This window comes from Pseudomonas sp. (assembly GCF_030690725.1).
Lineage (GTDB): Bacteria > Pseudomonadota > Gammaproteobacteria > Pseudomonadales > Pseudomonadaceae > Aquipseudomonas.
Window position 1 is genome coordinate 1 of record NZ_JAUYGD010000071.1, and the last position, 57452, is coordinate 57452.

The following is a 57452-nucleotide window of genomic DNA, read 5'->3' on the forward strand; positions in this document are numbered from 1 at the left end:
GCCATGCCCCAGCGCATTCGAATACAACTCGGCCAGCACACTGAACAAGGCGCCGCCCTGGGGGCGCAGCCCCTGCACCTCCAGCAACAACTGCAAGAGGAACGGCAAGGGATTGAAATGACGCAGGGTTTCCCCGCGAAACTCGAAGCTGGCCGACCAGTCCAGCGAATGGCTCTGGCCATTATCGGCAAAGGCCAGCGGTGGCCGACTCAGCTCGGCGTCATCGACCAGGCTGACTTCAAGCAAGCTAACGTCATCCTGCTGCTCGCCGCTGAAATGGGTCAGCGCCTGCTGGATTTCAGAGAACAGCGCCGTAGGCTGCTGATTGGCAGCGAACACCTCAAGCAACCGCCCCTCACCAAACAACTCGCCCTGTTTGTTACAGGCCTCCAGCACGCCATCGGAAAGCAGGAAAACCCGATCCCCCAGCGCCAGCGGGTAAACCTCGTATTTGTCATTGAATGCGGTCGGCTCCAGCACCCCCAACGGCAAATGCCGCGACACCAACGGCAAACGCTGGCCACTGCCGCGCAGCAGATAGCCATCCGGCAGGCCGCCGTTCCACACCTCGACCACCTGGCGCTGGAAGCTGATATTCAGCACCGTGGCGCAGCAGAACACCCCGACCGGGAGAATGCGTTTGAGCTTGGCGTTGATCTCGCGCAGCACTTCGGCCAGCGAATAGCCCTTGGCCGTCATGCCGTAGAACACCTCGGCCAGCGGCATCGCGCCAATTGCCGCGGGCAAACCGTGGCCGGTGAAATCGCCCAGCAGCACATGCATGCCGCCTGACGGCTTGAACGCAGCCAGCAGCAAATCGCCGTTAAACACCGCGTAGGGCGATTGCAGATAACGAATGTTCGGTGCATCCAGGCAGCCGGAGTGAGTCACCTTGTCGAACACCGCTTTGGCTACGCGCTGCTCGTTGAGCAGGTGTTCGTTGTGCATGGCAATCAGGTCGCGCTGCTGCAGCACGGTGTCCTGCAGGCGGCGCAGGCGGTCCATGGCCTTGATCTTGGCTTCGAGAATCACCCGGTTATAAGGCTTGGCCAGAAAATCGTCACCGCCGGCTTCCAGGCAGCGCACCAGGGCTTCGCCTTCGGTCAGTGAGGTAAGAAAGATGATCGGCACCAGCTCTTCGCCGGCCACCTGTTTGATCCGCCGGGCGGCTTCAAAACCGTCCATGACGGGCATCAAGGCGTCCATCAGCACCAACTGCGGACGCTCCTGCTCGAACAGGGCCACCGCCTCCAGACCATTGCTGGCGGTCAGCACGCGGTGCCCCTGGCGGCTGACGATGGTCGACAGCAGCATACGATCAGCCGCGTTGTCCTCGGCGATCAGAATGGACAGACGCTCTGGCATGGCACGCGCCTCGATCAGGCGATTTTGAACAGCTGCTCGAAATTCGAGATAGCCAGAATCTTGCGCACATCCGGATTGCAGTTGAGCAGACGGATCTGCGCGCTGTCGCCGCCGGCGTGATCACGCAACAGCAACAGCATGCCCAGCGCCGAGCTGTCCAGGTAGGTGGTGTCCTTGAGGTCTACGACGTAACGCTGCGGGGTACTGTTGACGCGTTCGTAGGCATTGCGAAATTCCTGATGCGCACCGAAATCGAAGCGTCCCTGAATCAGAATGGTCAGCTCTTGCCCATCGGATGAGGGCAGCGAGGTGATGGCCATGAATTACTCCTATAAACGAAAAGACCAGGCCGCACGTTCAGGTGGACCAGACTGCAGGTTATGCATGATCAAGATGTAGCATCGCAATGCCCATGCGGCAACTGTTTAGGCTGGTTGATGTGTCGCCTGCAGTTTCAAGTAAACGGCAATTCGCGCTCAAGACTGCGAATCACGGGCGGATATGCGCTGCGAGAGCTCATCGAGCAATTTCTGCTCACGCTTGTCTTCAGCCAGGCGCGCTTCGTCCTGATAGCGTTTGACCAGTTTGCGCAAACCTTCCAGGCGCGCGTAGCGCTGCTGCCAGACCTCGCGCACCTTTTCCATATTGCCGCGGTGCCAGTCGACGCTGTTGCGCTGCTGGCCGATGGCGGTTTCCAGCTGGGTGAGAAAGCGCTGATAGTTCATCAGCCACTGCCCGGAGACGCCGCGCTGGCCTTCAGTAATCCACTGCTGCTGGTAATCGCCGCGGTAGCGCTCCAGGTCCCCTAGCTGCACTTCGGCCTGGCGCAGCAGCCCCTGGCAATGGCCCAGCTGCAAAGCGGCCTCACGCTCGGCACGTTCGGCCATGTCGACCACCGGGGCCAGCCGCGCGGCGCGGCTTTGCGCCATGGCTTACGCGCCTGCTGCGGCAGGGTTGAAGGTTGCCGCCAACTGCGCGCTGCTGTTTTCCAGGCTTTCGTTGTCCTGCAGATTTTGCCGCAGGTACTTGACCATGGCCGGCTGGCGCGCGATGGCCAGGTCGGTATCGGCATCGCCGCCCGGCACATAGGCACCGACACTGATCAGGTCGCGGCTCTGCTGATAACGCGACCATAGCTGCTTGAAGCGCTGCGCCAGGCGCATGTGTTCAGCACTGACCACCTGCGGCATCACCCGGCTGATCGACGCCTCGATATCGATGGCAGGGTAGTGCCCCTCCTCGGCCAAGCGCCGCGACAGCACGATATGGCCGTCGAGCACACCACGGGCAGCATCGGCGATCGGGTCCTGCTGGTCGTCGCCTTCACTGAGCACGGTGTAGAAGGCGGTAATCGAACCGCCACCCTTCTCCGCATTACCGGCGCGCTCCACCAGCTTGGGCAGGCGAGCAAACACCGACGGCGGATAACCCTTGGTTGCCGGCGGCTCGCCAATGGCCAGGGCGATCTCGCGCTGGGCCTGGGCGAAACGGGTCAGCGAATCCATCAGCAGCAGGACGTTCTTGCCCTTATCGCGGAAGTACTCAGCAATTCGCGTGCAATACATCGCCGCGCGCAGGCGCATCAGCGGCGCGTCATCGGCCGGCGAGGCCACCACCACCGAGCGTTTGAGACCCTCGTGGCCGAGGATCTCGTCGATAAATTCTTTAACTTCGCGGCCCCGCTCACCGATCAGCCCGACCACGATAATGTCGGCCTCGGTAAAGCGCGTCATCATGCCGAGCAGCACCGACTTACCCACACCGGTACCGGCAAATAGACCGAGGCGCTGGCCGCGGCCGACGGTGAGCAGGCCGTTGATCGAGCGGATACCGACATCCAGCGGTTCGCTGATCGGGTGGCGGTTTAGCGGATTGATCGCCGGGCCGTCCATCGGCACCCAGTCTTCGGCTTTCATGCCGCCTTTGCCATCAAGGGCGCGGCCGGTGCCATCGAGCACCCGACCAAGCATCGACATGCCCATGGGCAAACGCCCGGTATCCGGCAGCGGTACCACGCGGGCACCCGGGGCGATGCCGGCCAGGCTGCCGACCGGCATAAGGAAGATTTTGCCGTTGGAAAAACCCATCACCTCGGCTTCAACCTGCACCGGGTGATAGCTGTCATCGTTGATCACCAGGCAGCGGCTGCCCAGGGCGGCGCGCAGGCCTTCGGCTTCCAGAGTAAGGCCGACCATGCGCAGCAATCGGCCTTCGACCTGCGGCTGGGTCGGCAGCGCCACGGCTTCGCTGTAACCGGCCAGGCGCTTGGCGAAACTCACCCGATCAAGGCGCATCCGGGCTCGCCTGGCTATGTATCTGAGGAGCCTCTGCCGGCAGGGCATCCAGATCGGTATGCAGATCGGCCTCCAACGGATGCGCCGCCTGTTCGCGCTGCTGCTCAAACAGCTGCTTGATCGCCTGATTTAGCCGAGTTTCCACCGTGGCGTCGATACGGCTGAGTTCACTTTCCACCCGACAACCGCCAGGCAGCAAGGAAGCGTCCTCGAGAATCCGCCAGCTCTCTTCGTGGCGCTCACGCAAGGCTTTGATCATCTCGAAATCTTGCGGATTGACGTGAATGCGGATGTTGCCAGTGCCCATCGGCAGCAGTTTGAGCGCCTCGCTGAGCACCTGGCGAATCTGACTGGAGTCGCTGACCAGCTCACGCTGAATCACCTGACGCACCATCTGCCCGAGCAGGCTGACCATGGCCTCTTCAAGCTGCTGGTCCTGCTCGGCAATCGGCTCGAACAGCTGGGTCATCAACTGCTCCAGCCCAGCCAGTTTGGCGGCCAGGGCGATATCGGCTTCCTGCTTGGCTTTTAGCTGGCCGGCGTGAAAGCCGTCCTTCTCACCGGTGGCAAAGCCTTCGTTGTAGGCGTCCTGGCGGATCGCCTCCAACTCATCCAGCGTCAAGGGTTTGACGTCTTCCAGAGCCACCTCTTCGCTCTCGGCCTGTGCCTGCTCGCCCGCTTCAACCGGCTGCTCGGACGCTTGCTCCTCTTCGCTGGGCTCAGGCGTTTCCACTTCCGGGTCGAAGCTGGGCAGCGCCCACAGGTCAACGCCCTTGAGGTCCTTGGCGCGAATCAGCTCGCTGGGCGGCTCTTTACTGGACATTCGTCAAACCATTACTGGCCATGGGTTAAACCATTTCCTCGCCGCCTTTGCCGCCCAGGACAATTTCCCCGGCTTCGGCCATACGCCTGGCGATGGTGAGGATTTCCTTCTGCGCGGTTTCCACGTCGCTGACGCGCACCGGGCCTTTGGCTTCCAGATCGTCGCGCAGCAGTTCGGCGGCACGCTTGGACATGTTCTTGAAGACCTTCTCCTTGATCGCCTCATCGGCACCTTTGAGCGCCAGCACCAGTACGTCGGAGGACACCTCGCGCAGCAGCGCCTGGATGCCACGGTCGTCGACATCGGCAAGGTTGTCGAAGACGAACATCAGGTCTTCGATCTGGCTGGAGAGGTCTTCGTCGACTTCGCGGATCGAGTCCATCAGCTGGCCTTCGACCGAGCTGTCGAGGAAGTTCATGATATCGGCGGCACGTTTGACCCCGCCGAGCGCGGCGCGGGTGGTGTTGGAGCTGCCGGAGAACTGCTTCTCGAGAATCTGGTTGAGTTCTTTCAGCGCCGCCGGTTGCACGGTATTCAGCGACGATACGCGCAGGACGATATCCAGGCGCACCTTGTGGTCGAAGTGGCCAAGCACTTCACCGGCCTGATCGGGATCGAGATAAGCCACCACGATGGCCTGGATCTGCGGGTGCTCGTAGCGGATCACGTCGGCTACGGCGCGCGGCTCCATCCATTTCAGGCTGTCGAGGCCACTGGTGCTGCCACCGAGGAGGATGCGGTCGATCAGGTTGCCGGCTTTGTCTTCGCCCAGCGCCTGCGTGAGCATCTTGCGGATATAGCCGTCGGCACCAACACCCAGGCTGGTCTGATCGCCGACGATGTCGACAAATTCGCCCATCACCTGCTCAACCTGCTCACGCTGGATATTGCGCATGCCGGCCATGGCCACGCCGACCCGCTGCACTTCCTTCGGCCCGAGGTGACGCAGCACCTGAGCCGCGTCGGTTTCACCCAGCGACAGCAGCAGAATCGCAGCCTTGTCGACCTTGCTCAATTTAGTGGCGGTTCGATTTTCACTCATCGGCGTTAATCCACTCTTTCACAACCTGGGCTACGCGGCCTGGGTCTTCTGCGACCAGGCTCTTGATGGCGTTCAATTGTGCATCATACCCCTCACTCGGGCTCGGCAGGAGGATGCTTTGCGGGCCGCCCAGGCTTACGCGGTCCTCGGCCAGATCACCACCCAGCGCGCCCATTTCGCCCAGTTCGACATCGCCATCGCGGCCATCACCCTGGCCTTTACCGCCACTGGTGATGTTGTTGAGCACCGGCCGCAGCACACCAAACACCAAGATGAGGATAAACAGCACGCCGAGCACTTGCTTAACCACATCCCAGAACCACGGCTGGGTGTAGAACGGAATTTCAATCATCTCCTCACCCAGCTGGGCGGAGAACGGCGTATTGATCACGCTGACACTGTCACCACGGGTGGCATCGAAGCCCACCGAGTCCTGCACCAGGCGGGTAAAGCGCGCCAGGTCATCACTGCTCCACGGCACCCGAGTGGTTTCGCCGCTGGCCGCATCAATCTTCACCTGATCATCCACCACCACCGCCACCGACAGCCGGCGCAAGCGGCCCTGCTGCTGCTTGGTGTAGCTGATCGAACGATCCAGCTCGAAGTTGCGCGTGGATTGCTCGCGCTTGTCCGCCGGATACGGCGCCAGCATGGCCAGCCCAGTGGCCGGGTCGATGATCTGCGCGCCATTAGCGTCCAGCAGCGGCTGCCCTGCGGCAACCGGGCCAGGCACCGCCGCCGCGCCGCCAGCTTGCTCAGGGGCTGCCGCCGCACCCGGCGGCTGGTTGGCCAGAGCGCCCGGCACACCTTGCGGCGGTAGGCTGCTGGTACGTTGTTCGTTGACCGACTGCTCACTGCGCAGCGCCGGTTGATCGGGGTTGAACATTTCCGAGGTGGATTCCACCGCGCTGAAATCCACATCCGCCGACACTTCAGCCTTGTAGCGCCCCGAGCCCAGCACCGGCTGCAGAATATTGTGCACGCGCTGGGTGAACAGGCTTTCCATGCGGCGGCTGTAATCGAACTGCTTGCCGGCCATGGTCAGTTCGGACATTTCCTGAATATCCGAAAGCAAGTTGCCCTTCTGGTCGACCACGGTGACCTGGGCCTTGTCCATTTCCGGCACGCTGCTGGCGACCAGATTGACGATGGCCATCACCTGGCTTGGCTCCAGACCGCGCCCGGAATACAGCTCCACCAGCACCGAGGCGCTGGGCTTGCGTTCATCGCGCACAAACACCGAACTCTTCGGAATGGCCAGGTGTACGCGAGCCGCCTTGACGTTGTTCAAGCTGGAAACGGTACGTGCCAACTCGCCTTCCAGGCCGCGGCGATAGCGGGTAGCCTCCATAAACTGGCTGGTGCCCAGGCCTTGTTCCTTGTCGAGAATTTCAAAGCCGACGCTATTGTCCTTCGGCGCAACGCCAGCAGCCGCAAGACGCATGCGAGCGCGAGCCAGGTCATCAGACTTGACCAGCAGCGCGCCGGAGTTGGGTTCCACGGTGTATTTGATGGCGGCGGCGTCCAACGTCTCCATTACTTGGGACGCATCCATACCGTCGAGACTGCCATACAGCGGACGGTAATCGGGCTGCTGCGACCACAGCACCACGGCAAAACCGATAGCCACGCTGGCAGCCAGACCGACCAGCAGGCCGATCTGGCGCAACATCGACATATCGGCGAGGTTTTCCAGAAAGGTCAGGCCGAACAGCGGTTTCTTCGGTTCATCACCACCGGTGGTGGCAGGTACGTTTGCAGCGACGGCTTCAGCCATGATTCAGCCCTACCCTTAAACCGGCATCTGCATAATGTCTTGATAAGCCTGAACCAGCTTGTTGCGCACCTGGGTCATGGCTTGAAAGGAAACGCTGGCTTTCTGCGACGCGATCATCACGTCCGTCAAATCCACGCCGCTGGTGCCCATCTCAAAGGCGGTTGCCAGCTTATTGGAGGCCTGCTGGGTTTCGTTGACCTTACCCACGGCCTGCCCGAGCATCTCGGAAAAGCTCGGCGCGCCAGGTTCAGGCGTGCTGGTGACAGGCTTCTGACGCGCCATGGCGTCGGCCTGCATGGAACGCATCTCCAGCATCAAGCGATTGAATTCAACACCCTGGCTCATCACTACCTCCACTGGCCGCGGTTTTTTGACGCTTCGCGGCGTTTGCTGAGGTATTGCAACAAGGGTGCCAGATTATCGAACCGGCTCTCGCTACCTATTTACGCGCTTGCGAACGTATATACAGCGCCTCGACCTTCTCCCGTGCCCAAGGAGTTTTGCGCAGGAAGGTCAAGCTCGACTTGATGCTCGGGTCGCTTTTGAAACAGCGGATATCGATCCGCTCGGCCAGGCCGTCCCAGCCGTACTGGGCAACCAGGGCGGTGAGAATGGCTTCAAGGGTTACGCCATGCAGCGGATCTTTCGGTGATTGAGTCATGCAGAACCTGTACGAACAGCTCGATTAAGGCAAACCCCGCCACCTTAGCCAAACCAGCGGCCAATCGAAAGCGCAGCGCGGCGTCTGAGACTTTATTTCGAGCATAAAAAAAGCCGGCCCACACCAAAGGTGCGGGCCGGCGAAGCACTATCGGGTCGCACGCACATCGCCGCGAAGCGAATCCGCGGGGCAACTGAGCGACCAGTCAGTTACCAGGTATCTCAAGCCATCAAACCGACTGGTATTCCTTCTCGGCTTCGTCGAAGCGCTTGATCATGCTGGCCGATGGGCCGTTGCCGATCTTGCTGAACACCAGAATGGCGATGGTGGCGAAGATAAAGCCTGGGATGATTTCGTACAGGCCCAGGTGGCCGAGGAAGTTCTTCCACAGGATTACTGTCATGGCACCGACCAGCATGCCGGCCAACGCGCCGTTGCGGGTCATCTGCTTCCAGACCAGCGAGAGGATCACCACCGGACCGAACGCAGCACCGAAGCCAGCCCAAGCGTAGGACACCAGGCCCAGCACGCGGTTTTCCGGGTTGGCAGCCAGCATGATGGCAACGATGGCAATCAGCAGCACCATGCCACGGCCGACCCATACCAGCTCGGGCTGCGAAGCATCTTTACGCAGGAAGGCTTTGTAGAAGTCTTCGGTCAGGGCACTGGAGCACACCAGCAGCTGGCAGCTCAGGGTGCTCATGACCGCAGCCAGGATGGCGGACAACAGAATGCCGGCGATCCACGGATTGAACAGCAGCTTGGCCAGTTCGATAAATACGCGCTCTGGGTTCTCGGTCACCGGGCCTGCGAGGTCCGGGTTGGCGGAGAAGTACGCAATACCGAAGAAGCCCACAGCCACGGCGCCTGCCAGAGTCAGGATCATCCAGGTCATGGAGATGCGACGGGCTGCTGGAATCGACTTCACCGAGTCAGCGGCCATAAAGCGCGCGAGGATATGCGGCTGGCCGAAGTAGCCCAGGCCCCAGGCCATCAGCGAGATCACGCCAACAAAGGTCGCACCTTTGAGCATGTCGAAGCTGGTAGCGTCTTTCAGTTCGATCGCCGCAAAGGTGGCATCGGCACCGCCGGTGGCAATCAGCACCACGATCGGGGTGAGGATCAGGGCGAAGATCATCAGCGTGGCCTGCACAGTGTCAGTCCAGCTAACCGCCAGGAAACCACCGATAAAGGTGTAGGCGATGGTCGCCGCAGCACCGGCCCACAGCGCAGTCTCGTAGGACATGCCGAAGGTGCTTTCAAACAGGCGGGCACCGGCCACAACGCCCGAGGCGCAGTAGATGGTGAAGAACACCAGAATCACCAGGGCGGAGAAGATGCGCAGCACGCGGCTGCTGTCTTCGAAGCGGTGGGTGAAGTAATCCGGCAGGGTCAGGGCATTGCCGTTGTGCTCGGTCTGCACACGCAGACGGCCAGCAACGAACAACCAGTTCAGGTAAGCCCCCACAATCAGGCCGATGGCGATCCAGCCTTCGGACAGACCGGACAGGTATACCGCGCCCGGCAAGCCCATCAGCAGCCAGCCGCTCATGTCCGATGCGCCAGCCGACAAAGCGGTGACGAAACTACCCAGGCTGCGACCGCCCAGGATGTAATCGGAAAGGTTCTTGGTGCGCATGTACGCGAACAGGCCAATCAGCACCATGAGCGCGATGTACACCACGAAGGTGACGAGCATCGGAGTATTTGCAGTCATTGGGGAGCTCCCCTCTTGATTGTTGTTATTCAAGCAACAGGGGATAGCCCTATTGCCAACGTGGCATTGCACGCCTGCCTATGCAGGTGAAGCCGCTTACCGCAACCGAGGCACAAAGGCCCCAATACAACAACGGGCGCATGCCGCAAGACAGTCGCCCGTGAAAATCCTTTTAAATGCCCGCCAGCGCCTTACACCCGGCCAGGCCCGGCACGCACTCAACGTTCTGGTAAACGCTGCACGCCGGTAAAATTCAGCATCAATCACCACGGCCTGTATTAGGTCTAGCCCAACTGCAGCGGCTTGCCGGGGCAAGCCTGTGGGCAGAAACCTGCGCACCGCGTAAATCGAGCACGGAATTTAGTGGCAGATGCATGACCGCTTCTTACAAAAAGCTCTGGAGTTTTTGCAAAAAACTCCAGGCACAGGAACTTCCTGCAAACAGCTGTTTAAAGCGCAAGGCCAAAGATTTCGCCGATCACGGCCATCCATCGCCACTTATACCAGGCGTGTAACGGCCATCTAGACTGCATCCATAAGGCTGGAGGTGTGCGTTGCAGAGCGAAGCATCCGATTACTCAATCTACCGGCGCGTAGTCTCGCAGTTGATGCAGGGCGAAGAGCAATTGCCCAGCCTGCCAACCATTACCCTGGATATCCGCCGTGCCCTGGGTGACCCAAATATTTCCCTGAATGCCCTGGTGCGCCTGATCAGCCGTGACCCGGCCCTCAGCGCCCTGCTGATGAAACATGCCTCCAGCGCGCTGTATCGCCACACCTTGGCGCCCAAGACGCTGTACGAAGTAATCGGCCTGCTCGGTATGACGGAAGTCGACCGAATCACCATGGTGCACAGCATCAAAAGCCTGTTCACCCTGCACAGCCCGGGGCATAAGCGGCTATTTGTTGATGCCTGGGAGCGCCTGGTGATCAAGGCCAGCACCAGCGCCATGCTGGCCCGCCTGCTGGGCCATGTGACCGCAGAACACGCGCTGCTGGCCAGCTTGCTCAGCGAAGTGGGCACCCTGGCCGTGCTCTCGGCGTTCAGAAATGAAAGCGTCACGCCCTCCAGCGAGCTGTATTACAAGCTGTGCCGCGAATACAGCAAATCGCTCGGCATCATCGTGCTGAAGAAATGGTCGGTGCATAACGAATATATCGAGATCATCCGCGACACCGGCAACTGGCAACGCAGCCCCGGGCATAGCCTGCAATTGCTCGACCTGGTCAACCTGGCGCTCTACCACGCCATCAAGGAACGCACCCCCGACGCCGAGCTACCAACACTGCAAGAGCTAGCCGCCTACCAAAAACTGATGCCGCCGCAGGACTTTATCGGGGAGAACGGCGAACTCAGCCTGGTGATCAGCCACCGCGCCGATATTCTGGCGATTGCGCAGACCTTGCGTTGAGCAAACTGAAAGCAGAGCATCTGCACCGCAACATGACATACAAACGCAACTCAGGGATGAGAGACAGATGATCATCGGACATGCACCAGCGGCCTATATCGCTGCGGCACTCACGCACAGCAGGCTTTTCGCAACACGCCTTCCAGCAAAGGCTTTTATCTGTGCAGGGTTACTGGGTGGGGTCGCCCCCGATCTGGACATGCTGTATTTCCACCTGATCGACCAGCGTCAGCATCACCACCACACCTACTTCAGCCATTGGCCAATAGTATGGCTAGGACTGCTGATACTCAGCCTGGCTGTTTACCGACTAAGTGAGCGCAGCAAAGCAGCCATACTGGCCAGCACCTTTTGTGCTGCTGGTGTGTTGCATCTGCTACTCGACAGCATCGTGGGCGATATCTGGTGGTTCGCGCCCTTTGTAGACCAACCCTATGCGCTCTTTAGCGTACCCGCGCGGTTCAGCCCTTGGTGGCTGAACTTCCTACTGCATTGGTCATTTGCACTGGAGTTAGGGCTGTGGGCATGGGCGGTTCTGCTCTACCGCCGACGTGGCAAAGCCTCGATCCACAACCAAGCCAGCGCACCGGTATAAATCCGTAGTCCTTTGCACCACCTGGCACCGAGACAACCCACTAACGATCAATCACCTGCGCACGCATGGGCGCAAGCCGCGCCAGCAGGCGGTTCTGCGCCGGCATGGGCACGCCCTGAGCGCTCATTGCATCCTGCAGGTTTTCCACCAGAGCGTTGAAGTCGCTGGGGGTGAGGTTCTGGCCCTTGTGGCTTTCTTCCATGCTGTCGCCGGTGTAGGTGCAGGGGCCGCCGGCTTCGACGCAGATCTGCTCCACCAGCTTGTCGCGCAAGCGCACGATGTCGATATTCTCGAAATGCCGAACGATGCGCGGGTCTGCGGCAATATTCAGCAGCATGCCTTCGACGATGCGGGTAATCCCGGCCTGCTCGCCCAGGTCACGGTACAGGCTGTCGTCTTTCGGCGGCTGCTGGGCACAGGCCGCCAGACTCAGAGCAACCACCAGCAGCAGACTGCGCATGCTTAGAAACTCCCCTGCACGGACAGGTAGACCCCATCCTGATTATCCAGCGTGGCGATTTCCCCCAGGCGCGCATAGGCCAGCACCACGGCCAGGTTCTTGTTGGGGAAGTAACCGAGAAACAGATCGGCCCAGTCACTTTCGCCGGCAAAGCTTAAGTTGTCCGGCTTCTCGCGGTACTCCACACCCAACGCCCAGCGCGGGTTGAACAGCACCGCAACTGAGCCTTCCTTGAGCACGGAATGGCGATCACGGCGGTCGCCACCAAACCCCAGCAGCCCCAGCTCGTTGGCCCGGCTGTAACGGAGGCCGCCATTGAGCAGCAGGTTGTAGCCAAAAGCGCCGCCGAGGATCAACCGGCTGGCAGTGATATAGCCCTCGGTATCCTCACTGCGTTGCGCGCCTACCAGGCTGGGAATCAGAAAATCCTTCTGGCGTTTGTGCTGAATGCCCAATGACACCTGCGGCAGCGGGTCGTAGATCAGGTCACCAAACAGGCGCAGCTTGAGGCCGAAGATATCCTGACTCAGGCTGTTTTCCGGCAGATTGAGGTTGCGCGCCAGGGTGCCCAGATCAAAACGCTGGCGGGCGTAGGACAGTTCGATACGGTTATCGAACGCGACGCCAATGCCAGCAACATCCAGGCGGTAATCGCCGGTTTCCACCCGCGTGGCGAATACATCCGCGCCCCATTCGCCGCGCTCGCCATAGCCGGAAAGCACCGCCCAGGGTGTAATCCCGCCACCGGCCGCACCTTCAATGCTGCTGGCGCCACCGGTGGCCAGCAAGCGGCCATCGGCCCAGGCCAGGTTGGCTAGCAGGCCGAGCAACAGGGCAATGCAACGTGGCAGTTGAGTCATGGTCAATGCACCAGGGTCGAGGATGTATGGGTGTATTGCGCCATCCAGGTTTCAAAGGCTTGCGCCGCCAATGGCCGACTGATCAGGTAGCCTTGGGCGGTATCGCACTGCCAGCGCCCCAGCAGTTGCAGGCTGCGCTCGAACTCGACGCCCTCGGCCACAACCTTGAGGCCCAGGCTGTGGCTCATCTCGATGGTCGAGCGCACGATCACCGAGTCCTCACTGGCATCGTCCAGGTCGCGGATAAACGACTGATCGATCTTCAGCTCCTGCACCGGCATGCGCTTGAGCTGCGTCAGGGAAGAATAGCCCGTGCCAAAGTCGTCTACCGACAGGCTGATGCCACAAGCCCGCAGACCATGCAGCACCTGCAAGGCGAGCTCGGGATTGAGCATCACCCCGCTTTCGGTGATTTCAAAAATCAGCTGCTCGGCCGGCACCTGGTACTCGGCCAACAGTGCGCTGACCCGCGCCGGTAACTGCGGATCGATCAGGTCGTCAGTGGAGATATTTAGCGACACCTGCACGCGCAGGCCGCGCCCGGCCCACTCGCGTAACTGACGCATGACTTCCTCGATCACCCAGGCGGTCAGCAGCTGGATGCTGCCGGTGCGCTCGGCCAACGGAATAAACTCCCCCGGCGAAACCATGCCCAGCACCGGATGCTGCCAACGCAGCAAGGCCTCGGCCTGACGCACCTGGCCGGCGGCAATATCCAGTTTCGGCTGATAGTGCAACAGCAGCTCGGCCTTGCTCGGCGCATGGCGTAGATCGCGAATCAAGCGGATCTGCCGCTGCTGGGCATCATCGCGACCACGCTGGTAAACCTGCAGATGGCTGGCCATGCCGGCGGCATCCTGCATGGCGATACTCGCCCGACGCAGCAACTCTTCCGGGGCGTTGCCATCGACCGGGTAGCTGGCAATGCCGATACGGCAATCCAGGGCAAAATCATGGGTGGCGACGCGCAGCGGCTTGAGCAGCAGTTGCTGCACCTTGTCAGCGATGCCCACGGCGCTGTCGCTGTCGGTGTTTTCCAGCAGCAGGAGAAACTCATCACCGATAATCCGCGCCACGCTATCGCCAGGGCGCAGAATCGCCTGCAGGCGCCTACTCAGCTGCTGCAACGCCAGGTCGCCGCCCTCCGCCCCCAGGCTTTCATTAACCGCCCGGAAGTTGGCCACGCCCAGGTAGAGCAACGCCGTTGGCCGCCCAGCAGTGATCGCACTGCCCAGACGTTCCAGCGCCAGGGTACGGTTGGGCAGGCCAGTCAGCGCATCATGCAGCGCGTTGTGCGCCAGCTGCCGCTCACGCTCGGCAATGCCTTGCTGCATGGCCTTGAAGGCGGTGGCCAAACGCCCCAGTTCATCGCCGCGCTGCAAGTCCAGGCTGGCCTGGTAATCGCCCTGGCGCACGCGCTCGGCGACGGCCGCCAATTGCTGAACAGGCTGCGATACCGAGCGCGCCAGCAACAAGGCGCCAACCAGGGAAGCGGTCAGCGCCACCAGGGCAATCAGCAGAATATTCTGATCGAGCGGGGCAAACGCCTGCTGCGCCTGACTCAAGGATTTGTGCAGCAGCGCGCGTACTTCAAAGCCGTCACCACTGGCCAGTACCAGGGTCTGATTGAGGTAGGACTCGTCGCCGATCAGGCTTATCGCATCATTGGCCAGCTCGGCCATGCTGCCCTGCAGCTGCTCACGCTGCGCTGGCTGCAGGGTGCTGATCCAGATATCGGCCACACCGTCCTGGGTCGCGCGCAGGGTCAGGTCCAGGTGGGTCAACTCACGCAATTCGGCGGCAAATACATCGTCAACCTGAAAGCCCATCATCACCCGGGCAATCGGCAACGGCGCAGTCACCGTGGCCTGCACCAACAGATAGATCTTGTCGGCAATCGGCATCAGAAAAATCTGCACGCCCTCACGCTGACGCTGCATCACCTGGGTACTCAGCCGCTTGGCCGTGTCACCGCTGATCTGCCGATCACTGCTGACCTCCAGGTTGCCATCGAGGCCCAGCATCATCACCGCGCTGGCGTTGATCCGCGCGCCATGGTTAAGCAGGGCCGAGCGAATGGTCTCGCTGTCACCGCTGGCCACAGCATCCTTAAAGCCAAAATCGGCAGCCAACACCTGCACCGCATCGTGCAACTGGCGGCCGCGTACTTCGAGCAATTGCTGAAACACCAGGCTACCCACATCCAACTGCTCGCGGGCCTGGCTGCGTACGGCGGCATTGGTGGCGGTTTGCACGGCCGCATAGAGCGCGCCGACCACCACCAACAGCAGCAGTACCAGTACGCCGGCAATCCGTGCCTGAAAACTATTGCGCAGCATCGCGAGCCTTCTTGAAGGCATCGCCAAAGGCGCTGGCCGGCGCACTCGGCGCTGCTTGGCTGGCGGGGGCCTGCATGGTCAGGGTAAAGCGCTGCTGGCTACTGGCTTCGGTCAGCTGCACCTGGCCAGCAGCCTGCGGCAACATATCTGGCGCTTGCGGGTGCCACAGGCTGGCCGTGTAGGTGCCGGCTGGCAGCTGCTCCAGGTTCAGCTTGCCCTGCGCATCACTGACGGCAAACCAGGGGTCGTCGGTGACATAGACATAACCCACCATCCAGTCATGGATATTGCAGCCCAGCACCACTACGCCGGGCTTGTCGAAAATCACCGGCTCGCTCGGCGTGCCCTGATACAGACGCAGTTCAAAGCGCTTGGCGAGGGAGAACGAATAGACGTGATGGCGAATATTGTCGCTATTGGGGAACGACACCGAGGTGCCGCTGCGCACCGCCAGCACATTGGGCGCGAACTGCTGCGAGCGCTGATCCATCACTGCGGTAGCAGGTGCAACCACCGGTGCAACCTCGCTACGCAAACTGAGTACGGCATTGGCCAAGGGCTGGCCCTGGCTGTCCACCAGCTCGGCTTGCAGGCTGGCGGCTTGCAAAGGCGTACTGAGCAGCAATATGCCGAGCAGCGCAAAGGCGAACGATGGGTGCAGGTGCTTGCTCATCAAGACTACTCGTACTTTAGGGGCACACTTGAAGTGGACAGCATCCTTGCCCAGGCACAGTAAATGTCTCTGTGCGCCACAGCTTAGTCGGCAGCGTGAAGAAGTTCACGTTTGATCGGCAGCGCCCGCCTGCTGAGCACCGCCACCCAAGGTAGTCAGCGTGCGTTTATGCGGCGCTACGCAGGCGTTTCGGGGTCAGGCCCAGGTAGCGGCGCATGGCGGTGGTCAGTGCGCTTTGGCTGGAGAAGCCGCACTCTTCGGCAATGCGGATCAGTGGCATGCCGCTCTCGCGCAACAGCCGCACGGCGCGGTCCAGACGGGTTTTCAGCAGGTACTGGTGCGGCGTAAGACCGACACTGTCCTTGAACTGCGCATGAAAATGACTGGGGCTCAGGCAAGCCACCTGCGCCAGTTCAGCCACGCTGATACGTCGCGCCAGGTGCTCGATGATGTAACTGTCGAGCCGCTCCAGATTCAGCGCCCCCACAGCCCGCGTGTGGGGCTCACCGAACAGGCGTAGGTGCAAGGCGCGCAGCAACACGCCGCCCAACGCGCGCGGCAACAGTGGATCAGAGCCATAACGCTCCAGCTCGGCGCCGGCATAGCTCAGCAGGTTCTGGAAATCGGCATCCAGCTGCGGGTAACGCGGGGTTTCGAACAGACGGGTCAACAGTTGCAGGTCTTCGCTGGAGGTGCCCTGCTCATCCAGATCGATGATCAACATACGGTTATCGCCCATGCCCGCGAACTGGTGATCGGCATCCCCCGGCACCAGGCAGGCGCGCATGCGGCACACCTCACCACCCCGGCCGTTCACCTCAAATTCGGCACGCCCGGCCAGCGACAGCACCAGTTGATGGTGGTCGTGGGTGTGCTCGTGGGCCTGGTCATCAAGACGCATCAAACGCGCGTTGAACATGAAAAGTGCAACCCTGAAAAACAGAGGTGCAACTTTAACCCTTTGCCCGGCAAAACTGCAGCCCGCACGACAAATGGGCAGCGCCCGCACCAAAAACTGTCGGAACGATTAAAAGCGCCCAAATACGGGGCAAATAGCCGGCAAGCAGTGGATTGAAAACGCCTGAAATCGGCCTTTGCGCGCTCTGGCAAGGGATTTGCTGAGTTTGCCTGCCCCCTTGCGCACCGTTCGGGTTCAGGAAACCAGCTTATGGCCCTCAGCATTGCTCTCGCCCTGGCATTGGCGCTGTTACTCGCCGGCCACTTCCTCAGCCAGCTCGCCGGCAAACGCCACCAGCAGCATCTCAATGAGCTGCAAGCTGTGTTGCTGCAACGCGCCATCGACCTGCTGCAGAACCTGCAAAAACACCGTGGCCTGGGCGCCCAACAGGACCTACCCAGCACCAGCCAGCGCAACGCCCTGGCACGCCAACTCGACCAACTCTGGCTGAACTGGCCCGGCCCCAGCCTGGGGCTTGCACCACTGCAGCAGGACTGGCCACGCCTACGGCGCAACCCGGCGGACTTTGCCGCCCACTGCCAGGTTATCGACGGCTTACTGGCGGTGATCGCAACACTCGAAACCCGCCTGCATCAGGCTGGCAACGCACACCTAGAGGGCATCGCCCAGGCCTGCCATGGCCTGGAAAACCTTGCCCGCCTGCGCGGCCTGAGCGTGCGTGCGGCCAATTACAGTCAATGCCCGCCAAACCTGAAACAGCAGATTCAGCAGCTCTGCCTGCAACTGGAGCAATCGCCCGTCGGCGCGTCCTTACAACAGGTGCTGCAGCGCCTGGAGCATGAACTGATCGACAGCCACGACGTACGCCTGGCACCTCACGAATGCTTTGCCCTGCTCACACCGCTGATCGACGAGTATGCCCAGCACTTGCGCGCGCCACTGCAGGCGACGTTCGCTGCACGGGCTCCCGCGCAGCAGCCCTAGCAGCTATGCTGGCAGCCTCGACATTCGCCAGGAGCTCACCATGCTTGCCCCCCGCCTGACAGTGGCACTCAGCCTTGCACTGCTCGCCGCCTGCGCGCAAAAACCCAGCAGCGTCACCCTGGAGCAGAGCCAGCAGAGCAAATGCCCGCTGTCGCTGCACGTCGGCCAGCAATTCAATCTGCGCCTGCCGAGCAACCCCACCACCGGTTTCCGCTGGCTGCTGCGTGACTCCGCGCCGCAGGTTCTGAAAAGCCTCGGCCCCGAGGTCTACAGCAACCCAGAAGACGCCGGCCTGGTCGGCAGCGCCGGGATTTCCACCTGGCGCTTCGAAGTTGCCCAAGCTGGCGAGGGCCAATTGGCCCTGACCTACGAACGCCCCTGGGAAGTCGGCGTAGTACCGGCACAGCGCTTCAACTGCACGATCAAAGCTCGCTAACTGGCGCGAAATGCTGACCTGACTGGCATCCACGGCGTGGTCAGTTAATCCGCGACACGCCATAGTGCTGGCCTTTCGAGCATCAAGGACAAGGCCATGCGTTATCTGCTGCTGGGTTTGCTGGGCGCTGCAATATTTCTCTATGCGCGGCTCAGCGGCCTGAGTGAACTGGGCCTGCTCAGCAAGGGCATCCCGGTCGTCGCTCTACTGCTATGGCTGAGAACGGCGCCCAGCGGTCTGTATCGACGCTGGATCAGCCTCGGCCTGCTTGCCTCATTGGCGGGCGATATCCTGCTCGACTGGCCCGGTGACCTGTTTGTTTTCGGCCTCGGCGCCTTCCTCTTCGCCCACCTGGCTTATCTGCGCGCCTACCTGAGCGACTGCACGCAACCGGCCTGGCTCGCCTTGCTGCTTGCCCTGGCCACGGGCGGGACGATGTTCGCCATACTCGCCAGAGCTAATCTGGGTCCGTTGCTGATCCCCGTGGCCTGCTACGCATTGGCGATTAGCGCGATGCTCTGGCGCGCCCTCGCCCGCCTCGGCCAACCAGGCCTGAACAGCAGTACCACTCGCCTGGCTGCCGCTGGTGCAGCCCTGTTTGTGCTTTCCGACAGCCTGATCGGCATCAACCGCTTTGTCGCCCCCTTCGATGCTGCGCCGCTGGCGATCATGCTTACCTACTGGCTCGGGCAATGGGCCATCGCGGCTTCTGCCTTCAAACAGGCCCGTTAAGCCATCGCCCATGCAGATTTGCGACCAATAGCGGCAATCAAAGTTTGGCTATACCGCGCACTTGGCTAAAATGCCCGGCTTTATCGACCAGTGCGTAGCCATCGTGAGCAAACAGCCCGACCGTCTTTTCGCCCAACCCCTGGCCCAGGTGCCGGACTTCGTGTTCAACGAAGATGTGGTACGGGTCTTCCCCGATATGATCAAGCGCTCGGTGCCGGGCTACCCGACCATTGTCGAGAATATCGGCGTACTCGCTGGCCAGTTTGCCCAGCCGCATAGCGTGCTGTATGACCTCGGCAGCTCCCTGGGCGCCGTGACCCAGGCGCTGCGTCGTCATGTGCAAATCGAAGATTGCCGGGTGATCGCTGTGGACAACTCCAGCGCCATGGTAGAGCGCTGCCGCGAATACCTGCACGCACAGGATTCGATGTTTCAGGAACTGCTGCCGGTCGAAGTGATTGAGGCCAACATTCTCAGCCTCAACTTCCAGCCAACCTCGCTGGTGGCGCTGAACTTCACCCTGCAATTTATCCAGCCTGAGCAACGCCTCGAATTGCTCACGCGGATTCGCCAGGCCCTACTACCCGGCGGCGCGCTGATTCTTTCGGAAAAACTGCAATTCGCAGACGCTGCGCAGCACGCCCTGCTCGGTGAATTACACATCGCCTTCAAGCGTGCCAACGGCTACAGCGAGCTGGAAATAGCGCAGAAACGCAGCGCCATTGAGAAAGTCATGCTGCCCGACAGCCTGGAGCAGCACCGTGAACGCCTGCTGGCCGCCGGCTTCAGCCAGGTGGTGCCGTGGTTCCAGTGCCTTAATTTCGCCTCCCTGATTGCCCTGCCATGATCAGTCGCCTCGACCTTGATGCCCTGCAGGCCGCGCTTGCTGGCACCCCGCTACAGGACTGGTCAGCCGACCTGCCTGGGCAGATCGACGCCAAACTGGCGATCGGCCATGGCGACCTGCCGCGCTGGTACGGCGCGGTACAGGCGCTGCCGGAACTGAACGTCGAACAGCTGGAGCTTATGCACAGTTTCAGCTTCAACGGCCCCTGCGACGAGCCAACACGCGCCGCACTGAAAACCGCACTGCAGGGTTTGATTCCCTGGCGCAAGGGACCGTTTCATCTATTTGACGTACACGTCGACACCGAGTGGCGCTCGGACTGGAAATGGCAGCGGGTCGCTCCCTATCTCGACCTCAAGGGCAAGCGGGTGCTGGATGTCGGCTGCGGCAACGGCTACTACATGTGGCGCATGCTCGGCGCCGGAGCCGACAGCGTGGTGGGCATCGACCCCAACTGGCTGTTTCTCTGCCAGTTTCTGGCGATGAAGAACTACCTGCCCGACCTGCCCGCTTGGCACCTGCCGCTGGCCTTCGAGGAATTACCCGGCAAGCTGCAAGGCTTCGACACGGTGTTTTCCATGGGCGTGCTGTATCACCGCCGCTCGCCTATCGATCACCTGATCGACCTCAAGGACTGCCTGGTCAAGGACGGCGAACTGGTGCTGGAAACCCTGGTGGTCGAAGGCGATGCCCAGCAAGTACTGGTCCCCGAGGACCGCTACGCGCAAATGCGCAACGTCTGGTTCCTGCCCTCGGTGCCGGCACTGGAGCTGTGGCTGCGCCGCGCCGGCTTTGTCGATGTGCGCTGCGTGGATGTCAGCACCACTTCAGTCGACGAACAACGCTCGACTGAGTGGATGCGTTTTCAGTCACTGCCCGAATTCCTTGACCCGGCCGACCATAGCCGCACAGTGGAAGGCCTGCCGGCGCCGAGCCGGGCGGTGCTGATCGCACGCAAGCCGTAAGCACAGCTTGCGTAGGGTGGACATGCGTCAGCTTGTCCACCGCTTATCAGAAGGCAGAAAAGCCTGCTGCATGTCTGCCCTGCGCACTAGCCGCGGTTGGCCGCCGCGACGATCAACTCTTTCATTTCCACCACCGCCTGCTTAAAGCCAACGAACAGCGCGTGCGCCACCAGGGCGTGGCCGATATTCAGCTCGTTGATCCCGGCAATCGCAGCCACCGGCTCGACATTATGGTAATGCAGCCCATGGCCTGCATTGACGATCAGGCCATGCTGCAGGCCGCAGGCCACACCATCGCGAATCCGCGCCAGTTCACGCGCCGCCTCTTCCGGGGTATGCGCATCGGCATAACGACCGGTGTGCAGCTCAATAGCCGGCGCGCCGACACGCTTGGACGCCTCGATCTGCTGCGGGTCCGGGTCAATAAACAGCGACACTTCGCAGCCGATTTTGCTGAGGCGCTCGACCGCCGCGCGAATCCGCTCTTCCTGCCCGGCCACATCCAGGCCGCCTTCGGTGGTCAGCTCCTGACGGGTTTCCGGCACCAGGCAGACGTGTTCGGGACGGATGCTTTCGGCGAAGGCGAGCATTTCCTCGGTAACGCCCATTTCGAAGTTCATCCGCGTCTGCATGACTTCCTTGAGCAAGCGCACATCACGTTCTTGAATATGCCGGCGGTCTTCGCGCAGGTGCACGGTAATGCCGTCGGCCCCCGCCTCTTCGGCATCCAGCGCGGCCTTGACCGGGTCCGGATAACGGGTGCCACGGGCCTGGCGCAAGGTGGCCACATGGTCGATGTTCACACCCAGCAGAATACGATTGGCATCAGTCACGGCTTGGCTCCTTGATCGTCATAAATAATTCGCGGCTGACCAGCGGCCTGCCGCCTAAATGGGGGGCCAGGGCCTGGCGCATCAGGCGTTTGGCGGCGGCCAGGGCGCCGGGCGCAGTCCAGTCCGCTTCGGCCATGGCCAACAGCTCGGCCCCTTGAAAAGCTCCGGGTTGCAGTTGGCCAATCGGCACCAGCCCGGTTTCGGTCTGCAGTCGATACAGGCCCGCCTCGGCTATGGGCTGACCTTCGCTGTCCAGATCCAGGGCGAAACCATAGCCCAGCTGATCCAGCAGACGCCATTCAAAAGAACGCAGCAAGGGCTCCAGGGCACGGCCCTGGGCCAGCGCCAGCACCGTAATGGCGTAGTGCTCGAACACGGCGGGATGCGGGTCATCGGCGGGCAGCAGGCGGATCAACAGCTCATTGAGGTACAGGCCACTGAACAGCGCCTCACCCACCAACAGATTGGGAATGCCCGCTGGGTCAAGGCGGCCGACGTTTTTCAGCTCGCCACGCCCGCGAAACTCGGCTTCCAGCGGAATAAACGGCCGCGCCAGGCTGCCGGCCTTGCCTCGCGCGCCGCGCAGCACAGCGCGCAAACGGCCTTGCGGGGTGAGAAAGTCCACCAGCGCGCTGCTTTCACGGTAAGCGCGGCTGTGCAGGACATAGGCAGGCTGACCAAGGGCAAGCATGGGGCTTACTCACAAAAGCGGGCGCAGGGCGCGCCCGAAGGCGACTCAGATATTGTCGTAACCCAGGGAGCGCAACGCGCGCTCATCGTCAGACCAGCCACTTTTGACCTTGACCCATAGGTTGAGCATGATCTTGGAGTCGAACATCACTTCCATGTCCTTGCGCGCTTCCTGGCCAATGCGTTTGATCCGCTCACCCTTGTCGCCAATGATGATTTTCTTCTGGCCGTCGCGCTCTACCAGGATCAGCGCGTGGATATGCAGGATGCGCCCGTCGCGCTTGAACTCCTCAATTTCCACGGTGATCTGGTACGGCAACTCGGCGCCGAGCTGACGCATGATTTTCTCGCGCACCAGCTCAGCAGCGAAGAAACGACTGGAGCGGTCAGTGACCTGATCTTCCGGGAAAAAGTGCACGCCTTCCGGCAAACGCTCGCCCACCAGTTTTTCCAGGGTGTCGAGGTTATGCCCGTGCTGGGCCGAAACCGGCACAATCTCGGCATTCGGCAATTGGGTGGCCAGCCACTCCAAATGCGGCATTAGCTCAGCTTTGTCTTCGATGCGGTCGGTCTTGTTGATCGCCAGAATCACCGGGCCTTCGACGTACTGAATACGCTCCAGCACCATCTGGTCTTCGTCAGTCCAGCGGGTGCGATCAACCACAAAGATCACCACGTCGACATCCTTCAGCGCCGACGAAGCATTCTTGTTCATATAGCGGTTCAGCGCTTTTTCGTTGTTCTTGTGCAAACCGGGGGTGTCGACATAGATCGCCTGCACCTCACCCTCGGTCTTGATCCCGAGCATGTTGTGTCGCGTGGTCTGCGGTTTGCGCGAGGTGATCGCCAGCTTCTGCCCGAGGATGTGGTTAAGCAACGTCGACTTGCCCACGTTGGGCCGGCCGACGATGGCGACATAGCCACAGCGTGTAACAGGTGAATCAGTCATTGCCATTCTCCACACCCAGGGCGATCAGCGCGGCCGCAGCGGCCACCTGCTCGGCGATACGCCGGCTGGCACCCTGCCCCAGGGTTTTATCATTGAGTAAGGTGATCTGACATTCGACTACGAATGTCCGGCAGTGCGGCTCGCCCTGAATATCCACCACTTCGTAACGTGGCAACTCACAGCCGCGCGACTGCAGAAACTCCTGCAGGCGGGTTTTCGGGTCCTTATTGGTGTCGACCAGGGTCAGGCTGTCCAACTCGGTGGTCAGCCAGGCCAACACCCGCTCACGGGCCGCATCCATCCCGGTGTCGAGGTAGATGGCACCGATCAGCGCTTCCAGCGCGTCAGCCAGAATCGACTCGCGGCGAAAGCCACCACTTTTCAGCTCGCCGGAGCCCAAGCGCAGGTACTCACCCAGATCAAAGCCGCGAGCCAGAATGGCCAGGGTTTCACCCTTGACCAAGCGAGCGCGCAAACGCGACAGCTGCCCTTCGCGGGCCAGCGGGAAGCGCTGAAACAGCGCTTCACCGGCAACAAAGTTGAGGATCGCATCACCGAGAAACTCCAGACGCTCATTATTGCGCCCGGCAAAACTGCGGTGGGTCAGGGCCAGGATCATCAGCTCCTGGTCCTTGAAGGTATAACCGAGCTGCCGCTCGAGACGGGCTAACGACGCACTCACGGCATACGCACGCGGAATTCTTTATCGAAACGCACGACCAGATCGATATTCTCGATCAGAGGCTCACGCTTTTCATATTTCATGTGCACGCGAAATTCGTTGTTTTCGACTTTTATCTTAATCGCGTCCTGCATATCTAGGTCACGAATGCTGTTGACCTGCATCCCCTTGCTGATATGACTATAGAAATCGCTAATGCTACGAACATCGCCAGCTTTATCGGTTTCAACCGAAGTAATCATTTTCTCCAACGACATATAGTCGAAGTAATGCGGCAACACCTTGAACGCGGCACTGGCAAAAAAAGCCACAAACGCCAACACCATCAACCAACTAAGAATCGACATTCCCTTTTGCGAATGTGCAGATTTCATATTTGTCCCCAAATTTGAGTTATGTGAAAGCCATTACGGCTGGAGGCAAGACTATATATAGCCTGCGACGCTGCTTTTAACAGCGTCGCAAATTCGGTAGCAGGTCAGTGAATCAGACCTACGCGAGAGAAATTAGGCAGGTTGCTCGACTTCGGGTCCGGCCAGCTCATCCAAATGGCAAATGCTTTGCCGACGATATTCTGGTCCGGCACCATGCCCAGCAACGGCTTAGGGATGGCAGGGTCGTTCCAGTAACGGCTGTCATTGGAGTTGTCGCGGTTGTCGCCCATCATAAAGTAATGCCCTTGCGGCACCACCCACTCACGACCAGGCTCAACCCGATAACGCTGCATTTCTTTACGGATCTGGTGCTCTGCTTCACCGAGTTTCTCGTTATACAACGTCGCACTGCCCAGACTGCCGGGCTCATCGCCAATCAACTGCTGCGCTACAAGCTCACCATTGATAGTCAGACGTTTGTCGCTGCTGTAGGCAATCCGGTCGCCGGCCAAGCCCACCACGCGCTTGATGTAGTTGATGTTCGGATCGCTTGGGTAGCGGAACACCATCACATCACCACGTTGCGGATCGCCTACTTCAATGACCTTGGTATCCAGCACCGGCAGGCGGATGCCATAGGCAAACTTGTTGACCAGAATAAAATCCCCTACTTCCAGGGTCGGCTTCATCGAGCCGGATGGAATCTGGAAGGGCTCGACCAGAAACGAGCGCAGCACCAGCACAATCGCCAGCACCGGGAAGAAAGACTTGCCGTACTCCACCAGCAAAGGCTCTTTGTTCAAGCGCTCCACTACAGCCTCATCAGGTTCGCTGACCTGGCCATGATAGGTGCTGATAGCCGCTCGCCGGCGCGGGGCCAGAAAGATCAGGTCGAACAACGCCAGCGCGCCACAAACGGCGACTGCGATAACCAGTAACAGCGGGAAATTGATCGACATAGGACCTTAACTATCCAACCTGAGCACGGCGAGGAAGGCTTCCTGTGGAATTTCCACGTTGCCTACCTGCTTCATGCGTTTCTTACCGGCCTTCTGCTTTTCCAGCAGCTTGCGTTTACGGCTGACGTCACCGCCGTAGCATTTGGCCAATACGTTTTTGCGCAGCGCCTTGACCGTGGTCCGCGCAACGATCTGTCCACCAATTGCAGCCTGGATCGCCACGTCGAACATCTGCCGTGGAATCAGCTCTTTCATCTTCTCGGTCAACGCCCGACCTTTGTAGTGGGCGTTGTCCTTATGCACGATCAGAGCTAGTGCATCAACCTTGTCGCCATTGATCAGTACATCCAGCTTGACCAGGTTGGCCGACTGATAACGATCAAAATGGTAGTCCAGCGAGGCATAACCGCGGCTGGTGGATTTCAGGCGATCAAAGAAGTCGAGTACCACTTCGTTCATCGGCAGGTCATAGCGAACCTGAACCTGCGAACCGAGGAACTGCATATCACGCTGCACGCCACGCTTCTCGATGCACAGGGTAATCACGTTACCCAGGTGTTCCTGCGGCACCAGGATAGTGGCCTGCACGATCGGCTCGCGGAAGTCCTCGACCGAGGAAACATCCGGCAGCTTGGACGGGTTGTCGACGTAGATCGTCTCACCGGTCTTGAGCACGACCTCGAAGATTACGCTCGGTGCAGTGGTGATCAGATCCAGATCGTACTCGCGCTCCAGGCGCTCCTGGATGATTTCCATGTGCAGCATGCCGAGGAAGCCACAACGGAAGCCGAAACCCAGTGCATCCGAGCTTTCCGGGGAATACTGCAGCGACGAGTCGTTCAGGGTCAGCTTCTGCAACGCATCGCGAAAATCTTCGAAATCATCGGAGCTAACCGGGAACAGGCCGGCATAAACCTGCGGCTGAATGCGTTTGAAGCCGGGCAGCACTTCGACGTTCGGCGTGGCAGCCAGGGTCAGGGTGTCGCCTACTGGCGCGCCGTGAATATCCTTGATGCTGGCGATGATAAAGCCCACTTCACCGGCTTTGAGGTCAACGGTGGCAGTGTGCTTGGGGTTGAACACACCGACACTGTCGACCAGGTGGATCTTGCCGGTGGATTTGACCAGTACCTTGTCGCCTTTCTTGATCCGACCGTGGCGCACACGCACCAGGGAGACCACACCCAGGTAGTTGTCGAACCAGGAGTCGATGATCAGCGCCTGCAGCGGCGCCTCAATATCACCGGTCGGCGCCGGAATCGTGTGCACCAAACGCTCAAGCACCTCATCGACGCCCAGGCCGGTCTTGGCACTGCAGGTCACCGCGTCAGTGGCATCAATGCCGATAATTTTCTCGATCTCTTCCTTGACCCGATCCGGATCGGCCTGGGGCAGGTCGATCTTGTTCAGTACCGGCATGACCTCAAGACCCTGCTCGATGGCGGTGTAACAGTTGGCCACCGATTGCGCTTCCACGCCCTGACCGGCATCGACCACCAGCAGCGCACCTTCACAGGCCGCCAGGGAACGGCTGACTTCATAGGTGAAGTCGACGTGGCCTGGGGTATCAATAAAGTTCAGCTGATAGGTAATGCCGTCTTTAGCCTTGTAATACAGGGTGACGCTGTGCGCCTTGATGGTGATCCCGCGCTCGCGCTCCAGATCCATGGAGTCCAGTACCTGGGCTTCCATTTCACGGTCGGCCAAGCCGCCACACATCTGGATAAACCGGTCGGCCAGGGTCGACTTGCCGTGGTCAATGTGGGCGATGATGGAGAAATTGCGGATATGACTCAAATCACTCACGGATCAACACTCAAAAAGGGCGCAGGCGACTGCCCGCCGAAAATAGCCGCGAAGTGTACCCGAAAGCCACCTTGCACGTCATCAAGGCCACACGGCAGCACTATGTAAAAGGGCGACCGAAGTCGCCCTTTTAGCCTGCCTGCACCGTTAATCGGCCAGTTTGAAGGTGATAAAGCTGGCGCGCCCCTGACGCAGCACGCGCATCGACACCGAACGATTCTTCGGCAGCGCCTGCGCCACCTCGGTAAAGGTCTTGGCCGAATTGATCGCCTGATTGTTCAGATGAGTGATCACATCACCCGGACGCAGACCAATCAGCGCCGCCGGACCGTCCTGCACCTCAGAGATCACCACACCGCCTTTCAGGTCGAGGCTCTTCTTCTGCTCGGCAGTCAGCTCAACCACCTTGACCCCAAGCCGATTGCTGCTGCGTTCAACCCCAGGCGCAGCAGTGCCGGCCAAAGCCTCGCCGTCTTCAGGCAGCGCGCCGATGCTCAACTTCAGCTTCTTGCGCGCACCATCGCGCACCACATCCAGCTCGGCACTGGCACCCGGCTTGAGCGCACCGACCAGATGCGGCAGGTCGGCAGACATGACAATCGGCTTACCATCCAGACTGAGGATCACATCGCCGACCTGTAAGCCGCCTTTGGCAGCCGGACCCTCTTCCAGCACCTGCGCCACCAGCGCACCGGCAGGCTTATCCAGGCCAAAAGATTCCGCCAGATCCTTGTTTACTTCCTGAATCACCACACCCAGCCAGCCGCGACTGACCTTGCCTTCCGCCTTGAGCTGATCGGCCACATCCATGGCCACACTCATCGGGATGGCGAACGACAGACCCATAAAGCCGCCGGAGCGGGTAAAAATCTGCGAATTGATACCGACCACTTCACCAGCCAGGTTAAACAGCGGACCGCCAGAGTTACCTGGATTGATCGCCACGTCAGTCTGAATAAACGGCACATAGCTCTCGTTCGGCAGGCTACGGCCTTTGGCACTGACGATCCCGGCGGTCACCGAGTGATCGAAGCCGAATGGCGAGCCGATTGCCAGCACCCACTCACCAACTTTAAGGTCTTCCGACTTACCCAACTTGACGGTTGGCAGGCCAGCGCCCTCAACCTTGAGCAGCGCGACATCGCTGCGCGGGTCAGTACCGACCAGTTTGGCTTCCAGCTCACTGCGATCCGACAGGCGCACAATGATTTCATCGGCGTCGGCGATCACATGGTTATTGGTCAGCACATAACCATCAGCGGAAATGATAAAGCCCGAGCCCAGCGACTGGGCCTCACGCTGGCGCCCCCCGCCTGGTGCACGCGGCATCTGCGGAATATTGCGCTCGAAGAACTCGCGGAACATCGGCGGCAGACCTTCCAGATCAGGCACATTAAGCTGACCACTGCCAGCCACCGCGCGATCCGGCATCTTCTGCCGGGTACTGATATTGACGACCGCCGGTGACGCCTGCTCAACCAGCTCGGTGAAATCCGGCAGGCTCGCCTGAGCAAACAACGCCTGCCCCATCAGCAGCACGGCAAATAACGCAGTAAATGAAGATTTCAGACCAAGCTTCGACATACAACTCCCCATCAGGCCAGCAAAAGTCTTAAAACGCTGCTGCGGCACCACCAAGCAATGCACGCAACACCACAGGCTGCAACGCCGGATCACCGGCCGTAACGCGGCTGCGCCAGCGCACCGCGCAGCAGGCAAACAGAAACCCGAGCAGCGCACTGAATATTACCCAGGGCTCACTCAAGCCCGCCTGTTCAGCCAATACAGCCGCAGCAAACAAACCGAGCAAAGGCAGCAGATAAACCAGCAGCGAGCCGCGCACCAGCAGATCCTCGCGCACACCGATAATGACCGTATCACCCACACTCAGCTGCAGATCCGACAGTGCACGCACGTAACCACGACGGCCGCTCGCCCCGAGCTGATCAAGCAAGCCCTGGCCGCAACCGGCTTTGACGGAACAACTGGAGCAGGTGCTTTTACGCAGGGTTTCAACCCAGACAGCACCGGGCTCAACGGCCACGACCCGCCCCTGCTCCTCGATCACGGCGCCACCTCAGCCACCGAACGCATGGACAAGGCCACTCGCTCAGCCGTGCCCAGAGGAATTTCGCCAACCACGGTGACCATCACGTCGCCATCCTCGGTCTTCAATCGACGCGAAACCGCCACAGTCGGCCCCAGCTGAGTACGCACATCCTCAACGGCAGCGCCGCGCAGCGGCTCCATAAACACGGAGAAACGCGCCAGGCCATCTTCATACACCTGGCAGGCGACTGGCTCATCCGATGCGGGGCTGCGGCGCTGGGTAACCGAGCGCAGGCTAAAGCCTGGCGGCAGCCAATCCGAACGCCAGGCTTCTACCGCATCCACCTGGGCGGCAGACAAACGCACCGGACGGCAGCCTGCACCAGGCTCAAGGTTAGAGGCTGCGGGAGCTGCAGTTTGTAGTTGGGTAAACTGGAAACGCTCAAGCAACTGCCCCTTGTCATTGACCAGCAAGGACTTGAGCGGCAAGCCAGTTTGCTGATCAAGGTGCAGCTCGATGCCATAACGATGCTGATCACGCGGCACCAGGGCCAATACACTGGTAGCTCGCCCCGCCACGCGGGACTTGCCGAGCACACGTAGCTCATACCACTCACTCAGCTGCTCGGCATTTAGCGCCCGGGCGGGCCACAGCTGGCTATCAATCAGCTGGTCAGCCAATGCACCACTGGCGCACTGCACCTGACCATCGACGCGCAACACCTCCTGCGCGGAACCATCCAGCTGTAGCAGGCGCTCTCGTAGCGCACCGCCCTCGCCCACCCGATGCCAGATGCTGTGCGTCGAAAAGCTGCCATTACGCTCGTATACAAAGGTGCCCTGAAAACTTTGTGTGCGCTCGGCATCCGCCAGACGCTGCAACAAGGCACGACCTTCATCGGCAACCGCCGGCAACACCAGCCAGCTGCCCAGCAACAGAACGCTTAAAGGAATAAAGCGCATGCGATTCCTTAACAACGACCGTTAACGGTTTTCCAGACTGGCTGCGCGCGCGTAAGGCAGCGCACCTTCACTCGTACTCATGGCTGCCTGTTGCGCATGCTGGCGCAGATAGGCCGGCAAACGCTGCTCATGCCAGCCAGGCTGGCCCTGACCCACGGCACTGGCCGCAGGAGCAGACTGCTCTTCGGACGTATTGAAACCTGCCAGCATGGCCGGCCCGCTGACCTGAGGAATATTCAGCACCGGCTGATTGGACTGTTGCGCCAACTGCACACCGGTGATGTCGTCTTGGTTATACATACGCACACCCGCCAGCACTGCAACGGTAACCGAAGCAGCAACAGCCAGACGGCCGACGGTACGCCAAGGACCGCGCTGTACTGGCTGCACAACCGGGGCAACATCGTCAGCCAGGGCGACGGACACAGCAGCGGCAATATCCAGGCGCGGCTCAAGCAACTCTTTGTGCATGACCGCCCGAGCAATCTGGTAACGCGACCACGTTGCGCGCAGCTCAGGGTCATCACTGGCCGCCAGCACTCGCCTTAGTTCAAGTTCATCCGCTTGGTTATCCATCACCGCGGACAGCGATTCCTGCAGGGTTTCACGACTCATGGCGGTTCCTCTCTTGGCTGACGCCGCTGTCTCAGGTTTCCTGCAGCAACGGCTGCAGGGATCGATCAATAGCCTCACGCGCCCGGAAAATTCGCGAACGCACGGTGCCAACTGGACACTGCATGACGCTGGCAATGTCCTCGTAACTCAGACCATCAAATTCACGCAAGGTTAGCGCTGTGCGTAAATCTTCCGGCAACTGCTCGATACTGCGGTGCACGGTGGCCTCGATCTCGTCGCGCAACAGCGCGCGCTCCGGCGATTCGATGTCCTTGAGGGCATGGTCACCGTCATAGAACTCGGCATCCTCAGCACTTACATCACTGTCTGGCGGGCGCCGACCACGCGACACCAGGTGGTTCTTCGCCGTGTTGATGGCGATGCGATAAAGCCAAGTGTAGAACGCACTGTCACCACGAAAATTACCCAACGCCCGATACGCCTTGACGAAGGCTTCCTGCGCCACATCCTGTGCCTCATGGGTGTCATGCACAAAACGCACGATCAACCCGAGAATCTTGTGCTGATACTTGAGCACCAATAGATCAAATGCACGCTTGTCGCCGCGCTGTACGCGCTCGACCAGTTGCTGATCATCTTCCTGGGTTAGCATGAAAACTCCTCATAAGGTTTGAAGGAGCGCAACGCCAACCCTTTACTCGGTCTGCCAAAGTAGACTTGGGCATTGCGCAAAAGTTCTCTCCTTCAAACAAGCTTCCTGCAGAACACTTAGAAGTCCTGCACGGAACAGCGCAGCAAAGGGACTCCACTGCTGCGCTTGTAGTCTGGATCGCCCGCCGGCTAGGCAAAAACCGCAGGCCCGTTGCAAAGCCGCCTGACCCAGGCGAATTCCCACTTAAACAACCGCCTATGGAACCCGAAACACTTAAAAAGTTCCCGAGTAACGCACTTGGTCATAAGCTGGCTATTGTGCCGTCCACCCCCTCTATATACTAGGGGCCGCTTTTCGCGGAATTCGGACATGAGCCAACATTACCAACACGACGTTCTGGTTATCGGTAGCGGTGCCGCCGGCCTGACCCTGGCCCTCACGCTGCCTGAGCACCTGCGCATTGCCGTCCTGAGCAAGGGCAACCTGTCCAACGGCTCGACCTACTGGGCGCAAGGCGGCGTGGCGGCGGTGCTGGACGACACCGACACCATCGAGTCGCATGTCGAAGACACCCTCAATGCCGGTGGCGGCCTGTGCCGTGAGGACGCCGTGCGCTTTACCGTCGAGCACAGCCGCGAAGCCATCCAGTGGCTGATCGACCAAGGTGTGCCCTTCACCCGTGACGATGAACACGCCCGCGAAGACGGCGGTTTCGAATTCCACCTGACCCGTGAAGGCGGCCACAGCCACCGGCGCATCATCCATGCCGCCGATGCCACCGGCGCGGCGATCTTCAACACCTTGCTCGAACAAACCCGCCAGCGCAGCAATATCGAACTGCTGGAGCAGCGCGTCGCCGTTGATCTGATCACCGAACGCAAACTCGGCCTGGAAGGCCAGCGCTGCCTGGGCGCTTACGTGCTCAACCGCGCCAGCGGCGAGGTCGATACCTTTAGCGCGCGCTTCGTGATTCTCGCCACCGGCGGCGCGGCCAAGGTCTATCTCTACACCAGCAACCCGGACGGCGCCTGCGGCGACGGCATCGCCATGGCCTGGCGCGCCGGCTGTCGGGTCGGCAACCTGGAGTTCAACCAATTCCACCCGACCTGCCTGTACCACCCGAAAGCCAAGAGCTTTCTGGTCACCGAGGCACTGCGCGGCGAAGGTGCACTGCTCAAGCTGCCCAACGGCGAACGTTTTATGCCGCGCTTCGATGAGCGCGCTGAACTGGCACCACGGGATATCGTCGCCCGCGCCATCGACCATGAGATGAAGCGCCTGGGGATCGACTGCGTGTTCCTCGATATCAGCCATAAACCGGCTGACTTTGTGAAATCGCACTTCCCTACCGTGTATGAACGCTGCCTGGACTTCGGCATCGACATCACCAAAGAACCGATTCCGGTGGTGCCAGCTGCGCATTACACCTGCGGCGGTGTAGTGGTCGACCAGAGCGGCTGCACCGATGTGCCCGGCCTCTATGCCATCGGCGAAACCAGCTTTACCGGCCTGCACGGGGCCAACCGCATGGCCAGCAACTCACTGCTGGAGTGCTTCGTTTATGCCCGCTCGGCGGCGGAGAACATCCTCGCCCAGCTGGAGCAGATCAGCATGCCCAGCGACCTTCCCAGCTGGGACGCCAGTCAGGTGACCGACTCGGATGAAGACGTGATCATTGCGCACAACTGGGACGAACTGCGGCGTTTTATGTGGGACTACGTCGGCATCGTGCGCACCAACAAGCGCCTGCAGCGCGCCGAGCACCGGGTGCGCCTGCTGCTCGACGAAATTCACGAGTTCTACAGCAACTACAAGGTCAGCCGCGACCTGATCGAACTGCGCAACCTAGCTCAGGTCGCCGAGCTGATGATCCGTTCGGCCATGCTGCGCCATGAAAGTCGTGGCCTGCATTACACCCTGGACTATCCGCAGCAGCTGGCCGAAGCCAAGGACACTATTCTGCTGCCGCCCACCTATGGCGACTGAACTTCAGCCGCACCCGTAAGCGCCGGTGCTGATCCCGCGCCAAGCTGTCGCGAGCAATGCAGACCGAGCGCACACGGCGCTGCCCAGCCAGACGAAAGCGCAGCAGCACTATCAACGGCAAGGCCAGGCTATCGGGATGCAGCTCGATGGCCTGCCAGCCCTGGGCCGTACTGTGCACCTGCCAACCGTCGGCCGTGTAACGCAGCGCTCGGTAGGCCTGCGGCGAACTCAGCAGCAAATGTCGCGGTAGCACCCAAGCGGCATGGGCAAGACAGAAGCCAATTCCGAGCAAACGCGCCCAGAGTGGAATCTCTACCAGCGCCAGGCTAAGCAGCGCCAACCCCTGAATCAGGGCATAGCAAGCCAGCAGCTGCCGTGAAGGCTGCCACCGGCATTCGAAGCCGTCACTGGGGCTGGACACGGTCCAGAATCATCCGAACCATACGCTTGAGATCGGCATCTTCCGGCTCGCCGCGCTGCATAAACCAGCCGAACATGTCCTGATCTTCACATTCGAGCAGCTTGCGATAACGCTCGCGGTCAGCCTCGTCGAGGTGCGGGTACACCTCTCTGACAAACGGCACCAGCAGCACATCCAGCTCCAGCATGCCGCGGCGGCTGTGCCAAAAAAGACGATTGAGTTCAACCGAGTCAACCATGGGTATGCTCCTTGGATAAGGCGCGCAGTATACCGATGAAAAGCGCCCCTGTTGACCGCGCGCATCACCCGGCAAGGCAATGCGCTGAGACGAAGCAGCGGCAAGCGCTGACAAGGCGCGAGGCGCGCTCTATGATGAGCCCCCTAACTTTTATCCAGCGATACCTAATCCACCATGGCCGATACCGCGTTTTACTGCACCCTCAGCCACGAAGGCATCCTCGCCGTGCGCGGCCCGGACGCCAACAAGTTCCTCCAGGGCCAAGTCACCTGCAATCTCAACTACCTGAGCGACAGTTATTCCAGCCTGGGCGCGCGCTGCACCCCCAAGGGCCGCATGCAATCGAGCTTTCGCGTCCTCAGCGTGAGTGACGGTTATTTGCTGGCAATGGCCAGTGACCTGCTAGATGCGCAACTGACTGACCTGAAGAAATACGCTGTTTTCAGCAAATCCAAGCTCACCGACGAAAGCCAGGACTGGCTGCGCATCGGCCTGAGCGGCGGCGATGAAGCCCTGCGCCGCCTCGGCCTGGAGCTTGCAGAAACCGCCGACAGCGTCGCGCGCAGTGATGAATTTCTGGCCGTGCGCCTGAGCGATAGCCGCGCCGAACTCTGGATACCCGCCAGCCAAGCAGAAACCGTACAAACGCAATTGGCCGCGCAGCTACGCGAAGCGCCGTTGAATGACTGGTTATTGGCTCAGGTACGCGCCGGCATTGGCCAGGTTATGGGCAGCACGCGCGAGCTGTTTATTCCGCAGATGATCAATCTGCAGGCCGTGGGCGGTGTGAGCTTCAAGAAAGGCTGCTACACCGGCCAGGAAATCGTCGCGCGCATGCAGTACCTGGGCAAACTCAAACGCCGCCTGTATCGCCTGGAACTGCATGACAATCAGCTGCCAGAGCCCGCCACGGCGCTGTTTTCGCCCACCCACACCTCCAGCGTTGGTGAAGTGGTGCTGGCCGCGCGCAGCCCGGCCGGCGTCGAACTGCTGGCCGTGCTGCAGGACGAAGCCGCGCACAATGGCGTTATTCACCTGGGTTCTGCCGAAGGCAGCACGCTGAGCGTGCTCGATTTGCCGTATACACTGGACGCAGACCGCGAAATACAGCGCTAAGCACTTACTACACTGATTACTATTGCCTGACCGCCTAAAGAGAATTGCCCATGAGCAAGCTTGCCGAGAAAGTCCAAAAGGAACTGATCCAGGCCATCGACAGCGATGAACTGGTACTGCCGACCCTGCCAGAGGTCGCGCTGAAAGTCCGCGAGGCAGCAGAAGACCCGGACATCGGCATCCCGCAACTGAGCAAGGTAATCGGCAACGACGCCGCCCTGACCGCGCGCATCATCAAGGTGGTCAATAGCCCACTGCTGCGCACCAACAAGGAAATCACCGACCTGCAGATGGCCGTCGGTCGCCTCGGCATCAATTACACCTGCAACCTGGCCACGGGCCTGGCTATGGAACAAATGTTCCAAGCCACCAGCGATGTGGTTGACCGCAAAATGCGCGAAGTGTGGAACAAAAGCACGGAAATCGCCGGCATCTGCCACGTTCTGTGCAAACACTACACCCGCCTGCTGCCGGACCAAGCAACCCTCGCCGGCCTGGTGCATCAGATCGGCGTACTGCCGATCCTCACCTACGCCGAAGAGCACAGCGAGCTGCTGGCCGATTCGATCAGCCTTAACCATGTGATCGAGCAGATTCACCCGATCATCGGCGACAAGATCCTGCGTACCTGGGAATTCCCCGAGCTGATCGCCATGGTGCCCGGCCAATACCTGGACTTCACCCGCGACAGCGCCAAGGTCGATTATGTCGATATCGTCCAGGTCGCCACCCTGCAGAGCTACATTGGCAGCGAACACCCCTACACCAAACTGGACTGGAGCCAGATTCCAGCGTTCGCCAAGCTCGGTCTTGACCCCAACCAGAACCTCAACGAAGACGAAGACCTCTCCGCCGCCATGGAAGCAGCCATGAGCATGCTCCAGTAAAGCCCCTCACGCGCATGCAGCCGAATGCAACTAGACTGAACCCAGTCCCCGCAATCGGCATACGGCTCATGCGCACTCTGCTGTTATCTGCCCTCTTCAGCCTGTTTTGCGGTGCTTTGGCCGCTGCAGAATCGGTGCGCCTGACCAACGGTGAATGGCCACCTTATCTGGGCGAACAACTGCCGCACAAGGGCGTTGCTTCACGCATCGTCGCCGAAGCCTTTGCCTTGCAGGGGATTGATGTGGCCTGGGAATTCCACCCTTGGGCGCGCTCGCTGCAACTGGCTGAGCGCGGCCAACGCGCAGGCAGCGCGGTATGGCTGCACAGCAACGAACGTGAGGAAAAGTTCTTTATCAGCGACCCGGTAGTGGAAAGCGGTTACTACCTGTTCCACCGCAAGGGCTACAGCTTTGACTGGCAGCAGGTCAGTGACCTGCAAGGCCGGCGCCTGGCCGGCACCCGTGGCTATGACTACGGCGAAGCCTTTCAGCAGGCCGAAGCCAGCGGACAACTGCGGGTCAATCGAGTGACCAGTGATGAAACCGCGTTTCGCCAGTTGATCGCCGGCCGCGTCGATCTGTTCCCGATGGACAAAGTAGTCGGCTTCGACATGCTGCATCAGCACTTCAGCGCCGCCGAGCGTGCGCAGCTGAGCTTTCACCCCAAGCCGTTGCGCAGCGACAGCCTGCACCTGCTGCTCTCGCGGCAAGTGCCCGGCAATGCCGAGCTGATCGCACGTTTTAACCAAGGCCTGGCGCAGCTGCGTGAAAGCGGCAAGGTTGCTCAGTACCTGCTGGAAATCCAGCAACCGCTTAGCCTGGCGCCCTGACTCAGGCTTGCGCACTGGCGAATGCGACACGTACCAACAAACCGTGCGGCTGCGCCTGATGCAGGCTGATTTCGGCCTGATGCGCGCGGCAGATCTCGCCGACAATCGCCAAGCCCAAGCCTGCCCCCGCGCCCTTGTTACTGCGCCGATAGAAGCGCGCAAACACCCGCTCATGCTCTTCCGGCGGAATCCCTGGGCCGTCGTCTTCGACCTCCAGCACCCCAGCCGGCAATACCCGCAGAATCACATTGCCGCCGGCTGCGGTATGCGCCAGGGCGTTATCCAGCAGGTTACACAGCAGCTCGTTGAGCAAGGTTGGCTCACCGCTGACCCACACCGGTTGCTCGGCCTCCAGAGCCAGGGAAATACCCCGCGCATGGGCCAGTGGCGCCAGCGCCATACCCAATTCGCGTGCCAGCTGGCTGAGATCAAGACGCTGCGCGCCGCCCTCGGCAATCGCCCGTGCGCCGCTTTCGATACGCGCCAGCGAAAGCAATTGATTGGCCAAATGGGTGAGTTTGTCGGTGTTCTGCGCGGCTTCCTCCAAGGTACTGCGCCAGATCGACGGTTCCTGGGCGCGCAAGCCCAGCTCGACCCGCGCCTTGAGCGCTGCCAGAGGCGTGCGCAGCTCGTGGGAGGCATCGGCGATAAATTGCGACTGACGTTCGAACAGATTACGCAGACGGTCATTGAACTGGTTCAGCGCATCGATCAGCGGGCGCAGTTCACGCGGCATGCCGAGATCCGACAGCGGCTGCAGATCGTCGCTGGTACGCGCCGCCACGCTGCGGCGCAAGGCTTCCAGCGGGCGCAGCGCAGCACTCACCGCCAGCCACACCAGCAGCAAGGCACTCAGCGACAGCACGCCCATGCGCAGCAAGGTGCCGAGCAACAGCTCGCGGGCCATGCGCTCGCGCGCGCCCTGGGTTTCCGCCACGCGGATTTCCGCCACGCCATTGACCCCCGGCTCGCTGACCGGCTGCAGCAGGCTGACCACTCGCACGCCCTGGTTGCGGTATTCGGCATCGTAGAAATGCGCCAGCGCCGGGTAATCCTCGGTGCGCTTGGTGCCGGGCGGTGCCGGCGGCAAGTCTGCGTAACCGGACACCAGCGCGCCCTGCACATCCAGCACCTGGTAGTAGATGCGCCCGGCACTGTCATAGGCAAAGGTGTCCAGCGCCACATAGGGCACATTGGCGTTCAGCCGTTCGGCGGTGGTGTACAGGCCATCGGCAATCGCCCGCGCCGAGGCCAACAAAGTGCGGTCATAGGCGGTATCGGCAGCATGCCGCGCGCTCCAATAGGCGCTCAGGCTGCTGACCAGCAGAATCAGCGCTAACAGCACCGCTAATCGGCGGATCAACCGCCCGCGCAGGCTGCCCGGCTGGTGCTCCACGGGTTTGCCGCGCTCAGTCACCGACTGTCTCCAACCCTCAGTCACCGACTGCCTCCAATAAATAACCCAGACCACGGAAGGTGACGATGCGCACCCCGCCGCCTTCGAGTTTTTTGCGCAGGCGATGCACGTAAATTTCGATGGCGTCGCTGCTGGCATCCTCATCCAGACCAAACACCTGGGCGGCCAGTTGCTCCTTGCTCATCACCCGTCCGGGCCTGGCGATCATCGCCTCCAGCACCGCCTGCTCACGGGAGGTCAGGGTCAGCAGGCCATCGGCCAGGGTAAAGCGCCGGGTATCCAGGTCATACAGCAGATTGCCGCAACGCTGCTGACGCTCGCCACCGAGCACGGTGCGCCGCAGCAGTGCCTTGACCCTTGCCTCCAGCTCGCTCAGTTCAAAGGGTTTGGCCAGGTAATCATCGGCGCCCAGGTTAAGGCCATGCACACGGTCCTTGACCTCGCCACGGGCGGTGAGCATCAGCACCGGCAGGGTATTGCCGCGCTCACGCAGACGCGCCAGCACCTGAAAACCATCCAGGCGCGGCAGGCCGATATCGAGAATCGCCAGGGCGTAATCCTCAGTGCTCAGGGCCATATCGGCGGCCACGCCGTCATGCAGCATGTCCACGGTCAACCCGGTGCCACGCAGGGCCTGAGCCACGCTTTCAGCCAGGGGCAGATGGTCCTCGACCAGCAGGATTCGCACGGTAATGGCACTCCACAAACTTGTTGTTATGCGCCCAGTGTAACGGCGCACCCTGGGGGCCGTCGCAAGCGACGTGAAAAAACTCTCCAGGCGTTTCTTTGTGGCCTGCCATCCCTGGCGGCCACCCTGCGGGCCGTCGCAAGCGACGTCAAAAAGCGCTCCAGGCGTTTTTTTGTGGCCTGCCATCCCTGGCGGCCACCCTGCAGGCCGTCGCAGCGACGTCAAAAAACGCTCCAGGCGTTTTTTCAAGCTGAAAGCCTGGTGAAAGCTTGACCCCCTAGCATCGGTTTCAGGTGGCTCGATCCACCGACCTGAACGACTGACGCAGTGGTGCGCAGCCGTGACAAAAACAACAATGGAGACCACAGGATGCCGACTGCATCTCATCAGGCGCTTGCGCCTGCTCACCTGCTTAGCCTGGCCATCGCCGCCGCGCTGCTTGCCCCCGCTGCCCATGCCGATTTTGTGGCTGACAGCAAAGCCAGCCTGACCACCACCAACATCTACCTCAACCGTGATTTCCGCGAAGGCACAAGCAGCCAGCAGAACAAGCGTGAAGAATGGGGTCAGGGTTTCTGGCTCGACGTCCAGTCCGGCTACACCGAAGGCACCGTCGGCTTCGGCCTCGATGCTTTGGGCCTGGTTGGGGTCAAACTGGATTCCGGCGGCGGCCGCACCGGCACCGACCTGCTCCCGGTACAGGACGATGGCGGCCCCCCGGATCAGTTCGGCCGCCTGGGCCTGACTGCCAAGGTCAAGGTCTCTAATACCGAGCTGCGCTATGGCTCGCACATCCCCGAACTGCCTGTGGTCAAGGCCAGCGACAGCCGCCTGCTGCCGCAGGTGTTCGAAGGCGGCCTGCTGACCTCCAGCGAACTCGACGGCCTGACCTTTACCGGCGGGCGCCTGGATAAAGTCATCGACCGCGCCTCGACCAACTCCGAGGAGCTGATCCTCAACAGCAAGAACCGCCGCTTCGCTGCCGGTATCACGGCAGATCATCTGGATCTGATGGGCCTCGACTACAGCTTCAACAAGCAACTCAAAGGCCGCTACTACTTCGCCGACCTCGACGATATCTACCGCCAGCACTTCTTCGGCCTGCTCGCCAGCCAGCCGGTGGGCAGCGGCACCCTGAGCGCCGATGTACGCCTGATGCTGAGCAAGGACAGTGGCGCATCCAATGCCGGCAAGATCGACAACCGCGCCTTCAACGCCATGCTCAGCTACGCCATCAATGGCCACAAACTGGGCCTGGGCTTCCAGGACATGAGCGGCGACACCGGTTACGCCTATATCGATGGCAGCGACCCGTTTCTGGTCAACTTCGTGCAGATCAACGACTTCGCCAACGCCGACGAGCGCTCCTGGCAGGCCCGTTACGACTACGACTTCGGCAAGCTCGGCGTTCCCGGCCTGAGCTTTATGACCCGCTATATCAAAGGCAGCGACGCGCAGATTGCCGGCACGAACGACACCGGCGGTGAGTGGGAGCGCGACATCGAGGTCAAGTACGTGGTGCAAAGCGGGCCACTGAAAGATGTCTACGTGCGTCTGCGCAACGCCAGCTTCAAATCCGACTTCGCCCGCGATGCGGACGAGAACCGCGTCATCGTCGGCTATACGCTGCCGATCTGGTAAACAATAAGAACTCAGAGGAACACACCATGAAAACTGCCTTTACCCGCATCGCCCTGGCCACCGCCTGTATGGCCTTTGCCGGCCAACTGCTGGCTGCCGAACCCAAGCGCCCGGAATGCATTGCCCCGGCCAAGCCCGGCGGTGGTTTCGACCTGACCTGCAAACTGGCGCAGAGCGGCCTGAAAGACAGCGGCCTGCTCAAAGCACCGATGCGCGTCACCTATATGCCCGGCGGTGTCGGCGCGGTGGCCTACAACGCAGTAATCGCCCAGCGCGCGGCCGATCCCGGCACCATCACCGCGTTCTCCAGCGGCTCCCTGCTCAACCTGGCGCAAGGCAAGTTCGGCCGTTATGACGAAACCGGCGTGCGCTGGCTGGCAGCAGTAGGCACCGACTATGGCGCCATCACCGTGCGTGCCGACTCGCCGTACCAGAATCTGGATGACCTGGTGCAGGCGCTGAAGAAGGACCCGGCGAGCATCGTCTTCGGCGCTGGCGCCACCATCGGCGGTCAGGACTGGATGCAGACTGCGCTGATCGCCCGCCTGGCCGGCATCGACCCGAAAAACCTGCGTTACGTGGCCTTTGAAGGCGGCGGCGAAACCCTCACCGCCATGCTTGGCGGCCATGTGCAGGTCACCTCCAGCGGCCTGGGCGAAGTCACCCCGCAACTGGCAGCGAAGAAAGTACGCATCCTCGCCGTGCTCTCCGAAGAACGCCTGCCGGGCAAACTGGCCGATATCCCCACCGCCAAGGAACAGGGCTACGACATCGTCTGGCCGGTAATCCGCGGCTTCTATATGGGCCCAGAGGTGACGGACGAGCAGTACAACTGGTGGAAACAGCAGTTCGACAGCCTGCTCGCCCGTGAAGACTTCGCCACCCTGCGTGAACAGCGCGACCTGCTGCCGTTGTCAGTGACTGGCGACGAGCTGAAAGCCTTGGTCTTCAAGCAAGTTGAGGAATACAAGGCATTGGCTGGTGAGTTCGGCCTGATGCAGTAAGGAAGCTACTGCGCTCGGTAATGCGGCGTTGGAAAGCGGCTCGAAATGCTCATTTACACCAGTAAACTGCGCTTTCTCGCCGCTTTCCGCCTTGCCTTCCCTTCGCTCGTAACGCTTCCGCCCTCTTTAGTTTTATCGACTAGGTAATCCGCCATGTACGTTCGCCTGTTCGCCGCGAGCTGGCTGCTGTTTTGCGCCGTTCTCGCCGTCATCGCCTGGGGCTTCCAGGCACCCTTCGCCTACGACCCAGTCGGGCCGCGCGCCTATCCGTTGCTGCTGCTTAGCCTGATGGCCGCCGGCAGCCTGTGGCTGGTATTCAAGCCCGGCCTGCTGGAGCAGACGCTGAATACCCGCGCTGCCGTGCGCACCGTGCTCTGTGTACTGGCGCTGTTGGCTTATGCGCTGCTGTTCGAAGTGCTCGGCTTTGTCATCAGCACCACGCTGGCCACCTTTGCCCTTGGCCTGCTGTTTACCGGGCGCCCGCTGCCTTGCGCCATCAGCGCCGTACTGATGGGCGTGCTGCTGTACGGCCTGTTTGATTACCTGCTGGATGTGCCGCTGCCCCTCGGCCTGTTCGAAGCCTTCGTGGAGAGCTGAAAATGGAAACCCTGAATTTCTTGATGCAAGGCTTCGAAGTCGCGACCCGACCGGAAAACCTGCTGGTAGCCTTGTTCGGTGCCTTTGTCGGCACCATCGTCGGCCTGTTGCCGGGCCTGGGCCCAATCAATGGCGTAGCACTGCTGCTGCCACTGGCCTTCGCCCTCGGCCTGTCGCCCGAAACCGCGCTGATCCTGCTCGCCGCCGTGTACCTGGGCTGTGAATACGGCGGGCGTATCTCGGCGATTCTGCTTAACGTACCCGGCGACGCTGCAGCGGTGATGACCACCCTCGACGGCTACCCACTCGCCCGCCAGGGCAAGGCCGGCATAGCACTGTCGCTGTCAGCCGTCAGCTCGTTTATCGGCAGCATGATCGCCACCTGCGGCGTGGTGCTGTTCGCCCCGCTACTGGCGAAATGGGCGGTGGCCTTTGGCCCGGCCGAATATTTTGTGCTGATGATTTTCGCCATCGCCTGCCTCGGCGGCATGGTCGGCGACAAACCGGTTAAAACCCTGATGGCCGCCCTGATCGGCCTGGCCCTGGCCACGGTTGGGGTGGACTCGACCACTGGCGTGTACCGCTTTACCTTCGGCAGCGTCAGCCTGTCGGACGGCATCCAGTTCGTCATCGTGGTCATCGGCTTCTTCAGCGTCAGTGAAGTGCTGCTGATGCTGGAAAAAACCCATAACGGTCAGAAAGCCGTTAAGGCCAGCGGCCGTCTGCTGTTCAACTTCAAAGAGTTCTGCTTCACCTTCTGGACCATGGTGCGCAGCGCTGTGGCCGGCTTCGTCATCGGCGTACTGCCAGGTGCCGGCGCGACCATTGCCAGCGCCATGACCTATATGACTGAAAAGCGCATGGCCGGCCCGAACGGTAAGTTCGGCGACGGCGACCTACGCGGTCTGGCCGCCCCGGAAGCGGCCAACAACGCCTCGGCTTGCGGCTCGCTGATCCCCATGCTGACCCTCGGCGTACCGGGCTCGGGCACCACCGCAGTGATGATCGGCGCGCTGACGCTGTACAACATCACCCCAGGCCCTTTGCTGTTCGAACAGCAGCCGGATGTGGTCTGGGGTCTGATCGCCTCGCTGTTTATCGGCAACGTGATTCTGCTGGTAATGAACATTCCGTTGGTCGGCCTGTTCTCGCGCATGCTCAGCGTGCCCAACTGGGTGCTGGTGCCGGCGATCACCGTGATCAGCATGGTCGGCGTCTACGCGGTGCACAGCACCACCTTTGACCTGGTGCTGATGATCGGTCTCGGCGTCTTCGGCTATATCCTGCGCAAGCTGGACTTCCCGCTGTCGGCGCTGATCCTCGGCTTCGTCCTCGGCGAGTTGATGGAAGACAACTTGCGCCGCGCCCTGTCGATCTCTGCGGGCGAGTTGAGCATTCTCTGGAATAGCCCGATCAGCCTCTGCCTGTGGGCACTCACCGCGCTGATGCTGGCCCTGCCTGGCCTGCGTTGGTGGCGTGCACGCCGTGCGGCGCAACTGGCCAATGCCTAAGTTGCCTGCGCTCACCGGCTGGCAAAGCTGGTGGGCCACTCCGCTGGTGGGGCTGGCCGGCGGCGCCCTGGCCAGCCTGATCGGCTGGCCTTTGCCGTGGATCATCGGCTCGCTGCTGGCAGTTATCGCCGCCCGCTGCAGCGGCTGGCTGATCACCGAGTTGCCGGGCGGACGCAAGACCGGCCAGTGGCTGGTATCCAGCGCCATCGGCCTGCATTTCACCCATGAAGTATTCGGCCAACTGCTCAGTCACTTCGGTGTGATCCTGCTCGGCGCCCTTCTCACCCTGCTGCTCAGCCTGATCGGTATTGTCGTGCTGCGCCGCGCCGGCCTGGATCGCGCCACTGCGTTCTTCGCCAGCATGCCGGGTGGCGCCAGTGAGATGGTCAACCTGGCGCAACGGCATAACGCCGAAACCGCCAAGGTGGCCGCCGCCCATAGCCTACGTTTGCTGCTGGTGGTGCTGCTGATTCCGGCGATCTTCACCTGGAGCCTGCCGCCCATCGCACCGCCAATACCGGCGCCGGTAAGTTGGCCCTGGCTGGCGGTGCTGCTACCGGCTGGCGCGCTGCTGGCCTGGCTCTGGGGGCGCTTGGGTCAACCCAACCCGTGGATGCTGGGTCCGCTGACTGTCTGCGCGGTGGCCAGTGTGACCTTCGATCTGCACCTGGGTCTGCCTGATGGCCTGGGTCAGGTCGGCCAATGGCTGATCGGTTGCGCCCTGGGTTGTCACTTCGACCGCAACTTCTTTCGCAGCGCACCGGGGTTTCTCGCACGCATCCTGCTGTTCTGCCTGCTGGCCATGCTCGCTGCTGCCGCGCTTGGCCAAGGCCTGGGCTGGCTGGCCGGGGAAAACCAGAATGCGCTGATGCTCGGCATGATGCCCGGCGGCATCACCGAACTGTGCCTGACCGCCGAAGCTCTGCAACTCTCGGTGGCACTGGTCACGGCCTTGCAGGTGCTGCGGCTGTTTCTGGTGATGTTTCTCGCCGAACCCTTATTCAGGCTTTGGCAACGCAACGCATAACGCTTTTGACGACCACGTTTAGCCCGCCTTGTGCGGGCTCTTTTTTGCCTGCAGGCGATCCCCGCATTACGCAATGCCAGAGCTATGTAGGGTGGATGACGCTGTTTTCATCCACCATCGCAGTAGAACCGTAGGATGGGTGGTAACCCATCAATTGGCTGATGGGTTACCACCCATCCTACTGTCTGGACCGTCATCCAAGGCCGTCACGGTAAAGATTTCAAACCCTCCGCCCAGCCCTTGTGCTCGCTCATCTTTGTCCGCAACGCAGCAGTTTTTGTTTAACAGATATGTCCGCAGCCACTCAGGCGCAGGCGACGGCGGTACTCTCAGGCCTACACCACCGAGGCATCCTCAATGAGCGTACTGCGCTGGCCCGCCGTGAAAACCCTGCTGCTAGTGCTCTGCCTAAGCCTGTTGGTTAGCGCCTGCAGCCGCATCGGCCTGGCGTACCGCAACCTGGACTGGCTGGTGCCCTGGCGACTGAACGATTACCTGAATCTCAACAGTCAGCAGCAGGCCTGGCTCAAACCCCGCGTGCAGACGCATCTGCAATGGCACTGCAGCGCCGAGCTGCCGCGTTATATCGACTGGCTGCAAACCACCGAAAGCATCCTGGCCCAGCCGCAGCCCGACAGCGCTCAACTGCTTGAGCAATTCGCCCAGTTCGATGCCGCGCTCAAACGCATCGGCGTCGAGATCACCCCCACCGCCATCGAACTGCTGCAGGGTCTGAGCGAGCAGCAGGTCAGCGAGCTTTACGCCGCGATTGATGAAGACAATCTGGAGGACCGCCAGGACTTTCTCGACCCGCCCCTGGCCACCCAAATCAGCGAACGCCGCGAGCGTATGCAGGAACGTCTACGGGCCTGGATGGGCCGCCTGAACAGCGCACAAACAGAACATATCGCCGCCTGGGCCAATAACCTTGGCGAGCAGAACCGTCTGTGGCTGGAGAACCGGCAACTGTGGCAAACCGAGCTGCGCAAGGTGGTTGCCGAACGCGATAGCGCAGACTTTGCCGAACGGCTGACCCGCCTGCTACAACAACGCGAAAGCTTTTATAGCGACGAGTACCGCGCCAACTATGGCCGCTCACGCCAGGCGCTGGCCACGCTGTTCAGCCAGCTGCTGAGCAGCAGCGATGAGGCGCAGCGCGAGCGCCTGAGCCACCGTTTACGCGACCTGCGCAGAGATCTGGCCGAACAGCAGTGCAACGTTTAAGCCGACTCGGGCAGGCGCCAGTCAATCGGACTTAGCTCATGCTGCTGGAGAAACTTGTTGGTGCGGCTGAAATGGCCGTTACCAATAAAGCCCCTATGCGCCGACAACGGCGATGGGTGCACGGATTTCAGCACCAAGTGCTTACTGCTATCGATCAGCTTTTCCTTACTCTGCGCATGAGCGCCCCACAGCAGAAACACCAGGCGCTCCTGCTGCTGACTGACCACCTCGATCACTTTATCGGTGAAGGTCTGCCAACCGATCTTGGCGTGGGAGCCAGCGATGCCGTGCTCCACCGTCAATGAGGTGTTAAGCAGCAGCACGCCCTGCTCCGCCCAATACTGCAGATTGCCGTGGTCGGGAATGTCGATATTCAGGTCGCGCTTGAGCTCTTTATAGATATTCACCAGCGACGGCGGCGTCTTCACCCCAGGCTGCACCGAGAAGCACAGACCATGGGCCTGACCCGGCCCGTGATAAGGGTCCTGGCCGATCACCACCACCTTGGTCTGCGCCAGCGGGGTGGAATTGAGCGCATTGAAGATCAGCGAACCCGGCGGATAAATCTGCTTGCCTGCGGCCTTCTCGCCACGCAGAAAATCCCCCAGTTCACGCATATACGGCTTCTCGAACTCTTCATGCAGCGCGGCTTTCCAGCCGGCTTCGAGTTTGACGTTATCAGCGGCGCTCATGCCTGAATCCTGCGTAAACAAACGGAAGCGGCACGCTAAGGAAGGCACCGGGGCAAGTCAAGGCTGGCGGCGCTCGGCCGCGTAGGTTGTGGTTGAGCGCAGCGAAGCCCAACAATGGGGTTGTGCGGGCGTGTGAAGAAAACAGAGTACAGATCACGATTAATGCTCCCAATAACAATGGCCTGCCCCCCTATTGTTTTGACAAGTAGTCAACCAACACGCTGGTGCCACCAGTAACTAATCATTAGGCTAAGACACATTTGGGAGGGGCCTGGTCGTGCTCCCTCACCCTGCACAGGGAAGTAAACAGCATGAATGCAGTACTGCGGGAAATCGATGGCCTGACCCCACTGCCTTACCAACGCGATTTGGTGGCATACCTAAAGAGCATGGAGCCTGAGGTGTGGGCCTGGGCTTCGTCGCTCAGTGTGCAGGAACAGCACAGCAATGACGTCCGCGCACAGCTGCTGCGCGACACTTACCGCCTAACGCACGCCAGCCATCCGCAGGTGTATGCCCTGTGCGAGCAAGCGCTGCAGCGCCTGCAAATCGACGCCCCCATTACGGTGTACCAGGCCAACGGCCAAAGCATGAACGCCACACTTTTTTACCTGCCGGGCGAGGTTCATGTGGTGCTGCAGGGCCCGGTGCTCGAACGCCTACAGGAGAATGAGCTGCTAGCTTTGTTGGGCCATGAGTTGGCGCACTACTGCTTGTGGTCGTCACATGACAGCGATTACCTCGTTGCCGACCGCGTGCTGAACCACAGTGCATCCGCCCACATCAGCAGCTCCAGCTACGCCGAGAGCGCGCGGTTGTATGGCCTGCATGTGGAGCTATATGCCGACCGTGGCGCCGCGCTAGTGGCGCAGTCTTCAGCCGTGGCGATCGCCATGCTGGTGAAGGTACACACGGGTATCGCCGAGGTTAACGCCGAGGCTTATCTGCAACAGGCGTTGGAGCTAGATGAAAAGGCCGGGCAACTGTCCCAAGGCACCTCGCACCCCGAGTCGTTTCTGCGCTCCCAGGCCATTGATATGTGGTGGCGCCAAGACCCGCAGCTGGACAGCTGGCTGGAATGCCGATTGCGCGGCCCGCTAAGTCTGACCAGACTGGATCTTCCCGGCCAAGTGGCACTGACCACCATCACCCGCGGGTTTATCGCCCGCTACCTGCAACGCCCTGAGCTGCATTCAGAAAAGGTCACCACCCAGGCGCAGCAGTTTTTCCCGGACTGGCAAGCCGACTTTCCCCCGGTGGATTTAGCCACCCTGACCACCGAACACCTCGACGACAGCGTGCAGGAGTACCTGCATTACGTGCTGTTGGATCTGGCTTTGGCCGATGAGGATTTGCGCGAACCGGCGCTGGAGCAGGCTGCGCGCATTGCCCACACGCTGGGCAGCCAGGAGGGCTTTTTGAAGATTCTTAAACGCGACATCAAGCTAGGCAAACGTGAGCTGGCCAACCTGACCCGCCGTACGGCCGGAGGCCTCAGCCAATGAACGACCTGTCCCCCACCCAGACATTCGCACAATTGCTTGCGGCGCAACCCGACACCCCGCGACCCATCGACGATGTGCTGTTTCTGATGCTGCCGCTGCTGCGCCAAGTGGCGCAGTTGCACGCCTACGACCTAGTGGCGCCGTTAGACGCCAGCAGCGTGGTGCAAGGGCCGAACGGTGCGCTGCAGTTGCGGGCACCCGGCGGCCAGGCGGCGAGCCAAGCGTCGGCTCGGCTGCGAGCTGTGCAACCTGCTCAGGGTTCAGCGCTGAATATCATTGGCGAGGTGCGCGTAACTCGCGACTCTGAGCGTGGTGTGGCGGTGGACAACCTGCAGGTGCAGGACGACCCGCTCACTCCCATTGAAAAACCAGTGTTTGTGCCGGGCTTTACATCCTGGGAATTGCTGATCGGGCACCACGATCAGATCAGCGATATCTTCCAACTTGGTCAGATGATGGCCTGTCTGTCTTTGGGACTGAACTTCAAAGACGCCGAGGACGTGCATCAGTTTGCCGACCATCGTCGCAACCTGTTTCTGCTCGCCGCCCGTTTGAATCCGGTGTTGGCCAGCGTAATTGTTGAAATGACCGAGCTGAACCGCCATCAGCGCGCCACCGACCTGCCGTCGATTATTCAACGCCTGGAACACTGGCGCGATCAACCCGCCGGGCTGGATGTAGAGCGCGTACTGGCCGACGCCAAGGGCCCCGGCTCGCGGCGCGCCGCCGTGCTAGAGCATTTGCGTGACCGGCTGTTTGATTTGTCTCGGCGCAACCGCCTGCTGCATTTCCGCCCCACCCAAGCCAACGTCAATTTGACCATTGCAAGCGTTCCTCTGGTGATGCACGTCGAAAGTATCCAAGCCAATGAGCTGTGTACCTGGGGCGGCAGTTTTGCCGAACAGGTGCTGAGCGGCAAACCACTCAGCCTGCATAAGTGGTTGCGCTTCGATGACCAGCCGTACCTACCGGCATCGCTGGACAAACTGATTCAGGAAACCCGCCGCGACCGTTCCGAGTTTGGTTTTAGCAACCTGCGCTTAGTGGTGGCGTTTATGCGCTGGCACAACCTCAAGGAAACACCGGAAGAACGCATTCTCTCGCCGCTGCTGTGGCTGCCGGTTGAGCTGGTGAAGAAAAAAGGCGTGCGCGACCAGTACGTGTTGCAGTGCGACGAAAGCCAGGCGGAATTCAACCCTGTGCTGCGCCACCAACTGCGCCAGCTGTATGACATTCAGCTGCCGGAAACCATCGACCTGAGCAACACCTCGCTGGCCGAAGTACATGCCGATATCACTAGGCAGATTCGCCAAACCGAACCCGGTGTGGAAGTTCGTCTGCAAAGCAAACCTGCCATCGAATTGATCCACCAGAAGGCCGTGCAGCGCCTGCAACAGTTCCAGCGCAAACGCGGCTACCAACGCACATCAGCCATTGCCGGGCGCCCGGACTTCAGCTACGAGCGCGACGACTACCGCCCCTTGGGCCTTGCGCTGTTCCATAAATGGGTTTGGCCCACCGCCTCGCCGCTACGCGGTGCCGTGGGTGCGCTGCCTGACGCCAGCCTGAACCAGCGTCATGCCGTGGCCGAAGAAAACAGCAAGCAAAGCAAAACCTACCACCTGCCTGAAGACCAAGGGCACCAGTACGCCTGGGACATCGACCTGACCCAAGTGACCTTGGCCAACTTCAACTACAAGAAAATGTCCCTGGTACGCGACTACGCCCAGCTGATTGATGAGCCGGCCGCCAACGCCGGTTTTGATCGGATGTTTTCCATTGAGCCCCGCGAAGTGGAAGTGGACGTGCCGCCCGCTATCCCCCTGCCCGAGCAGTGGAACGTAGTGCCCGGCGACGCCACGCAAAACGCCGCCGTCAGCCTCGCGCGCACCGGGCGCAACTTCATCATTCAAGGGCCGCCCGGCACCGGCAAATCGCAGACCATCACCAACCTGATTGCCGACTACGCCGGGCAAGGCTTGCGGGTGTTGTTTGTCTGCGAAAAACGTGCGGCGCTGGATGTGGTATTTCACCGCTTGCAACAGAGTGGTCTGGATGAGCTCTGCTGCCTGATTCACGACTCGCAAACCGACAAAAAAGCCTTCGTCAGCAACCTGCGCGAATGCTACGAAGCCTGGGTGGCCAAGCCACAAGTGTGGGACGCCAGCATGGCGCGCCGCACCCAGGCGCTGCAGCGCATGAGCACGCACCTGCAGAAGATTGAGCGTTTCGACCAAGCCATGGAGGCCGTACCTGCAGCACTGGCCAGCAGCGTGCGGCAACTGGTGCAGCGTTTGATCGAGCTGCCAGCACCAACCCACGAGGTGGGCGCAGAGGTTCGTGAGCGCTTACCGAGCTGGGCGGCTTGGCAGGCAAAACGCGAGCTCAGCGAACGCCTGTACGCCATGCTGCGCGAGCGGTTTGGTGTGGCCTATTTTGCAGCGCACCCTTTTAGCCGGCTATCTGCGCAGGTGTTGAACAGCGAGCAGGTATATGGCCAGGTCAAAGCCTTTATCAGTGAGGCCACCAAACTCTTGGAAGCCCTCGAGGCCAGCCTCGAACAACCCACCAGCTTGCTCACTGGCGACACCTCGGTGGCTGATGGCCAAACACTGTCCCGCGCCGTGCGCCATGTGCTGGACTTTAACTTGGCCGCACACCTCGACCTGCTGGACGAACATTCCAGCGCCGCCCGCGCTCTGGCCGAACAACGCAAAGTCTTGAACAGCCTGAACCAGCAGTATCAAGACAGCCTGCAAGGCACCCTGAACTGGCGCGACAAACTCAGCCCGCAAGACACCCTGGCCGCGCAGGAGCTGGACGCCAAGCTCGGCGACTCGGTGCTGCGCTGGTTTAACCCGTCGTGGTGGCGACTGCGCGGTGAGATGCGCAAGCGCTACGACTTCAGCAAACACGCGGTGCAACCCCAACACCGCAGCCTGCTGCAAAGCCTGGCTGCCGAGCACGCAGCCCAAGCGGCGCTGCTGGCCGCCGACAAAGCCATGGCAACGCAATACGGCGTCAGCGACAGCAGCCAGTTTGTCCAGGCCTTAGAAAGCGTCGCGCACACTGCCAACGATTCCCCTGTGCTGCGCCTATGGCTGCAAAGGCTGGAAGGCGCCAGCGACGCCGCCCGGCAAAGCAAAGACGCCGCCCGTGCTGCCGAAGTATTTGCCGCCCTGGAAACCCAACTGCTGAGCACCTTAGGCCCGGTCAACCTTAGCCTTAACGCGTTGGGCGAGTTTCTGCGCGACCTGCAAGAAGACCTGGAAGACCTCCCCGACTGCGTACCGCTGCTGCGTGAGCTGCACAGCAGTGACGCTGCCTACGTGGCCGCCCTGCAGCACCACAAACTCAGCCTGCTGGAACTGGAAGCGCTAATCGCTAGCGAAGCCTTGGCGCGGCTGTATCGTAACGACCCTGAGCTGGCCAAGTTCGACGAACGCGAACTGACAACCGCCGTCAGCCAAGTCAGCAGCGCCGAGCGCGACATTCTGCAACTGAACGCCAAGGTGATCGACGCCACCCTGCACCGCAACTTCTTGGAGCGGGTGAAGAAGTCTGCTCTGTCCGCCACCCAGCTCGATGACGAGGGCAAGCTCTTCAAAAAGAGTTACGCCAAAGGCCGTCGCGAGCTGGAGCACGAGTTCGGCAAAAGCATGCGTTACCGCGCTATCCGCGAACTGGCCAGTGGCGACACCGGGCTGGTGATCAATGACCTCAAACCAATCTGGCTAATGAGCCCCTTATCGGTTTCGGACACCCTGCCCCTGCAGCCGGATTTGTTCGATGTGGTGATCTTTGACGAAGCCAGCCAGATCCCCAGCGAAGAAGCCATTCCGGCCCTGAGCCGCGCCCAGCAAGTGGTAGTGGTGGGCGATGAAATGCAGCTGCCCCCATCGAGCTTTTTCGCCACCAGCGGTAATGAGGAAGATGACCAGGTACTGGCTACCGAAGACGGTGAATTGGTGGCCATCAACTTGGACGCTGACAGCCTACTCAGCCAGGCCGCGCGCAACCTGCCAGCCACTCTGCTGGCTTGGCACTACCGCAGCCGCCACGAGGCGCTGATCAGCTTTTCCAACGCGGCATTTTATGACGGCCGCCTGATCACCATTCCCGACCGGCAAATCAATCAGCGCGCAGACAGCCCTGCCGCCCTCGATGCCAATGACCCGCAGGCGCCGCAACACGCCAGCGACGCCCTGCTGGCCAGCCCGATCAGCTTTATCAAAGTCGCTAACGGCGTCTACGAAAACCGCTGCAACCTTGCCGAAGCCCGGGTGATCGCCGGCACCCTGCGCGAACTACTCAACCGTGAAACCGGATTAAGTATCGGTATCGTCGCCTTTTCCGAAGCCCAGCAAACCGAAATTGAAACCGCCTTGGAAAGCCTGGCCGCCGAAGATCCGCAATTCGCCACGCTGCTGGAGCGCGAATACCTGCGTGAAGACAACGGCCAGTTCAACGGCCTGTTTGTGAAAAACCTGGAAAACGTCCAAGGCGATGAGCGCGACATCATCTTGCTGAGCATCTGTTACGCCCCCGGCCCCACCGGAAAAATGCTGATGAATTTCGGTCCTATCAACCAACGGGGCGGCGAAAAACGCCTGAACGTAATTTTTAGCCGCGCCCGTCAGCGCATGGCCATCGTCACCAGCATTCACGCCGACGCCATCACCAACACCCATAACGACGGTGCTTCGGCGCTGAAAGCCTTCCTACAATTCGCCGAAGCCAGCTCTCGCGGTGACAGCGCGCGCGCCCAAAGCATCCTCAGCACCCTCAACCCCGGAGCACAGCGCTCATTCACCACCGCCGCACCCTACGACGCCCTGCGCGCGGCCCTGGCCAGCGCCCTGCGTGCAAAAGGTCATGTGGTGCATGAACACGTCGGTAGCTCGCAATTTCGCTGCGACTTGGCCATCGTCGACGAAGCCGCTAGCGCCTACCGGCTCGGCATTCAACTGGACAGCAGCCGCGACGGCAGCCCCGTCGAAGTGCGCGACCGCTACGTCTTCCAACCCACCGTACTGCGCAGCTTTGGCTGGAAAGTCATCGATGTGCCCGGTAAACAATGGCTCGCCGACCCCGCCGGCCTGCTCGCTCGCATCGAAGCCGTCCTGCACGATGACAGCCCGGCGGTGGTTGAGCCGGAAGCGGTGCTGGAGGATGTCACCGACGTCCGCATCCCCGAACCCGAGGTATCCCCCGTTGCCACCGACCTGCAGGAGTTCCGCTTTGAACAAGGTGGCTCGGCCAAATTCTGGAGGATCGGAGTGGCAGGCGATGAGCTCACCGTGACCTTCGGGCGCATGGGCAGCAAAGGGCAGACTTTGATCAAAAATTTCGACAGCAACGCAAAAGCCGAACGTGAAGCCCGCAAGCTGATCGACGAGAAAGTTCGCAAGGGGTACGTGGAGTGGTCGGAGTAGAGCCGGAGGGGGCTGCGACGCAATAAACTGAGGCTAAGTAGCACCGAATAGAGACCAACTTATCTGCTAAACCATCGGCCGAAAGCGCCGCCTGCCCCTGCAAACCTCCACCTCACCCCTGATGCAGCGCCCGGTAATGACTGGGTGCCATACCCACCACCTTGCGAAACAGCCGCGAGAAGTAATAAACATCTTCATAGCCCAGTTGCTCGGCCACTTGACGGATGCCCTGCTCGCCCTCGTCGAGTAGGCGGCAGGCGTGGGCCATTTTCAGTTGGATAAAGTCCTGAATCGGCGCATGCCCGGTCAGGGCGCGGTAGGTTTTGGCGAAGTGAAAGCGCGACAGTTTGAACTGCGCAGCCAGCTCATCGAGGTTTAGCGAGTCATGCAGATGGGCACGCATCACCGCCTGCACTGCGTCCACATCCAGCACCCGTCCGGACTTCAAGGTGGTGCGCGCCGGCAGCACGGCCAGGGAGGTGAGCAGTACCTGCAACTGGTGCGCGGCATGAACGAAGTGCGCCAGGTTCAAGCCCTGTTTGCGCAGGTTAAGCAGCGCATCGAACTCGGCCAGCAGGCGCGGCTGCACGCCGATACGCCATAGCGGCCCCTTGCCCAGGGGCTTGAGAAAGTCCGCTACCAGCTCGCCATCAAAATGCACCCAGTACAGCGTCCAGGGCTTGTCCACGTCCGCGCCATAGGCGTGCATCACGCCTTTCGGCAACAGCAGCAGATCGCCACCACTGACAGCTAATCGTCCATCCACTGTCTCCAGCCAGCCCTGCCCGGCGCGGCAGTAGATCAGCAGATGATCCTCCGGTTGCGGGCGATGCATGCGGTGCCCCTGGGCCTCGGGGTAGTACCCCAGGGCCAGGGGATAACAGCCCTGCCCCAGGGGATGCTTTGCCAGCAGGCGGCGCAGCCTGGGCGGCGTGATAAAGCGCACGCCATTGGCCGGCAGTGGCCAGTTGGATGTATCGACAAAAGTGCGCATTGGGGTACTCAAGTAGCCCGGATGCAATCCGGGAGAAATGCTCCCGGATTGCATCCGGGCCACAGATTAAATCCCAAGATAGTCCATCCGCAGGCCAAGATCGTCAATCCACAAAGCCGAGCAAGGCAGCTATAACACTGACAAAACAACAATCGAGCCCACCCTGAGGTTCGCCGGAGGAAAGCATGGCCAAGGCAATCCCACAGTTGATCGACGGTGAATGGCGCGAAAGCCGCGCCCGCGAATTTATCGAAGTCACCGATCCAGCGACCCAGGAAGTTCTGGCGCTGGCACCCAAGGCCACCGCCGAGGAAATCGAAGCGGCGATTGCCAGTGCCAAGGCAGCCTTCCTCACCTGGCGCGAAGTGCCTGTCTCCGACCGTGCGCGGGTTATGTTGCGCTACCAGCATCTGCTCAAGGAACACCACGATGAGCTGGCGGAAATTCTCGCAGGCGAAACCGGCAAGACCCTGGCCGACGCCAAGGGCGATGTCTGGCGCGGTATCGAGGTGGTCGAGCAGGCCTGCAATATCGCCAGCCTGATGATGGGCGAGACCATGGAGAACGTGGCCCGCGATATCGATACCGCCAGCTGGATTCAGCCGCTCGGCGTATGCGTCGGCGTCACCCCGTTCAACTTCCCGGCGATGATTCCGCTGTGGATGTTTCCCCTGGCCATCGCTGCCGGCAACACCTTTATTCTCAAGCCGTCGGAACAGGACCCGCTGACCCCCAACCGCCTGGCTGAGCTGTTTATCGAAGCCGGCGCGCCCAAGGGCGTATTGCAGGTGCTGCACGGCGCGCGCGAGGTGGTCGACAGCCTGCTCACCCATCCGGATATCCGTGCCATCTCCTTCGTCGGCTCGGTGCCGGTTGGCCAGCATATCTACCGTACCGGCACCGCTCACCTGAAGCGCGTGCAGGCTTTTGCCGGGGCGAAGAACCATATGGTGATCATGCCCGACGCCAACAAGCAGCAGGTGCTGAGCAACCTGGTCGGCGCCAGTTGCGGCGCGGCCGGGCAACGTTGTATGGCGATCAGCGTGGCGGTATTTGTCGGTGAATCGAAGCAGTGGATCGACGAGCTGCAGGCGCAGATGGCCGATCTGCAACCTGGTTACTGGACCGATGGCCACGCCGCCTTCGGCCCACTGATCAGCCAGCAGGCCAAGCAACGTGTGCTGCGCCTGATCGCCGAAGGTAAAGCGGAAGGCGCCGAATGCCTGCTGGATGGCTCGCACTGCGCGGTCGAAGGCTACCCCAACGGCAACTGGCTGGGTGCCACGCTGTTTCGCGGCGTGACCAGCAAGATGAGCCTGTACCGCGAGGAAATCTTCGGCCCGGTGCTGGTGTGCATGGAAGTCGATACGCTGGAAGAAGCCATCGAACTGGTCAACGCCAGCCCCTACGGCAACGGCACCTCGATCTTCACCCGCTCCGGCGGCGCAGCGCGGCATTACCAGCACGCAGTGGAAGTCGGCCAGGTCGGCATTAACGTACCGGTGCCGGTGCCACTGCCGTTCTTCTCCTTCACCGGCTGGAAGGGTTCGTTCTACGGCGACCTGCACGCCTACGGCAAACAGGGCGTGCGCTTCTTTACCGAAACCAAGACGGTCACCAGCCGCTGGTTCGATGAGGATTCGGTGTCCGGCGCAAATATGACCATTCAGTTGAAATGAGAACAGTGTCGGCCTTGTTAGACCAATAGACGATCTCAACAATTAGTCCAATGGCGTAAAAAGTTCTCCGAGTTCCAACAACAAGAACAAGGAAAACTGCCATGCAACGCTTGACCACCGCCCTGGCCCTCTGGGCCGGGCTTACTGCCTGTGCACAGGCGGCTGAGTCGATTACCCTCGGCCTCAACTACCCACGCACCGGCCCGTATAAGGAAGAAGGATTGGCACAGATGCGCGGAGCCTTGCTGGCCATCGACGAGCTCAACGCCCAGGGCGGTGTGCTCGGGCGTCCGCTGCGTCTGTCCAGCAAGGACACCGCCTCGCGTCCGGCCAAGGCGGTGAAGAACGTCGACAAGCTGGCCAGCGAAGGCGCGGCCATGCTGTTTGGCGGCTCATCCAGCGCGGTGGCCATCGCCTCCGGCAAGCGTGCGGCGCAGCATGGGCTGCTGTATTTCGGCACCCTTACCTACTCCAACGACACCACCGGCAAGGACGGCCACCGCTATATGTTCCGCGAGTGCAACAACGCCTGGATGAGCGCGCGGGTGCTGGGCCAATACCTGAGCAAGAACCTGCCGAACAAGCGCTACTTCTACATCACCTCCGACTACACCTGGGGCCACACCACGGAAAGCTCATTGCGCCAGACCACCGGCAGCGAAGACAGCGGCCAGCATCCGGGGCTCAAGGTGAGCTTCCCCGGCGCGCGCCTTGCCGACTATCAGGATGCCCTGACCCAGGCCGCATCGAGCAATGCCGAAGTGCTGGCCCTGGTGCTGTTTGGTGAAGACCTGGTGCGCGCCATGCGCATCGCCAAGGATCTGGGCCTGACCGAGCGCATGCAGATCGTGGCGCCCAACCTGACCCAGAGCATGGTCGAGCAAGGCGGCCCCGGGTTGATGGAAGGCGTGATCGGCACCGAACCCTGGACCTGGCGCGTACCGGCGCTGGAGAAATCTGTGCGCGGCGAAGCCTTCGTCAAGGATTTCAGCGAACGCTACGCGATGTACCCGTCCAGCTCTGCCGCGTCGGCCTACAGCATCGTCTATCAATGGGCCGACGCCGCCAAACGGGCGAACAGCCTGGACAGCGAAGCGCTGATCAAGGCCCTGGAAGGCCACAGCTA

Annotated in this window: 53 protein-coding genes and 1 pseudogene (1 of these 54 running past the window's edge); 21 read left to right on the top strand and 33 right to left on the bottom strand. The window is 61.0% G+C overall.

Features of this window, described 5'->3' with window-relative positions; genetic code table 11:
• The 10 genes from Q8O69_RS18650 to putP all read right to left on the bottom strand — a co-directional run.
• The coding region (locus Q8O69_RS18650) for a PP2C family protein-serine/threonine phosphatase (protein ID WP_305593686.1) at window positions 1-1365 on the bottom strand (1365 nt) is incomplete at its 3' end.
• Window positions 1366-1379: 14 nt separating this feature from the next.
• Window positions 1380-1685, bottom strand: coding sequence for an STAS domain-containing protein (locus Q8O69_RS18655; RefSeq protein WP_090252075.1), 306 nt, complete (start codon window positions 1683-1685; stop codon window positions 1380-1382).
• Window positions 1686-1841: 156 nt separating this feature from the next.
• Window positions 1842-2294 (bottom strand): flagellar export protein FliJ, encoded by a 453-nt coding sequence (gene fliJ / locus Q8O69_RS18660; protein WP_275963039.1) that lies wholly within the window; start codon window positions 2292-2294, stop codon window positions 1842-1844.
• Between the two features lie 3 nt (window positions 2295-2297).
• Window positions 2298-3659 (bottom strand): flagellar protein export ATPase FliI, encoded by a 1362-nt coding sequence (gene fliI / locus Q8O69_RS18665; protein WP_305593687.1) that lies wholly within the window; start codon window positions 3657-3659, stop codon window positions 2298-2300.
• On the bottom strand, window positions 3649-4482 hold the full coding sequence (gene fliH / locus Q8O69_RS18670) for a flagellar assembly protein FliH (protein WP_305593688.1): 834 nt from the start codon (window positions 4480-4482) through the stop codon (window positions 3649-3651). Before fliH ends, fliI begins: the two co-directional genes overlap by 11 nt.
• A gap of 25 nt (window positions 4483-4507) precedes the next feature.
• Window positions 4508-5524 (bottom strand): flagellar motor switch protein FliG, encoded by a 1017-nt coding sequence (gene fliG, locus Q8O69_RS18675; protein ID WP_275963036.1) that lies wholly within the window; start codon window positions 5522-5524, stop codon window positions 4508-4510.
• Complete coding sequence (fliF, locus tag Q8O69_RS18680) at window positions 5517-7301, bottom strand: flagellar basal-body MS-ring/collar protein FliF (protein ID WP_305593689.1); 1785 nt, start codon at window positions 7299-7301, stop codon at window positions 5517-5519. The genes fliG and fliF overlap by 8 nt, the downstream gene beginning before the upstream one ends.
• 15 nt (window positions 7302-7316) lie before the next feature.
• Window positions 7317-7646, bottom strand: a complete 330-nt coding sequence (fliE, locus tag Q8O69_RS18685; protein ID WP_136666327.1) for a flagellar hook-basal body complex protein FliE — start codon at window positions 7644-7646, stop codon at window positions 7317-7319.
• A 94-nt stretch (window positions 7647-7740) separates the two neighbouring features.
• On the bottom strand, window positions 7741-7962 hold the full coding sequence (locus Q8O69_RS18690; RefSeq protein WP_275963034.1) for a VF530 family protein: 222 nt from the start codon (window positions 7960-7962) through the stop codon (window positions 7741-7743).
• 229 nt (window positions 7963-8191) lie between these two features.
• On the bottom strand, window positions 8192-9679 hold the full coding sequence (gene putP / locus Q8O69_RS18695; protein ID WP_305593690.1) for a sodium/proline symporter PutP: 1488 nt from the start codon (window positions 9677-9679) through the stop codon (window positions 8192-8194).
• A gap of 554 nt (window positions 9680-10233) precedes the next feature.
• On the opposite strand from putP, the gene Q8O69_RS18700 reads away from it, so the two are divergent.
• Together Q8O69_RS18700 and Q8O69_RS18705 are read left to right on the top strand one after the other, a co-directional pair.
• The gene (locus tag Q8O69_RS18700) at window positions 10234-11091 is read left to right on the top strand and encodes an HDOD domain-containing protein (RefSeq protein ID WP_305593691.1); all 858 of its coding nucleotides are present in this window, start codon (window positions 10234-10236) and stop codon (window positions 11089-11091) included.
• 67 nt (window positions 11092-11158) lie between these two features.
• The gene (locus Q8O69_RS18705) at window positions 11159-11686 is read left to right on the top strand and encodes a metal-dependent hydrolase (protein WP_305593692.1); all 528 of its coding nucleotides are present in this window, start codon (window positions 11159-11161) and stop codon (window positions 11684-11686) included.
• A 40-nt stretch (window positions 11687-11726) separates the two neighbouring features.
• Here Q8O69_RS18705 and Q8O69_RS18710 read toward each other — a convergent pair whose 3' ends face one another.
• The 5 genes from Q8O69_RS18710 to Q8O69_RS18730 form a co-directional block, all read right to left on the bottom strand.
• Window positions 11727-12146, bottom strand: coding sequence for a group 1 truncated hemoglobin (locus Q8O69_RS18710; protein ID WP_305593693.1), 420 nt, complete (start codon window positions 12144-12146; stop codon window positions 11727-11729).
• A 2-nt stretch (window positions 12147-12148) separates the two neighbouring features.
• Window positions 12149-13006, bottom strand: coding sequence for a DUF3034 family protein (locus Q8O69_RS18715; protein WP_305593694.1), 858 nt, complete (start codon window positions 13004-13006; stop codon window positions 12149-12151).
• Window positions 13007-13008: 2 nt separating this feature from the next.
• Entirely contained in the window at window positions 13009-15345 is a 2337-nt protein-coding gene (locus Q8O69_RS18720) for a bifunctional diguanylate cyclase/phosphodiesterase (protein ID WP_305593695.1), read from the bottom strand.
• Window positions 15332-16018: a methylamine utilization protein gene (locus Q8O69_RS18725; RefSeq protein ID WP_305593696.1), complete on the bottom strand. Its 687-nt coding sequence runs from the start codon at window positions 16016-16018 to the stop codon at window positions 15332-15334. The genes Q8O69_RS18720 and Q8O69_RS18725 overlap by 14 nt, the downstream gene beginning before the upstream one ends.
• 166 nt (window positions 16019-16184) lie before the next feature.
• Window positions 16185-16937 carry an AraC family transcriptional regulator gene (locus tag Q8O69_RS18730; RefSeq protein WP_275963027.1) on the bottom strand — a complete coding sequence of 251 codons (753 nt, stop codon included), beginning with the start codon at window positions 16935-16937 and terminating at the stop codon, window positions 16185-16187.
• Between the two features lie 249 nt (window positions 16938-17186).
• On the opposite strand from Q8O69_RS18730, the gene Q8O69_RS18735 reads away from it, so the two are divergent.
• The 5 genes from Q8O69_RS18735 to cmoB all read left to right on the top strand — a co-directional run bounded on the left by Q8O69_RS18735 (window position 17187) and on the right by cmoB (window position 20901).
• Window positions 17187-17921 (top strand): hypothetical protein, encoded by a 735-nt coding sequence (locus tag Q8O69_RS18735; RefSeq protein WP_305593697.1) that lies wholly within the window; start codon window positions 17187-17189, stop codon window positions 17919-17921.
• 40 nt (window positions 17922-17961) lie between these two features.
• Window positions 17962-18357: a protease inhibitor I42 family protein gene (locus tag Q8O69_RS18740; protein ID WP_305593698.1), complete on the top strand. Its 396-nt coding sequence runs from the start codon at window positions 17962-17964 to the stop codon at window positions 18355-18357.
• 96 nt (window positions 18358-18453) lie between these two features.
• Window positions 18454-19089, top strand: coding sequence for a lysoplasmalogenase (locus Q8O69_RS18745; RefSeq protein ID WP_305593699.1), 636 nt, complete (start codon window positions 18454-18456; stop codon window positions 19087-19089).
• Window positions 19090-19159: 70 nt separating this feature from the next.
• Window positions 19160-19936 carry a carboxy-S-adenosyl-L-methionine synthase CmoA gene (cmoA, locus tag Q8O69_RS18750; RefSeq protein ID WP_305593730.1) on the top strand — a complete coding sequence of 259 codons (777 nt, stop codon included), beginning with the start codon at window positions 19160-19162 and terminating at the stop codon, window positions 19934-19936.
• Complete coding sequence (gene cmoB / locus Q8O69_RS18755) at window positions 19933-20901, top strand: tRNA 5-methoxyuridine(34)/uridine 5-oxyacetic acid(34) synthase CmoB (RefSeq protein WP_305593700.1); 969 nt, start codon at window positions 19933-19935, stop codon at window positions 20899-20901. The genes cmoA and cmoB overlap by 4 nt, the downstream gene beginning before the upstream one ends.
• 86 nt (window positions 20902-20987) lie before the next feature.
• On the opposite strand, the gene pdxJ is transcribed toward cmoB, so the two are convergent.
• The 12 genes from pdxJ to rpoE form a co-directional block, all read right to left on the bottom strand.
• Window positions 20988-21734, bottom strand: a complete 747-nt coding sequence (gene pdxJ / locus Q8O69_RS18760; RefSeq protein WP_305593701.1) for a pyridoxine 5'-phosphate synthase — start codon at window positions 21732-21734, stop codon at window positions 20988-20990.
• Complete coding sequence (recO, locus tag Q8O69_RS18765) at window positions 21727-22425, bottom strand: DNA repair protein RecO (protein WP_305593702.1); 699 nt, start codon at window positions 22423-22425, stop codon at window positions 21727-21729. Before recO ends, pdxJ begins: the two co-directional genes overlap by 8 nt.
• A 45-nt stretch (window positions 22426-22470) precedes the next feature.
• Window positions 22471-23373 (bottom strand): GTPase Era, encoded by a 903-nt coding sequence (gene era, locus Q8O69_RS18770; RefSeq protein WP_275963020.1) that lies wholly within the window; start codon window positions 23371-23373, stop codon window positions 22471-22473.
• Complete coding sequence (gene rnc / locus Q8O69_RS18775) at window positions 23366-24055, bottom strand: ribonuclease III (RefSeq protein WP_160015377.1); 690 nt, start codon at window positions 24053-24055, stop codon at window positions 23366-23368. The genes era and rnc overlap by 8 nt, the downstream gene beginning before the upstream one ends.
• On the bottom strand, window positions 24052-24429 hold the full coding sequence (locus Q8O69_RS18780) for a DUF4845 domain-containing protein (RefSeq protein ID WP_305593703.1): 378 nt from the start codon (window positions 24427-24429) through the stop codon (window positions 24052-24054). Before Q8O69_RS18780 ends, rnc begins: the two co-directional genes overlap by 4 nt.
• A 104-nt stretch (window positions 24430-24533) precedes the next feature.
• Window positions 24534-25388, bottom strand: a complete 855-nt coding sequence (lepB, locus tag Q8O69_RS18785; protein WP_305593704.1) for a signal peptidase I — start codon at window positions 25386-25388, stop codon at window positions 24534-24536.
• Between the two features lie 6 nt (window positions 25389-25394).
• Window positions 25395-27194 carry a translation elongation factor 4 gene (lepA, locus tag Q8O69_RS18790; RefSeq protein WP_304864410.1) on the bottom strand — a complete coding sequence of 600 codons (1800 nt, stop codon included), beginning with the start codon at window positions 27192-27194 and terminating at the stop codon, window positions 25395-25397.
• A 147-nt stretch (window positions 27195-27341) separates the two neighbouring features.
• A complete protein-coding gene (locus tag Q8O69_RS18795; protein WP_371136185.1) occupies window positions 27342-28724 on the bottom strand; it encodes a DegQ family serine endoprotease in 1383 nt (460 codons plus the stop codon).
• 82 nt (window positions 28725-28806) lie between these two features.
• A complete protein-coding gene (locus Q8O69_RS18800) occupies window positions 28807-29262 on the bottom strand; it encodes a SoxR reducing system RseC family protein (RefSeq protein WP_305593706.1) in 456 nt (151 codons plus the stop codon).
• The gene (locus Q8O69_RS18805) at window positions 29259-30206 is read right to left on the bottom strand and encodes a MucB/RseB C-terminal domain-containing protein (protein ID WP_305593707.1); all 948 of its coding nucleotides are present in this window, start codon (window positions 30204-30206) and stop codon (window positions 29259-29261) included. The genes Q8O69_RS18800 and Q8O69_RS18805 overlap by 4 nt, the downstream gene beginning before the upstream one ends.
• Before the next feature lie 21 nt (window positions 30207-30227).
• A complete protein-coding gene (locus tag Q8O69_RS18810) occupies window positions 30228-30821 on the bottom strand; it encodes a sigma-E factor negative regulatory protein (RefSeq protein ID WP_305593708.1) in 594 nt (197 codons plus the stop codon).
• A gap of 31 nt (window positions 30822-30852) precedes the next feature.
• Window positions 30853-31434, bottom strand: a complete 582-nt coding sequence (rpoE, locus tag Q8O69_RS18815; protein WP_090252003.1) for an RNA polymerase sigma factor RpoE — start codon at window positions 31432-31434, stop codon at window positions 30853-30855.
• A gap of 369 nt (window positions 31435-31803) precedes the next feature.
• On the opposite strand from rpoE, the gene nadB reads away from it, so the two are divergent.
• Window positions 31804-33420 (top strand): L-aspartate oxidase, encoded by a 1617-nt coding sequence (gene nadB / locus Q8O69_RS18820; RefSeq protein ID WP_275963011.1) that lies wholly within the window; start codon window positions 31804-31806, stop codon window positions 33418-33420.
• Here nadB and Q8O69_RS18825 read toward each other — a convergent pair.
• Window positions 33389-33841, bottom strand: coding sequence for a protein YgfX (locus Q8O69_RS18825; protein ID WP_305593709.1), 453 nt, complete (start codon window positions 33839-33841; stop codon window positions 33389-33391). The two genes, nadB and Q8O69_RS18825, sit on opposite strands and share 32 nt — an antisense overlap.
• Complete coding sequence (locus tag Q8O69_RS18830; RefSeq protein WP_275963009.1) at window positions 33825-34079, bottom strand: succinate dehydrogenase assembly factor 2; 255 nt, start codon at window positions 34077-34079, stop codon at window positions 33825-33827. The genes Q8O69_RS18825 and Q8O69_RS18830 overlap by 17 nt, the downstream gene beginning before the upstream one ends.
• A gap of 174 nt (window positions 34080-34253) precedes the next feature.
• Between Q8O69_RS18830 and Q8O69_RS18835 the strand changes: the two genes are divergently transcribed.
• From Q8O69_RS18835 to Q8O69_RS18845, 3 genes are all read left to right on the top strand, one after another.
• On the top strand, window positions 34254-35195 hold the full coding sequence (locus Q8O69_RS18835; protein WP_305593710.1) for a folate-binding protein YgfZ: 942 nt from the start codon (window positions 34254-34256) through the stop codon (window positions 35193-35195).
• Window positions 35196-35245: 50 nt separating this feature from the next.
• Window positions 35246-36082: an HDOD domain-containing protein gene (locus Q8O69_RS18840; RefSeq protein ID WP_275963007.1), complete on the top strand. Its 837-nt coding sequence runs from the start codon at window positions 35246-35248 to the stop codon at window positions 36080-36082.
• A gap of 68 nt (window positions 36083-36150) precedes the next feature.
• The gene (locus tag Q8O69_RS18845; RefSeq protein WP_305593711.1) at window positions 36151-36912 is read left to right on the top strand and encodes an ABC transporter substrate-binding protein; all 762 of its coding nucleotides are present in this window, start codon (window positions 36151-36153) and stop codon (window positions 36910-36912) included.
• 1 nt (window position 36913) lies between these two features.
• Here the strand turns inward: Q8O69_RS18845 and Q8O69_RS18850 are convergent, their stop codons facing one another.
• Both Q8O69_RS18850 and Q8O69_RS18855 read right to left on the bottom strand, forming a co-directional pair.
• On the bottom strand, window positions 36914-38329 hold the full coding sequence (locus Q8O69_RS18850) for a sensor histidine kinase (RefSeq protein WP_305593712.1): 1416 nt from the start codon (window positions 38327-38329) through the stop codon (window positions 36914-36916).
• Window positions 38330-38345: 16 nt separating this feature from the next.
• The gene (locus Q8O69_RS18855) at window positions 38346-39017 is read right to left on the bottom strand and encodes a response regulator (RefSeq protein ID WP_275963005.1); all 672 of its coding nucleotides are present in this window, start codon (window positions 39015-39017) and stop codon (window positions 38346-38348) included.
• 369 nt (window positions 39018-39386) lie between these two features.
• On the opposite strand from Q8O69_RS18855, the gene Q8O69_RS18860 reads away from it, so the two are divergent.
• The 6 genes from Q8O69_RS18860 to Q8O69_RS18885 all read left to right on the top strand — a co-directional run bounded on the left by Q8O69_RS18860 (window position 39387) and on the right by Q8O69_RS18885 (window position 46021).
• Window positions 39387-40658, top strand: a complete 1272-nt coding sequence (locus tag Q8O69_RS18860; protein ID WP_305593713.1) for an OprD family porin — start codon at window positions 39387-39389, stop codon at window positions 40656-40658.
• Window positions 40659-40684: 26 nt separating this feature from the next.
• Entirely contained in the window at window positions 40685-41662 is a 978-nt protein-coding gene (locus Q8O69_RS18865; RefSeq protein WP_305593714.1) for a tripartite tricarboxylate transporter substrate binding protein, read from the top strand.
• 153 nt (window positions 41663-41815) lie between these two features.
• Window positions 41816-42259 (top strand): tripartite tricarboxylate transporter TctB family protein, encoded by a 444-nt coding sequence (locus tag Q8O69_RS18870; protein ID WP_305593715.1) that lies wholly within the window; start codon window positions 41816-41818, stop codon window positions 42257-42259.
• Window positions 42260-42261: 2 nt separating this feature from the next.
• On the top strand, window positions 42262-43770 hold the full coding sequence (locus Q8O69_RS18875; protein ID WP_305593716.1) for a tripartite tricarboxylate transporter permease: 1509 nt from the start codon (window positions 42262-42264) through the stop codon (window positions 43768-43770).
• Window positions 43763-44797, top strand: coding sequence for an AbrB family transcriptional regulator (locus tag Q8O69_RS18880; RefSeq protein WP_305593717.1), 1035 nt, complete (start codon window positions 43763-43765; stop codon window positions 44795-44797). The genes Q8O69_RS18875 and Q8O69_RS18880 overlap by 8 nt, the downstream gene beginning before the upstream one ends.
• Window positions 44798-45154: 357 nt before the next feature.
• Window positions 45155-46021, top strand: a complete 867-nt coding sequence (locus tag Q8O69_RS18885) for a DUF6279 family lipoprotein (protein WP_305593718.1) — start codon at window positions 45155-45157, stop codon at window positions 46019-46021.
• Here the strand turns inward: Q8O69_RS18885 and ung are convergent.
• Entirely contained in the window at window positions 46018-46713 is a 696-nt protein-coding gene (gene ung / locus Q8O69_RS18890; RefSeq protein WP_305593719.1) for a uracil-DNA glycosylase, read from the bottom strand. The genes Q8O69_RS18885 and ung overlap by 4 nt on opposite strands.
• A gap of 311 nt (window positions 46714-47024) precedes the next feature.
• On the opposite strand from ung, the gene Q8O69_RS18895 reads away from it, so the two are divergent.
• Window positions 47025-48218 (top strand): M48 family metalloprotease, encoded by a 1194-nt coding sequence (locus Q8O69_RS18895; RefSeq protein WP_305593720.1) that lies wholly within the window; start codon window positions 47025-47027, stop codon window positions 48216-48218.
• Entirely contained in the window at window positions 48215-53653 is a 5439-nt protein-coding gene (locus tag Q8O69_RS18900; RefSeq protein WP_305593721.1) for an AAA domain-containing protein, read from the top strand. The genes Q8O69_RS18895 and Q8O69_RS18900 overlap by 4 nt, the downstream gene beginning before the upstream one ends.
• A 112-nt stretch (window positions 53654-53765) precedes the next feature.
• On the opposite strand, the gene Q8O69_RS18905 is transcribed toward Q8O69_RS18900, so the two are convergent.
• Window positions 53766-54647, bottom strand: coding sequence for an AraC family transcriptional regulator (locus Q8O69_RS18905; RefSeq protein ID WP_305593722.1), 882 nt, complete (start codon window positions 54645-54647; stop codon window positions 53766-53768).
• A 185-nt stretch (window positions 54648-54832) separates the two neighbouring features.
• Between Q8O69_RS18905 and Q8O69_RS18910 the strand changes: the two genes are divergently transcribed.
• Together Q8O69_RS18910 and Q8O69_RS18915 are read left to right on the top strand one after the other, a co-directional pair.
• Entirely contained in the window at window positions 54833-56326 is a 1494-nt protein-coding gene (locus Q8O69_RS18910) for a CoA-acylating methylmalonate-semialdehyde dehydrogenase (protein WP_305593723.1), read from the top strand.
• A 101-nt stretch (window positions 56327-56427) separates the two neighbouring features.
• Window positions 56428-57452 (top strand): annotated as a pseudogene (locus Q8O69_RS18915) (ABC transporter substrate-binding protein); it runs 223 nt beyond the window's last position.

Excerpts from the sequence above, each read along its gene's own strand:
- Q8O69_RS18655 (WP_090252075.1), bottom strand. The coding sequence starts at position 1,685 with ATGGCCATCACCTCGCTGCCCTCATCCGATGGGCAAGAGCTGACCATT.
- fliJ (WP_275963039.1), bottom strand. The coding sequence starts at position 2,294 with ATGGCGCAAAGCCGCGCCGCGCGGCTGGCCCCGGTGGTCGACATGGCC.
- fliI (WP_305593687.1), bottom strand. The coding sequence starts at position 3,659 with ATGCGCCTTGATCGGGTGAGTTTCGCCAAGCGCCTGGCCGGTTACAGC.
- fliH (WP_305593688.1), bottom strand. The coding sequence starts at position 4,482 with ATGTCCAGTAAAGAGCCGCCCAGCGAGCTGATTCGCGCCAAGGACCTC.
- fliG (WP_275963036.1), bottom strand. The coding sequence starts at position 5,524 with ATGAGTGAAAATCGAACCGCCACTAAATTGAGCAAGGTCGACAAGGCT.
- fliF (WP_305593689.1), bottom strand. The coding sequence starts at position 7,301 with ATGGCTGAAGCCGTCGCTGCAAACGTACCTGCCACCACCGGTGGTGAT.
- fliE (WP_136666327.1), bottom strand. The coding sequence starts at position 7,646 with ATGAGCCAGGGTGTTGAATTCAATCGCTTGATGCTGGAGATGCGTTCC.
- Q8O69_RS18690 (WP_275963034.1), bottom strand. The coding sequence starts at position 7,962 with ATGACTCAATCACCGAAAGATCCGCTGCATGGCGTAACCCTTGAAGCC.
- putP (WP_305593690.1), bottom strand. The coding sequence starts at position 9,679 with ATGACTGCAAATACTCCGATGCTCGTCACCTTCGTGGTGTACATCGCG.
- Q8O69_RS18705 (WP_305593692.1), top strand. The coding sequence starts at position 11,159 with ATGATCATCGGACATGCACCAGCGGCCTATATCGCTGCGGCACTCACG.
- Q8O69_RS18710 (WP_305593693.1), bottom strand. The coding sequence starts at position 12,146 with ATGCGCAGTCTGCTGCTGGTGGTTGCTCTGAGTCTGGCGGCCTGTGCC.
- Q8O69_RS18715 (WP_305593694.1), bottom strand. The coding sequence starts at position 13,006 with ATGACTCAACTGCCACGTTGCATTGCCCTGTTGCTCGGCCTGCTAGCC.
- Q8O69_RS18720 (WP_305593695.1), bottom strand. The coding sequence starts at position 15,345 with ATGCTGCGCAATAGTTTTCAGGCACGGATTGCCGGCGTACTGGTACTG.
- Q8O69_RS18725 (WP_305593696.1), bottom strand. The coding sequence starts at position 16,018 with ATGAGCAAGCACCTGCACCCATCGTTCGCCTTTGCGCTGCTCGGCATA.
- Q8O69_RS18730 (WP_275963027.1), bottom strand. The coding sequence starts at position 16,937 with ATGTTCAACGCGCGTTTGATGCGTCTTGATGACCAGGCCCACGAGCAC.
- Q8O69_RS18735 (WP_305593697.1), top strand. The coding sequence starts at position 17,187 with ATGGCCCTCAGCATTGCTCTCGCCCTGGCATTGGCGCTGTTACTCGCC.
- Q8O69_RS18740 (WP_305593698.1), top strand. The coding sequence starts at position 17,962 with ATGCTTGCCCCCCGCCTGACAGTGGCACTCAGCCTTGCACTGCTCGCC.
- Q8O69_RS18745 (WP_305593699.1), top strand. The coding sequence starts at position 18,454 with ATGCGTTATCTGCTGCTGGGTTTGCTGGGCGCTGCAATATTTCTCTAT.
- cmoA (WP_305593730.1), top strand. The coding sequence starts at position 19,160 with ATGCCCGGCTTTATCGACCAGTGCGTAGCCATCGTGAGCAAACAGCCC.
- cmoB (WP_305593700.1), top strand. The coding sequence starts at position 19,933 with ATGATCAGTCGCCTCGACCTTGATGCCCTGCAGGCCGCGCTTGCTGGC.
- recO (WP_305593702.1), bottom strand. The coding sequence starts at position 22,425 with ATGCTTGCCCTTGGTCAGCCTGCCTATGTCCTGCACAGCCGCGCTTAC.
- era (WP_275963020.1), bottom strand. The coding sequence starts at position 23,373 with ATGACTGATTCACCTGTTACACGCTGTGGCTATGTCGCCATCGTCGGC.
- Q8O69_RS18780 (WP_305593703.1), bottom strand. The coding sequence starts at position 24,429 with ATGAAATCTGCACATTCGCAAAAGGGAATGTCGATTCTTAGTTGGTTG.
- lepB (WP_305593704.1), bottom strand. The coding sequence starts at position 25,388 with ATGTCGATCAATTTCCCGCTGTTACTGGTTATCGCAGTCGCCGTTTGT.
- Q8O69_RS18795 (WP_371136185.1), bottom strand. The coding sequence starts at position 28,724 with ATGGGGCAGGCGTTGTTTGCTCAGGCGAGCCTGCCGGATTTCACCGAG.
- Q8O69_RS18805 (WP_305593707.1), bottom strand. The coding sequence starts at position 30,206 with ATGCGCTTTATTCCTTTAAGCGTTCTGTTGCTGGGCAGCTGGCTGGTG.
- Q8O69_RS18810 (WP_305593708.1), bottom strand. The coding sequence starts at position 30,821 with ATGAGTCGTGAAACCCTGCAGGAATCGCTGTCCGCGGTGATGGATAAC.
- rpoE (WP_090252003.1), bottom strand. The coding sequence starts at position 31,434 with ATGCTAACCCAGGAAGATGATCAGCAACTGGTCGAGCGCGTACAGCGC.
- nadB (WP_275963011.1), top strand. The coding sequence starts at position 31,804 with ATGAGCCAACATTACCAACACGACGTTCTGGTTATCGGTAGCGGTGCC.
- Q8O69_RS18830 (WP_275963009.1), bottom strand. The coding sequence starts at position 34,079 with ATGGTTGACTCGGTTGAACTCAATCGTCTTTTTTGGCACAGCCGCCGC.
- Q8O69_RS18835 (WP_305593710.1), top strand. The coding sequence starts at position 34,254 with ATGGCCGATACCGCGTTTTACTGCACCCTCAGCCACGAAGGCATCCTC.
- Q8O69_RS18840 (WP_275963007.1), top strand. The coding sequence starts at position 35,246 with ATGAGCAAGCTTGCCGAGAAAGTCCAAAAGGAACTGATCCAGGCCATC.
- Q8O69_RS18845 (WP_305593711.1), top strand. The coding sequence starts at position 36,151 with ATGCGCACTCTGCTGTTATCTGCCCTCTTCAGCCTGTTTTGCGGTGCT.
- Q8O69_RS18860 (WP_305593713.1), top strand. The coding sequence starts at position 39,387 with ATGCCGACTGCATCTCATCAGGCGCTTGCGCCTGCTCACCTGCTTAGC.
- Q8O69_RS18865 (WP_305593714.1), top strand. The coding sequence starts at position 40,685 with ATGAAAACTGCCTTTACCCGCATCGCCCTGGCCACCGCCTGTATGGCC.
- Q8O69_RS18870 (WP_305593715.1), top strand. The coding sequence starts at position 41,816 with ATGTACGTTCGCCTGTTCGCCGCGAGCTGGCTGCTGTTTTGCGCCGTT.
- Q8O69_RS18875 (WP_305593716.1), top strand. The coding sequence starts at position 42,262 with ATGGAAACCCTGAATTTCTTGATGCAAGGCTTCGAAGTCGCGACCCGA.
- Q8O69_RS18880 (WP_305593717.1), top strand. The coding sequence starts at position 43,763 with ATGCCTAAGTTGCCTGCGCTCACCGGCTGGCAAAGCTGGTGGGCCACT.
- Q8O69_RS18885 (WP_305593718.1), top strand. The coding sequence starts at position 45,155 with ATGAGCGTACTGCGCTGGCCCGCCGTGAAAACCCTGCTGCTAGTGCTC.
- ung (WP_305593719.1), bottom strand. The coding sequence starts at position 46,713 with ATGAGCGCCGCTGATAACGTCAAACTCGAAGCCGGCTGGAAAGCCGCG.
- Q8O69_RS18895 (WP_305593720.1), top strand. The coding sequence starts at position 47,025 with ATGAATGCAGTACTGCGGGAAATCGATGGCCTGACCCCACTGCCTTAC.
- Q8O69_RS18900 (WP_305593721.1), top strand. The coding sequence starts at position 48,215 with ATGAACGACCTGTCCCCCACCCAGACATTCGCACAATTGCTTGCGGCG.
- Q8O69_RS18905 (WP_305593722.1), bottom strand. The coding sequence starts at position 54,647 with ATGCGCACTTTTGTCGATACATCCAACTGGCCACTGCCGGCCAATGGC.
- Q8O69_RS18910 (WP_305593723.1), top strand. The coding sequence starts at position 54,833 with ATGGCCAAGGCAATCCCACAGTTGATCGACGGTGAATGGCGCGAAAGC.